The organism is Collinsella sp. HCP3S3_E5 (genome assembly GCF_052067635.1).
Classification (GTDB): domain Bacteria; phylum Actinomycetota; class Coriobacteriia; order Coriobacteriales; family Coriobacteriaceae; genus Collinsella.
In genome coordinates this window covers 1-57238 of record NZ_JBQHQF010000010.1, presented here as the reverse complement: position 1 = coordinate 57238, position 57238 = coordinate 1, and the positions used below count along the sequence as shown (strand labels likewise).

Annotated in this window: 52 protein-coding genes, 7 tRNA genes and 1 rRNA gene (1 of these 60 cut by a window edge); 29 read left to right on the top strand and 31 right to left on the bottom strand. The window is 57.8% G+C overall.

The genetic code is table 11. The annotated features are described in order from the left end of the window. Both ACTM82_RS04655 and dnaB read right to left on the bottom strand, forming a co-directional pair. A protein-coding gene (locus ACTM82_RS04655) for an adenylosuccinate synthase (protein WP_441054656.1) crosses the window boundary here: on the bottom strand, positions 1–201 show its 5' portion. The gene continues 1086 nt to the left of window position 1, outside the view; the window shows 201 of its 1287 coding nt (coding positions 1–201); its start codon is at positions 199–201; its stop codon lies off the left edge, out of view. Positions 202–293: 92 nt separating this feature from the next. Then, the gene (gene dnaB, locus ACTM82_RS04650; protein ID WP_427718155.1) at positions 294–1691 is read right to left on the bottom strand and encodes a replicative DNA helicase; all 1398 of its coding nucleotides are present in this window, start codon (positions 1689–1691) and stop codon (positions 294–296) included. Positions 1692–1881: 190 nt separating this feature from the next. Here dnaB and ACTM82_RS04645 point away from each other — a divergent pair, with 190 nt between their 5' ends. Continuing rightward, on the top strand, positions 1882–2376 hold the full coding sequence (locus tag ACTM82_RS04645) for a nucleotidyltransferase domain-containing protein (RefSeq protein WP_117635919.1): 495 nt from the start codon (positions 1882–1884) through the stop codon (positions 2374–2376). 71 nt (positions 2377–2447) lie between these two features. On the opposite strand, the gene ACTM82_RS04640 is transcribed toward ACTM82_RS04645, so the two are convergent. From ACTM82_RS04640 to rpsF, 5 genes are all read right to left on the bottom strand, one after another. Beyond that, positions 2448–3530: an IS1595 family transposase gene (locus ACTM82_RS04640; RefSeq protein ID WP_441054658.1), complete on the bottom strand. Its 1083-nt coding sequence runs from the start codon at positions 3528–3530 to the stop codon at positions 2448–2450. Positions 3531–3748: 218 nt separating this feature from the next. Continuing rightward, positions 3749–4288: a 50S ribosomal protein L9 gene (gene rplI, locus ACTM82_RS04635; protein WP_441054660.1), complete on the bottom strand. Its 540-nt coding sequence runs from the start codon at positions 4286–4288 to the stop codon at positions 3749–3751. Between the two features lie 15 nt (positions 4289–4303). Further along, positions 4304–4570, bottom strand: a complete 267-nt coding sequence (gene rpsR / locus ACTM82_RS04630; protein WP_006235829.1) for a 30S ribosomal protein S18 — start codon at positions 4568–4570, stop codon at positions 4304–4306. A gap of 72 nt (positions 4571–4642) precedes the next feature. Next, positions 4643–5095: a single-stranded DNA-binding protein gene (locus tag ACTM82_RS04625; protein WP_006235830.1), complete on the bottom strand. Its 453-nt coding sequence runs from the start codon at positions 5093–5095 to the stop codon at positions 4643–4645. A gap of 48 nt (positions 5096–5143) precedes the next feature. Next, a complete protein-coding gene (gene rpsF / locus ACTM82_RS04620) occupies positions 5144–5437 on the bottom strand; it encodes a 30S ribosomal protein S6 (RefSeq protein WP_006235831.1) in 294 nt (97 codons plus the stop codon). A 493-nt stretch (positions 5438–5930) separates the two neighbouring features. On the opposite strand from rpsF, the gene ACTM82_RS04615 reads away from it, so the two are divergent. From ACTM82_RS04615 to ACTM82_RS04600, 4 genes are all read left to right on the top strand, one after another. Continuing rightward, a tRNA-Ser gene (locus tag ACTM82_RS04615) sits at positions 5931–6021 on the top strand. A 48-nt stretch (positions 6022–6069) separates the two neighbouring features. Beyond that, positions 6070–6160, top strand: a tRNA-Ser gene (locus ACTM82_RS04610). 301 nt (positions 6161–6461) lie between these two features. Continuing rightward, the gene (locus ACTM82_RS04605; RefSeq protein ID WP_229770653.1) at positions 6462–7151 is read left to right on the top strand and encodes a trimeric intracellular cation channel family protein; all 690 of its coding nucleotides are present in this window, start codon (positions 6462–6464) and stop codon (positions 7149–7151) included. A gap of 184 nt (positions 7152–7335) precedes the next feature. After that, the gene (locus ACTM82_RS04600) at positions 7336–8481 is read left to right on the top strand and encodes a polymer-forming cytoskeletal protein (protein WP_441054662.1); all 1146 of its coding nucleotides are present in this window, start codon (positions 7336–7338) and stop codon (positions 8479–8481) included. Positions 8482–8585: 104 nt separating this feature from the next. On the opposite strand, the gene typA is transcribed toward ACTM82_RS04600, so the two are convergent. The 14 genes from typA to ACTM82_RS04530 all read right to left on the bottom strand — a co-directional run bounded on the left by typA (position 8586) and on the right by ACTM82_RS04530 (position 23803). Then, positions 8586–10424 carry a translational GTPase TypA gene (typA, locus tag ACTM82_RS04595; RefSeq protein ID WP_154516764.1) on the bottom strand — a complete coding sequence of 613 codons (1839 nt, stop codon included), beginning with the start codon at positions 10422–10424 and terminating at the stop codon, positions 8586–8588. Positions 10425–10542: 118 nt separating this feature from the next. Continuing rightward, positions 10543–10992, bottom strand: a complete 450-nt coding sequence (locus ACTM82_RS04590) for a hypothetical protein (RefSeq protein ID WP_154516767.1) — start codon at positions 10990–10992, stop codon at positions 10543–10545. A gap of 30 nt (positions 10993–11022) precedes the next feature. Beyond that, positions 11023–11379, bottom strand: a complete 357-nt coding sequence (locus ACTM82_RS04585) for a hypothetical protein (RefSeq protein ID WP_441054664.1) — start codon at positions 11377–11379, stop codon at positions 11023–11025. 33 nt (positions 11380–11412) lie between these two features. Then, positions 11413–11913: a bifunctional nuclease family protein gene (locus ACTM82_RS04580; RefSeq protein WP_441042203.1), complete on the bottom strand. Its 501-nt coding sequence runs from the start codon at positions 11911–11913 to the stop codon at positions 11413–11415. A 153-nt stretch (positions 11914–12066) separates the two neighbouring features. Then, positions 12067–12143: transfer RNA gene (locus tag ACTM82_RS04575), tRNA-Ile, on the bottom strand. Positions 12144–12147: 4 nt separating this feature from the next. Beyond that, positions 12148–12223: transfer RNA gene (locus ACTM82_RS04570), tRNA-Ala, on the bottom strand. Between the two features lie 67 nt (positions 12224–12290). Then, positions 12291–12367 (bottom strand) — tRNA-Ile (locus tag ACTM82_RS04565). 300 nt (positions 12368–12667) lie between these two features. Next, positions 12668–15379: a DNA gyrase subunit A gene (gyrA, locus tag ACTM82_RS04560; RefSeq protein WP_441054706.1), complete on the bottom strand. Its 2712-nt coding sequence runs from the start codon at positions 15377–15379 to the stop codon at positions 12668–12670. A gap of 185 nt (positions 15380–15564) precedes the next feature. Beyond that, entirely contained in the window at positions 15565–17595 is a 2031-nt protein-coding gene (gene gyrB, locus ACTM82_RS04555; RefSeq protein WP_427717924.1) for a DNA topoisomerase (ATP-hydrolyzing) subunit B, read from the bottom strand. 104 nt (positions 17596–17699) lie between these two features. Beyond that, the gene (locus ACTM82_RS04550; protein ID WP_441054666.1) at positions 17700–18263 is read right to left on the bottom strand and encodes a DciA family protein; all 564 of its coding nucleotides are present in this window, start codon (positions 18261–18263) and stop codon (positions 17700–17702) included. Then, positions 18250–19356, bottom strand: coding sequence for a DNA replication/repair protein RecF (gene recF, locus ACTM82_RS04545; protein WP_427729030.1), 1107 nt, complete (start codon positions 19354–19356; stop codon positions 18250–18252). The genes ACTM82_RS04550 and recF overlap by 14 nt, the downstream gene beginning before the upstream one ends. Positions 19357–19365: 9 nt before the next feature. Then, positions 19366–20469, bottom strand: coding sequence for a DNA polymerase III subunit beta (gene dnaN, locus ACTM82_RS04540; RefSeq protein ID WP_427748154.1), 1104 nt, complete (start codon positions 20467–20469; stop codon positions 19366–19368). Between the two features lie 238 nt (positions 20470–20707). After that, complete coding sequence (locus ACTM82_RS04535) at positions 20708–22411, bottom strand: DnaA ATPase domain-containing protein (protein WP_441054668.1); 1704 nt, start codon at positions 22409–22411, stop codon at positions 20708–20710. Between the two features lie 15 nt (positions 22412–22426). Beyond that, entirely contained in the window at positions 22427–23803 is a 1377-nt protein-coding gene (locus ACTM82_RS04530; protein WP_441054670.1) for an ATP-binding protein, read from the bottom strand. Positions 23804–24148: 345 nt separating this feature from the next. Here ACTM82_RS04530 and rpmH point away from each other — a divergent pair, with 345 nt between their 5' ends. The 9 genes from rpmH (at position 24149) to ACTM82_RS04485 (ending at position 29185) form a co-directional block, all read left to right on the top strand. Next, positions 24149–24283 carry a 50S ribosomal protein L34 gene (rpmH, locus tag ACTM82_RS04525; protein ID WP_019127408.1) on the top strand — a complete coding sequence of 45 codons (135 nt, stop codon included), beginning with the start codon at positions 24149–24151 and terminating at the stop codon, positions 24281–24283. A gap of 20 nt (positions 24284–24303) precedes the next feature. Further along, complete coding sequence (gene rnpA / locus ACTM82_RS04520) at positions 24304–24642, top strand: ribonuclease P protein component (protein WP_154516785.1); 339 nt, start codon at positions 24304–24306, stop codon at positions 24640–24642. After that, entirely contained in the window at positions 24639–24863 is a 225-nt protein-coding gene (gene yidD / locus ACTM82_RS04515; protein WP_154516787.1) for a membrane protein insertion efficiency factor YidD, read from the top strand. The genes rnpA and yidD overlap by 4 nt, the downstream gene beginning before the upstream one ends. Before the next feature lie 29 nt (positions 24864–24892). Continuing rightward, on the top strand, positions 24893–25663 hold the full coding sequence (locus ACTM82_RS04510) for a YidC/Oxa1 family membrane protein insertase (protein WP_441054672.1): 771 nt from the start codon (positions 24893–24895) through the stop codon (positions 25661–25663). A 44-nt stretch (positions 25664–25707) separates the two neighbouring features. Further along, positions 25708–26277, top strand: a complete 570-nt coding sequence (locus ACTM82_RS04505; RefSeq protein ID WP_441054674.1) for a Jag family protein — start codon at positions 25708–25710, stop codon at positions 26275–26277. A gap of 97 nt (positions 26278–26374) precedes the next feature. Next, positions 26375–27112, top strand: a complete 738-nt coding sequence (gene rsmG / locus ACTM82_RS04500) for a 16S rRNA (guanine(527)-N(7))-methyltransferase RsmG (RefSeq protein WP_441054676.1) — start codon at positions 26375–26377, stop codon at positions 27110–27112. 130 nt (positions 27113–27242) lie between these two features. Then, the gene (locus ACTM82_RS04495) at positions 27243–28043 is read left to right on the top strand and encodes a ParA family protein (protein ID WP_441054678.1); all 801 of its coding nucleotides are present in this window, start codon (positions 27243–27245) and stop codon (positions 28041–28043) included. A 19-nt stretch (positions 28044–28062) separates the two neighbouring features. Next, positions 28063–28941, top strand: a complete 879-nt coding sequence (locus tag ACTM82_RS04490; RefSeq protein WP_427748147.1) for a ParB/RepB/Spo0J family partition protein — start codon at positions 28063–28065, stop codon at positions 28939–28941. After that, positions 28931–29185, top strand: a complete 255-nt coding sequence (locus ACTM82_RS04485) for a hypothetical protein (protein WP_154516796.1) — start codon at positions 28931–28933, stop codon at positions 29183–29185. Before ACTM82_RS04490 ends, ACTM82_RS04485 begins: the two co-directional genes overlap by 11 nt. Positions 29186–29377: 192 nt before the next feature. On the opposite strand, the gene rlmN is transcribed toward ACTM82_RS04485, so the two are convergent. Then, positions 29378–30430: a 23S rRNA (adenine(2503)-C(2))-methyltransferase RlmN gene (gene rlmN / locus ACTM82_RS04480; protein WP_441054680.1), complete on the bottom strand. Its 1053-nt coding sequence runs from the start codon at positions 30428–30430 to the stop codon at positions 29378–29380. An 85-nt stretch (positions 30431–30515) separates the two neighbouring features. Here rlmN and ACTM82_RS04475 point away from each other — a divergent pair, with 85 nt between their 5' ends. Further along, a complete protein-coding gene (locus ACTM82_RS04475; protein ID WP_441054682.1) occupies positions 30516–31481 on the top strand; it encodes a D-alanine--D-alanine ligase family protein in 966 nt (321 codons plus the stop codon). After that, the gene (locus tag ACTM82_RS04470; protein ID WP_441054684.1) at positions 31475–34369 is read left to right on the top strand and encodes a helicase C-terminal domain-containing protein; all 2895 of its coding nucleotides are present in this window, start codon (positions 31475–31477) and stop codon (positions 34367–34369) included. The genes ACTM82_RS04475 and ACTM82_RS04470 overlap by 7 nt, the downstream gene beginning before the upstream one ends. On the opposite strand, the gene ACTM82_RS04465 is transcribed toward ACTM82_RS04470, so the two are convergent. Together ACTM82_RS04465 and ACTM82_RS04460 are read right to left on the bottom strand one after the other, a co-directional pair. Then, entirely contained in the window at positions 34366–35283 is a 918-nt protein-coding gene (locus ACTM82_RS04465) for a helix-turn-helix transcriptional regulator (RefSeq protein WP_441054686.1), read from the bottom strand. The two genes, ACTM82_RS04470 and ACTM82_RS04465, sit on opposite strands and share 4 nt — an antisense overlap. After that, entirely contained in the window at positions 35270–36292 is a 1023-nt protein-coding gene (locus ACTM82_RS04460) for a helix-turn-helix transcriptional regulator (protein ID WP_154516810.1), read from the bottom strand. The genes ACTM82_RS04465 and ACTM82_RS04460 overlap by 14 nt, the downstream gene beginning before the upstream one ends. A gap of 198 nt (positions 36293–36490) precedes the next feature. On the opposite strand from ACTM82_RS04460, the gene ACTM82_RS04455 reads away from it, so the two are divergent. After that, positions 36491–39601: a hypothetical protein gene (locus tag ACTM82_RS04455; protein ID WP_441054688.1), complete on the top strand. Its 3111-nt coding sequence runs from the start codon at positions 36491–36493 to the stop codon at positions 39599–39601. Between the two features lie 20 nt (positions 39602–39621). Next, entirely contained in the window at positions 39622–39840 is a 219-nt protein-coding gene (locus ACTM82_RS04450) for a hypothetical protein (protein WP_427729007.1), read from the top strand. Positions 39841–39902: 62 nt separating this feature from the next. Here ACTM82_RS04450 and ACTM82_RS04445 read toward each other — a convergent pair whose 3' ends face one another. Further along, positions 39903–41714, bottom strand: a complete 1812-nt coding sequence (locus ACTM82_RS04445) for an MSCRAMM family protein (protein ID WP_441054690.1) — start codon at positions 41712–41714, stop codon at positions 39903–39905. Further along, a complete protein-coding gene (locus tag ACTM82_RS04440) occupies positions 41674–43335 on the bottom strand; it encodes an MSCRAMM family protein (protein ID WP_441088516.1) in 1662 nt (553 codons plus the stop codon). Before ACTM82_RS04440 ends, ACTM82_RS04445 begins: the two co-directional genes overlap by 41 nt. 298 nt (positions 43336–43633) lie before the next feature. Between ACTM82_RS04440 and ACTM82_RS04435 the strand changes: the two genes are divergently transcribed. The 10 genes from ACTM82_RS04435 to ACTM82_RS04390 all read left to right on the top strand — a co-directional run bounded on the left by ACTM82_RS04435 (position 43634) and on the right by ACTM82_RS04390 (position 52356). After that, a tRNA-Gly gene (locus tag ACTM82_RS04435) sits at positions 43634–43708 on the top strand. A 194-nt stretch (positions 43709–43902) separates the two neighbouring features. After that, positions 43903–45249: an adenylosuccinate lyase gene (gene purB / locus ACTM82_RS04430; RefSeq protein WP_441054694.1), complete on the top strand. Its 1347-nt coding sequence runs from the start codon at positions 43903–43905 to the stop codon at positions 45247–45249. Between the two features lie 129 nt (positions 45250–45378). Then, a complete protein-coding gene (locus tag ACTM82_RS04425; protein WP_427794045.1) occupies positions 45379–45642 on the top strand; it encodes a TIGR03905 family TSCPD domain-containing protein in 264 nt (87 codons plus the stop codon). Further along, positions 45642–46853, top strand: coding sequence for a hypothetical protein (locus tag ACTM82_RS04420; RefSeq protein WP_441088515.1), 1212 nt, complete (start codon positions 45642–45644; stop codon positions 46851–46853). The genes ACTM82_RS04425 and ACTM82_RS04420 overlap by 1 nt, the downstream gene beginning before the upstream one ends. Positions 46854–47005: 152 nt before the next feature. After that, positions 47006–47728 carry a response regulator transcription factor gene (locus tag ACTM82_RS04415; protein WP_006236208.1) on the top strand — a complete coding sequence of 241 codons (723 nt, stop codon included), beginning with the start codon at positions 47006–47008 and terminating at the stop codon, positions 47726–47728. A gap of 11 nt (positions 47729–47739) precedes the next feature. Beyond that, positions 47740–49305: a sensor histidine kinase gene (locus ACTM82_RS04410; protein ID WP_154516828.1), complete on the top strand. Its 1566-nt coding sequence runs from the start codon at positions 47740–47742 to the stop codon at positions 49303–49305. Positions 49306–49423: 118 nt separating this feature from the next. Then, positions 49424–50302, top strand: a complete 879-nt coding sequence (locus ACTM82_RS04405) for a phosphoribosylaminoimidazolesuccinocarboxamide synthase (RefSeq protein WP_154516897.1) — start codon at positions 49424–49426, stop codon at positions 50300–50302. Beyond that, on the top strand, positions 50303–50878 hold the full coding sequence (locus ACTM82_RS04400; RefSeq protein WP_427717870.1) for a hypothetical protein: 576 nt from the start codon (positions 50303–50305) through the stop codon (positions 50876–50878). Between the two features lie 93 nt (positions 50879–50971). Further along, a complete protein-coding gene (locus ACTM82_RS04395) occupies positions 50972–52252 on the top strand; it encodes an aminopeptidase (protein WP_427794046.1) in 1281 nt (426 codons plus the stop codon). A gap of 28 nt (positions 52253–52280) precedes the next feature. Further along, positions 52281–52356: transfer RNA gene (locus ACTM82_RS04390), tRNA-Lys, on the top strand. A 625-nt stretch (positions 52357–52981) separates the two neighbouring features. Here the strand turns inward: ACTM82_RS04390 and ACTM82_RS04385 are convergent. The 5 genes from ACTM82_RS04385 to ACTM82_RS04365 form a co-directional block, all read right to left on the bottom strand. Next, entirely contained in the window at positions 52982–53470 is a 489-nt protein-coding gene (locus ACTM82_RS04385; RefSeq protein ID WP_441054696.1) for a hypothetical protein, read from the bottom strand. Positions 53471–53472: 2 nt separating this feature from the next. Continuing rightward, positions 53473–53895, bottom strand: coding sequence for a hypothetical protein (locus ACTM82_RS04380; RefSeq protein WP_441054698.1), 423 nt, complete (start codon positions 53893–53895; stop codon positions 53473–53475). Then, positions 53895–54128 (bottom strand): helix-turn-helix domain-containing protein, encoded by a 234-nt coding sequence (locus ACTM82_RS04375; protein WP_441054700.1) that lies wholly within the window; start codon positions 54126–54128, stop codon positions 53895–53897. Before ACTM82_RS04375 ends, ACTM82_RS04380 begins: the two co-directional genes overlap by 1 nt. Before the next feature lie 408 nt (positions 54129–54536). Then, entirely contained in the window at positions 54537–54746 is a 210-nt protein-coding gene (locus ACTM82_RS04370; RefSeq protein ID WP_441054702.1) for a hypothetical protein, read from the bottom strand. Positions 54747–54922: 176 nt separating this feature from the next. Continuing rightward, on the bottom strand, positions 54923–56032 hold the full coding sequence (locus tag ACTM82_RS04365) for a tyrosine-type recombinase/integrase (RefSeq protein WP_441088514.1): 1110 nt from the start codon (positions 56030–56032) through the stop codon (positions 54923–54925). A gap of 1097 nt (positions 56033–57129) precedes the next feature. Here ACTM82_RS04365 and ACTM82_RS04360 point away from each other — a divergent pair. Next, positions 57130–57238: ribosomal RNA gene (locus ACTM82_RS04360) — 16S ribosomal RNA — on the top strand; the annotation flags it as partial.

Sequence of the window (57238 nt, the reverse complement as noted above, 5' to 3'; positions counted from 1 at the left end):
CACCGACACGTGGTCGGCGTACATGATGCCGGAGGGCACCTGGTGCAGGCCGTACTTCTTGCCGTTGACAACGATGGTGTGCCCGGCGTTGTTGCCGCCCGAATAGCGCACGACGGCATCGAAGTCGCCGGCGATCAGGTCGCAGATCTTACCCTTGCCCTCATCGCCCCACTGGGCACCGACCAAAACGGTTGACGGCATGTTTACTCCTTACATACATGGACTGTCTGCGCGCCACACGGCGGGCAGAAGCACAAAACATTCCCAGTATACCCGTGCAACGGGCGCCTGTCCTACTCCTCGGTATGCACCCCATCAAGCTCATAGAACTTGGTGGATGCCGGCAGGAACATCAGGTCGACGTCGCCGATCGGGCCCGAACGGTTCTTGGCCACGACAATACGCGTGACGCCCTCGTCGGGTCGGTCGTCGCGCGAGGCCTCAGCCTCGTCGGCGGAACGGTCCAAGAACATGACGATATCGGCGTCCTGCTCGATGGAGCCCGATTCGCGCAGGTCGGAAAGCTGCGGGCGCTTGCCGGTACGGGATTCGACCTGACGCGACAGCTGAGACAGCGCGATCAGCGGAATCTTGAGTTCCTTGGCCATAATCTTTAAGCCACGCGACATCTCGGAGACCTCGACGGTGCGGCTCTCGGAACGGCGTCCCGGCGGAGGACTCACCAGCTGCAGGTAGTCCAAGATAATGATGGCCTTCTCCTTGTTGTGGAGCATGCGGCGGCTCTTGGCGCGAATCTCGGTCACCGTGGTGCCGGGCGTATCGTCAATCAGAATATCGAGCTTGGACAAGGTCTGCGTGGCCTCGTTGATATTGGCCCACTGCTCGGGGCTAATGCGACCCATGCGAAAATCACTGATCGAAATCATGGCGTAGGCGCAAATCAGGCGCTGGGCAATTTCCTTGCCCGACATCTCCAGCGAGAAAAAGCCGACGGTGTAGCCCGCAGCGGCGGCATTGAGCGCCAGGTTTAGAGCGAACGAGGTCTTACCCACGGCGGGGCGGGCGCCGATAATGATGAGCTGGCCCTCGCGGAAGCCCATAAGCATGCGGTCGAGTGACGGGAATCCCGTGGGAACGCCCGCTGCCTGGCCACCGGCCTGGCACACTTCCTCGGCCTCGTTATAGGCCTCGACCATAAACTCGGTCAGTGTCTTGTAGCTCGACTTAACCTCACGCGCCGTAACCTTGAGCAGCTTGCTCTCGGCCAGCTCAACGACCTCTTTGGTATCGGTGGGGGCGTTGTAGGCCAGCGCGTTAATCTCGTTGGTGGCGCCAATCAGCTCACGCAGCATCGAGTCGCGACGAACGATGGCGGCATGGTGCTGCCAGTTGACGAGCGACAGGGTCTGACCCATCAGCTCCAAAATGTACGCCTCGCCGCCCACGGCATCGAGCTTGTTGATGCTTCGCAGGTAATCGATCAGCGAGATGGAGTCGATGGGGATGCGGCTGTTGTACATATCGACCATCGCGGTATAGATGGTCTTATGAATAGGCCGGTAGAAATCATCGGGCTGCAGCTCGACCTGGGCTTCTTCGACCACTTCGGGCGATAGCAGCATGGCGGCCAGTACGTTGGCCTCTGCATCTTGGTTTTGGGGGAGACCCAACTTGGAGCCGCGGTCCTCGACCGTCAGCCATGTCTCCCTATCGTCATATGCCATGAGCATCCTCATTCATATCGCTTGCGAGCATCCATAGTATCAGCCACAGCTTTAAATCGAGGCGCGCCTTAACAATCATCACCGAACCAAACGGATGAACGGTCCCTTATGTGCGTTGTGTTAGACCACTTTGGATACTGGGATTTTTCCTATAATCTTTCTTGCTTAAATAGCAGGCGAAAGCGAAGGAGCTCCTATGGTCACCAAGGATGATGCGTGTTGGATAATCGGCCTTTCCGCAGGTGCGGGCATTGGCGTATATCTTGATGGCGGCTGGGGCGTCGATGCGCTTGTCGGGCGTGAGACCAGGGCTCATAACGACATCGACCTGTTCGTTCAGCGCGGGGATTACCAAAGGTTCGTGGATCTAATTGCTGATGAGGGGTTTTCCGAGGTGGCTGCATCTTTCACCACCGAAGATCACACGGTGTGGCAAGACGAGGCGGGGCGCATCGTCGACCTGCATTGCTTCGATTTCGCCGAGAATGGCGATATTCTGTATCAGGGAGATCGTTTTCCCGGGGAGGTCTTTTCGGGGAGGGGGCGCATCGGCGAGGTGGAGGTGTCGTGCATCGACCCCGAAAGCCAGCTGTTGTTTCACTTGGGCTATCAGCATGACGAGCACGACGCCCACGATGTCATGCTCCTATGCCGTGAGTACGGTTTCGACGTTCCCGAAGAATATCGCTAGCTGTTGCTATTTGCATCGGGGCACGACTTCAGCGCTTGCCGCAGATGCGCTGCGCCAGACCGCCCTGGACATCACGCCACGCCGTATATGGCCCTCCGCGCACGCGAGTCCCATTTCGCCTGCTTGATCCAGTACTCGTAGAACGGATAGGGGGTCACCTTGTACTGGCGCCAGGTCTTCTCGTACGTGCCGCGGGCTGCCTGCCTCACTATGAGCTCGGCGAGCTCGTCCGCGCTCCTGCGGACCTTGAAGCACCATGTCCACTTGAACCAGGCGAGGTAGTTCTCGGGGCGTCTCGTGGAGACGCCCCGGAACCTGCCGATGAAGTGCCTCATCTGGGAGTGGAGGCTGTTCACCCTGTTGATGGCGTGCTCCTCCCTCTTGCTGGCGATGTGCGCGCCGACGCCGAGGGCGGGCAGGACGCGGCGGTACACGTGCGCACGGTCCGTCGAGATTATCGCGCCGACCGCGAGCTTGTCGGCGAGCAGCTCCCTGGCTGCCGCCTCGTCGAGGCCGCCCCTCCCCGCGATCTCGTAGAAGATGTCGCCGGCGTCGTTGATGCCGGTGAGCACGCATATCTTCTCGTGCCCGTCGGTTCCCTGCGACCTTGTGCGGGGCTTCCTGGGCATGCCGGACTCCGACCTGGAGCGGTTCCCCTTGAAGCTCTCCCTGAAGAAGCACTCGTCGAGCTCGGCCCCGCCGCCGGCCTCCACGCGGAAGGCGGGCATGCGCTTGGCCATGGCCTCGAGCAGCCTGTGGCGCATGAAGAACGCCGTCTTGAGGCACACGCCGCACTTTTCCGCCGACTCGCGCAGCGGGAGCATGTCCACGTGGCACACCGCGAACCTCATCCAGGCCGACCTGTCGAGCTTGGTGGTGGAGAAGATGCGCATGGTGGCGTCGGTGAAGGTCCTGGCGCACCCTCGGCAGAGGAACCGCTGACGGCCGCGCCCGTCTCGCCCCCTCTTCACGTAATGCGGGGAGCCGCACCAGGGGCAGGCTCTGTCGGGATCGTCTTCCGCCCCCTCGCTTGCCGCGAGTTCGAAAAGCTCCGCGTCTATCAGCGCCTTGAGCGATCTCAGGGCCCTGCTCTTCTCGGCAGCCGTCATCTGCGGGAGGAACTGCCTCGTCAGCTGGGTGAGCACGTCTTCCATTGCAACCTCCATCTTTCCTGATGATGGAATTGTCGCAATTGGGGGTCCTGCTGCGTGTACTGTGCATAGGACACTTATCCAAAGCGGTCTAACACAACGCTTATGTGGGACTACATCTCCATGTATGACGTGACACCCACTCAGCGCAAAAAATAAAAGGGCGCCCCGGTCTCCCAGAGCGCCCTTCTTAGAACAAGATTGTTGCGTTGCAGCAAATGCTACTCGGCAGCAGCCTCGGTCTCGGCCTCGGCGGTCTCGGCCTCGGCGACCTCAGCGGCCTCCTCGACCTCAGCCTCGGCAGCGAGCTCCTCGGCGGTAACGCCGACGAGAACGACAACCTCGGCCTTGATCTCGCGGTACAGCGAGATGGCAACGGTGTGGGCACCGGCAACCTTGATGGGCTTACCGAGCTCGACGCGCTTGCGGTCGATGTCCATACCGAGCTGATCCTTGATGGCGTCAGCGATCATAGCGGCGGTGACGGAGCCAAAGAGGATGCCCTCGTCGCCGACCTTGACGTCAACGGTGACCTGCTTGCCCTCGAGGGCAGCCTTGGTCTCGTTGGCGGTAGCCAGACGGACGGCCTCGCGCTTGGCGATGTTGTTGCGACGCTCGTCAAGTTGCTTGAGGTTGCCCTTGGTGGCGGCAACAGCGAGCTTCTTGGGGAACAGGAAGTTCTCAGCGTAACCCTGAGCGACCTCTACGACGTCACCCTCGCCGCCCTTGCCCTTGATCTCATCGAGAAGAATAACCTTCATGATGCGTCTCCCTTCTTAGCCGCGGTCGCGGTTGCCACGAGAGGAAACCACGGGGACGGTGTACGGCAGGAGAGCCATCTCGCGGGCACGCTTGATGGCGTTGGCGATGTCATGCTGATGCTGCGTGCAAGCGCCAGTGACGCGACGGGGCTTGATCTTGCCACGGTCGGTCATGTACTTACGGAGAAGCTGAGTGTCCTTATAGTCGATGAACTCAGTGTTCTCCTTGCAGAACTGGCAGTACTTACGACGCGGCTGACGTGCAGAAAAATCATTAGCCATGTCAAAATACCTTTCATTTGGCAACTTCGGCGAACCGAAGCCGCCTCTCACTCAAAAATAGGTGAACAACCCTTAAAACGGGATGTCCTCATCGTAGACGTCGACCGCGGGCGGCGTAGCCACCGGTGCGGCAGGACGCGCTGCGGGCGCGGGAGCTGCGGGGGCGTAACCGCCCTGATCGTAGCCACCCTGGCCACCACGGGAGCTCATAAACTCGATCTCATCGACGATGACCTCAAGCTTGCTCCTGCGCTGACCGTCGCGCTCCCAAGAGCTGTAGCGCAGCTTGCCCTCGATCGCGACCTTGTTTCCCTTTGCCAGGAAACGGCTCACGGCCTCGGCGCGGGTGCCGAACATAGTGCAGTCGACAAAGTTGGGATAGTCCTCCCACTCGCCAGTCTGCGCATTGCGGCGGCGATCGTTCACGGCGACGCCAAAGGACAGAACCTGGGTTCCGCCGGCAGTGGCGCGCAGCTCGGGATCGCGGGTGAGGTTACCGGTGATGTTCACTCGATTGATGCTCATTACTCACTACTTCCTCTTGGGGCACAAGCCCAGTCCAAAACGACAGTCTTACTCCTGGTCGTCGCGACGGACGATCATGTGGCGGACCACAGCGTCGGTGATGCGCAGGACGCGATCAAGCTCGGCGATCTGGGTAGGATCTGCATGGAAGTTGATGAGGGTGTAGTCACCATCGGTGAGGTCGTTGATCTCGTAGGCGAGCTTGCGCTTGCCCCACTCGTCAACGGAGTCGACCTTGCCAGCGCCCTCAGCGATCGTGGTATCGATACGCTTCATAACAGCGAGACGAGTCTCGGGGTCGAGCGACGGGTCAACAAAGAACAGCAGTTCATAAGCCTTCATATTGTCACCTCCTCTGGACAAATGTGGCTTCAGGTCGTGAAGGTGCGCCTGAAGCAGGAAAAGACTTGGTAATAGTATCTTTCAACCTCCCAGGCTGCAAGAATATGCAGCTACAACCTCATGACCTCCACATATGCCCATACTCGCACGGCCTTTCTTGCGTATTCCAACCAAATGCTGTCCAAGAGCTTGACGGATTTGAGGACAAGGGCGGGTACATACCGACTTTCTGCCAGATAACCGCAAGTCGCTCGCAGCATGGCTGCGGTCGCAAAATGCATACCAGCGGTACAACGCGACATTTTGAATTATTAAACTTGATTCCCGACCGTCCGTAACTACCTCATTTGAACAGTTCGCCTGGTCAGATTACGCAGATCATCGATTGGTTTCGGCACGGTTGGGCAAACGACGGAGCGATGCAATTTAAAAAATGCCAAGTTTTTGGTTTGCACTTTGCGATTCCTCGTGTATACTGACTTTCGCATTTAACGGAGAGTTGTCCGAGTGGCCGAAGGAGCACGATTGGAAATCGTGTAGGCGTCAAAAGCGTCTCCAGGGTTCAAATCCCTGACTCTCCGCCAGTTAATTCCAAAGCAGGCCTTTGTGCCTGCTTTGTTTTTACCCCACGCGGAGGGGTGGCAGAGTGGTTGAATGCGGCGGTCTCGAAAACCGTTTGGCCTGTATAAGGTCACGAGGGTTCGAATCCCTCCTCCTCCGCCATTTTGGTTGAGAAAGCTCCCAACAAAGGGAGCTTTTTTGTTTTGATTCCCTTACAGACAAATACGGCGACGGAGGAGGGGTTCGAACCCGCCAGGGCGTTCAACACCAACCCAGATCTCCAAACATGTACATCACCCTCCAAAGATGTCAAAAAAATGTCGTTTTTGGATGCTGATGTACATGTTTGGAACCTGTGACCGCGCCCAGTTCCGACCGTTTACCGAGCAATGGGGTCACGACCTCCCACAACCATGTACTATGTACGGGCATTTTCCAATCCAACTACCCAAAGGAACCCACCTTGCCCGTCATCGCCACTGTAATCGTTACCGCACACGCCTCGGATGCCATGGTTGCCATCCCGTTTTGGCTCGAGATGTTCGCTGTCGTCGCGGCGTCGATTTCGGGTGTACTGGTTGCGCGCGAGCACAAACTCGATCTGGTGGGCGCCGTCGCGCTCGCCGTGGTCTGCGGTCTGGGCGGCGGTCTTTTGCGCGATATGACGCTCCAGGTGGGCAACGTCTACATCCTTAACCAGCCCATGGCGCTTCCGCTGTCCATCGCCACGGCGGCCATCATCTACATCTTCCCTGCCATCGTCGACAAGCCCGACAAGCTCATCCCCCTGCTCGACATCATCTCGGTGGGTATTTATGCGGCAACCGGCGCAGATAAGGCGCTCGTGTACGGATTTGCACCGGTCGTGTGCATCATGATGGGCTTTTTTACCGCGGTAGGCGGCGGCATGCTGCGCGATGGTTTTATGGGCGTGGTGCCGGGTATTTTCCAGCGCACCAACTTCTATGCCATCGCGGCTATCGCTGGATCGGCAAGCTATGTTTGCCTTGTCATGAGCGGCTTGGTCAGCAATGTCGTCGCGCTGGTCGTTTGCGTCGCAGTGACCATGGGCCTGCGCTGGCTCTCGCTGCGCTTTGACATCAAAAGCCCCACCGAGGACGATATCGCGCGTTTCCTACATCGTAAAAAATAGATAGCACGGCCCGGCCCATCGCAAGGTGACAGCCTATCTACAACCGGCCGCAGGCCCGATATCCCACGACGCCTTACGTAGGCAATTGCCCATGCAGAATACTGCAACCGCGAGTTTCTTTTAGAGCGAAGGCGCAATGGGTACCATATTGGGCGTATGCAAATCACCAAGCAAAGGATTCACCATGCCTCACAACCAACCCGCGGCGGCACAACGTCACAACATGCGCGGACGCCTCATTATGGCCTTCGCTCTTATCGCGCTGGCGTTTACCGCGCTGCCTTCCATGGCATTCGCCGGCACCGACACCGCGGGCAATGTTTTCGTGTCCGGCGGGGATTCCAGTCCATCCGGCGTCGGGGGCGATCTGTACTGGGCCGGTCAAATCCTTAGCCTGGACGACGCGTCCATCGACCGCGATATCATCGCCGCCGGCGAAAGCCTGTCGATTCGCGACTGCACCGTAGGCGGCGCCGTTCGCCTGGCGGCGCGCACCATCGATATCGCCAAGACCACCATTGATGGAAGCGTGACAGTTGCCGCTCAGCACGTCGTACTTAACTCCGGCAGTACCGCCAATTGCTTCTATGCCGCAGGTGAGACGGTTGCCCTGCGCGGCTCCGCCAAGTCGGCAGTGCTCGCGGGCAGTACGGTAACCATCGACGGCACTGTCGATGGCGATGTTGAGGTCTGGGCCGACAAGCTGGTGCTCGGCAAAAACGCCAACATCACCGGCACCGTAAACGCTCATGTCTCACAGGACCCCGAACGCGCCGACGGCGCCAAAGTGGGAGCCCTCAAGATCGACCGCACCGAGAACGAGGATACCTCCACCATCAACGACGTCATCGGCGGCATCGTTGCCGCAGCTCTTTCCACCTGCTTTGTCGCGATTCTCCTTGAGCTCGTCTTTCCGCGTGCAACAGCCAGCGCGGCCGGCATGCTTCACCAGCACCCCGCCCCGCTGTGGGTGAGCGGTCTTTTGGGCACGGTAGCCGCCGCTCCCGCCATCTTGCTGCTCATCATCTCGATTGCCGGCCTGTCGCTCGCCGGAGCCCTGATGTGCGGCGTCATCGGCATCGCCCTGGTCTCTGCGGCCTTTGCGGGCACCGCGGTCGCACGCATGGTCGGGCACAGCCAGAACCGCTACGCCATGGCCGCCGTGGGCGGCGCCATCGCCGGCGCCCTTACAGCACTTCCCCTTATGGGCAACTTTATCAGCGGCGTAGCCTTCGTCTTTATGCTGGGTTATCTCATTCAGATCATCTGGCGCAGCGCCCACGTCAAACCGCAACAGGCCCCCAACACCCCGGGCCTTCCCTCCGCCTAACCGCCAACCACCGCAAAGGTGCCCTTCCTCTTTGTGGTGGTACAAAAAGGGCGCCGGCCGCGATGGTCGACGCCCTTTCTTGTGAATGCTACAAAGCTCAGCGCTTATTTGTTGACCTGACCGGCGCGAACGGCAGCCTTCTTGCGATCGGTGGCGTTGAGCAGACGCTTGCGCAGACGGATGTTCTTGGGGGTGATCTCCACCAGTTCGTCATCGGCGATGTACTCCAGCGCCTCCTCCAGCGAGAAGGTGCGAGGCGGCACCAGCTGCACGGAGATATCGGAGGTCGAGGAACGCTGGTTGCCCAGGTTCTTGGTACGGGCGATGTTGACGACCATGTCGCCGGCCTTGCTGCGCTCGCCCACGATCATGCCCTCGTAGCACTCGACACCCGGCTCAACAAACAGCTGGCCGCGCTCCTGCAGCGTGCCCAGAGCGTAGGCAACGGCCTTCTCGGTGGTCATGGAGATCATGGCGCCGTTCTGACGGTTGCCGATCTCGCCGGCGTAAGGACCGTACTCCAGGAAGGTGTGATAGAACACGCCCTCGCCGTGAGTGACGTTCATGATGCGGTTCTTAAGGCCCATGATGCCGCGGGTCGGGATCTTAAACTCAAGGTGCGTCACGATGCCCGAGGTGTCCATGCTGGTCATAATGCCGCCAGAGGTGCCAAAGACCTCGACGACCTTGCCCGAGTACTCGTCCGGGCACTCGACGACAGCCTGCTCGACGGGCTCCATCTTGTTGCCGTTCTCATCCTTCTTAAACAGAACGCGGGGACGGCCGACCTGGAACTCAAAGCCCTCGCGACGCATGGACTCCATCAGGACGGACAGGTGCAGAATGCCGCGGCCCGAGACCTCGACGCCGCTCTTGTCCTCGAGCTCCTCAATCTTCATGGTCACATTGTTCTCGGCCTCATTGAACAGGCGCTCCTTGAGCTGACGAGCGCCCACAATGTCGCCATCGCGGCCGACGAGCGGAGAGGTCGAGGCCTCGAAGACGATGGACAGGGTCGGCGGATCGATCTCGATAGGCTCGAGCTCGACGGGGTTCTCGGGATCGGTGTAGACATCGCCGATGTCGGTGCGCTCGATACCCACGACGGCGGCAATGTCGCCGGCACCGACTTCCTGGCACTCGGTGCGGCCCAGGTAGTCGAAGGTAAAGAGCTGCTTGACGGTAGCGGTGGCGCTGGAACCGTCGTTCTTGACGACCAGGATCTGATCGCCCTGGCGAATGGTGCCGGAGTACACGCGGCCAATGCCGATGCGGCCGACAAAGTTGGAGTGGTCGATGGTCACGCACTGCATAGCGAGCGGCGCGGTCTCGTCAACCTCGGGCGCGGGCATGTCGTCGATGATCATGTCGAGCAGCGGGTACATGTCCATGTTGCCGTCGTTGGGGTCAAGGCGGGCAAAGCCATTCATGGCGCTGGCATAGACCACGTGCTCCATGGCAAACTCGAGCTGGTCGTCGGTGGCGCCCAGGTCGGCCATAAGGTCCAGACAGTCGTTGTAGGCCTTCTCGGGGTTGGCGCCCGGACGGTCGATCTTGTTGATGACGATCATGATCTTAAGGCCGGTGTCGATGGCGTGACGTAGGACAAAGCGGGTCTGGGGCATGGGGCCCTCAAAGGCGTCGACCAGCAACAGGGCACCGTCGGCCATGCGCAGCACGCGCTCGACCTCACCGCCAAAGTCGGCGTGGCCCGGGGTGTCGATGACATTGATCTTAACGTCCTTGTACTCGATAGAGATGTTCTTGGCGAGAATCGTGATGCCGCGCTCGCGCTCCTGGTCGTTGGAGTCCAGGACGCGATCCTCGACCTGTTGGTTGGCACGGAAGGCGTCCGTGGCACGCAGGAGCTTATCGACCATCGTCGTCTTACCGTGGTCGACGTGGGCGATAATGGCGATGTTCCTCAGATTGTCTACGCGCATGTAGTTCCCCTATCTTCTATCTATATACAAACGGCACGCGTATGCGACCCGTCCAGCAACACAACGCTCGGCGGGAATATTGAGCCTTTTACCGAAAAACTCGTTTATTTTAGCGATTCTAGATGAGAGGGGTTTCCTCACCTGCAGGTTCAGGGTCGCTCCACATAAAACCATCGCCGGCGCCCATGCCCTCGTACAGCACATATGCCGAAAAACCGCTCTCGAGCGTGGTCTCGAAGAAGCTAACGAGCAAAGCGTCGTGATATCCGCCCTCGATCTCCACACAGCCGGTGTAGCCGATGGCATAGCGGGCGATGCGGCCCAGGCCTTCGTCCTTGAGACCCATCTTGTGCTCGGAGATAAAGTTGGTGGCAGCCTCCAGGCATGCCTCCTCACCGTCCTCGTCGAGAGCCGCAAGATAGCGGTTGGAGGCGGCATCCTCGATCGCCACGACAACGCCCGGGTTTTCACCGGCGGCAAGGTCATCCAAAAACGCACCGATCAGATCGCACACCATGGCGTCGAGCTCGGCGGAGACGTTACCGGCGTCCTGCATATCCTGTGCCATCTTTTGACCTTCCCATCGCATTCGGCGTCGTTATAACTCCTGTGCCTCGGCCGCGATTCTGGCGGCAGCGTCACGGGCGCGAACCATATCCGCCGCGCGCTTGTCGAGCACCTTGATCTGGTTGGTCAGCATTACCGCATCGACCACGCCCCAGATCACCAGGCCCGTCGAAATCGAAAACCCAAGCGCACCAACTGTACCACGAAGCCGCGACAAGATTACCGCGGCAAGCGCGGAGACAACAACCATCTTAATATAGGAGTCACGGCGCTCGCGAAGGGTGCGAGCCTGCGTCACATACGCAATGCGCGCGGCCTCAAATGCCTCGACGCGCATATGGGCCTCACGCGCGATAGCGGCTGCTTCGGTCGACACACTGGTACCCATCAGCGCTCGCCGTGCATCGTGCTCAACCGACATTTAGAAATCATCGGGCGAGAGCGTGTGGACAAACTCGTCAAACTTCTCGAACTCACTCTCGTCGTCAACCTCGTCGGCAAGCGGGGAAACGGTGCCCAAGCGATTCATGATGTCGTCCTCCACAAACATGGGGGCATTGCTGCGCACGGCAAGGGCGATAGCGTCGCTCGGTCGTGCGTCAAGCATATGCTCGCCCCTATCGGTGTGCACGACGACCGTCGCGTAGAACACCGGCGGCTCGGCGCGCACGATCTCGATACGCTCGATCTTTGCTCCCACCACTTCGATGGTATCGAGCAAAAGATCGTGGGTGATGGGGCGATCGGTGCGGCCGGTATCGATACCGCGGCTGATGGCCGCTGCCTCGTAGGAACCGGTCTGGATGGAAAGAGAGCGCAGCGGCGCGGACGAATCCGACTTACGGCAACGCTCGCGCAAGACGATCAGCGATGGCACGGGACCGGCGGCCATGACGATGGTCTCTATGTCGACACGAACCATGGAACACCTCCGGTACGTTGTGATTGGCATGCGCGGCAGCTCCGCCGCATTGAATAGCTATACTACCCAAACTTTCGCACCGCACACAAAAACTTATTGGATAGGTAAGAAAAGAGCCCCGAGGCAATAGCTCGGGGCTCTTTACGTTTTAGATGGTGGACCTGACAAGATTCGAACTTGTGACCTCCCGGTTATCAGCCGGACGCTCTAACCAACTGAGCTACAGGTCCATCATGGTGGAGGTTAGGGGGATCGAACCCCTGACCTCAGGCTTGCAAAGCCCGCGCTCTCCCAGCTGAGCTAAACCCCCACGGAGACAGTAATAAACACCCCAGCGGCGACTCGGCTCTCGCTGGGGTGTTTATTGCGAAAGAAAGTGGTGGACCTGACAAGATTCGAACTTGTGACCTCCCGGTTATCAGCCGGACGCTCTAACCAACTGAGCTACAGGTCCATCGCGCAAGGGATATATTAGACGAGTCGTTACGCGCACGTCAACAACTTTTTTGAAAATCTTTGAAGGGTGCCGGACCCGGCTGCCCGGCGGCATGCGAAGTCACCTGCTCGGACAGTCCTGCTCGCACGGAGAGCACATTAAGTGCTCTCCGGCTCGTGCGGAACTCGCGATCGACTTCGCATGCCGCCGGGCAGCCGGGGCCGGCGTGGGGTTCAAAGATTGTCAAAAAAGCGGTCGGCGCGCAGTGCGCCGACCGCCGATATATGGGGTCTGATGATTTTTACCAGCTAGGTCCTCTTACTCGTCTAGGAGATCCTCTGGCATGTCGTTGCCGTCGCCTAGGTCGACTGGGGCCTCTTCGGTGACGTCTGCGGTCTCGGCACTTTCGCCCTCGGGCTTCTCTTCGGCGGCCGTCATGCGGGCAACGGCGCACACGCGGTCGTCATCGCTTACGGTCATCATCTTGACACCCTGCGTGGTTCGACCGGTCTGGCTGATCTCGTCGGTCTTGACGCGAATGACCGTCGCGCCCTCCGTCACGATAAACAGCTCATGCTGCGGGCCGACCGCCTTCATGGCCGCAAGGTTGCCCTTGCGCTCGGTCATTTGGATGGTGTAGACACCCTGGCCGCCGCGGTTTTGCTCCGGATAATCCGAGACCGGCGTGCGCTTGCCGTAGCCGCACTCGGTAATGACAAACAGGTCGCCCTCGCCGTTGGTGACCTCCATGCCCAGGACACTCACGCCGTCCTTCATGCCAATGCCGCGGACACCGCTGGTGTCGCGGCCGGTAGCGCGAACCTGGTCCTCGGGGAACATGATCGCCTTGCCCGCAGTGGTGGCCATGATGATCTTGTCGCCCTCGCGTACGCGGCGCACGGCGAGCAGCGCGTCGTCGTCCCTCAGGTTGATGGCGATGAGTCCATCGCGGCGGCTGCGATCATAGGCGCTCATCACGGTCTTCTTGACCATGCCGTTCTTGGTGGCAAACATCAGGTACTCATCGGCGGGGAACTCACGACAGCTAATGACGCTCGCGATCTTCTCGCCTTCTTCAAAGGGAAGCAGGTTGACGATTGCGGTGCCGCGCGCATGGCGCGTACCAACCGGCAGCTCGTGCACCTTCAGACGGTAGACCTTGCCCTTGCTCGAGAAGAACAGCACATACTCGTGGGTGGACGCGATAAACATCTCGTCGATAACGTCGTCCTCTTTAAGGTTGACGCCCGTCACGCCCTTGCCGCCGCGCTTCTGGGCGCGGTAAGCGGCCACCGGGATACGCTTCACATAGCCGGTGTGGGTGATGGTCACGACCATGTCCTCGTCGGCGATGAGGTCCTCGACGTCCAGATCCTTCTCGACCTGGCTGATCTCGGTACGGCGCTTGTCGCCAAACTTCTTGGAGATCTCGCGCATCTCTTCCTTGATGACGCCCAGAATCTTCTCCTCGTGCGTCAGCAGGTCCTCGTAGTAGGCGATAGCACGGCGCAGGCCGTCCAGCTCTTCCTGGATCTTGTCGCGCTCCAGGCCGGTCAGGCGACGCAGCTTCATCTCGAGGATGGCCGTGGTCTGCTCGGGGGTAAAGCCAAAACGCTCAATCAGGCGGCTGCTGGCCTCGGCATCGGTCTGCGAGGAGCGGATGATGCTAATGACCTCGTCGATATGGTCGAGGGCCATAAGGTAGCCCTCAAGGATATGTGCACGGGCCTGGGCCTTTTTAAGGTCAAAGTGGGTGCGGCGGGTGACCACGTCGACCTGGTGGTCAATGTAGTGCTGCAGCATCTCGCGCAGGCTCAGGCATTTAGGAACGCCATTGACGAGCGCCAGATTGTTGGCACCAAAGGTGGTCTGCAGCGAGGTGTACTTATACAGGTTGTTAAGTACGACCTGCGGGATAACGCCCTTCTTGAGCTCAATGACCAGACGGATGCCCTTTTGGTTGGACTCGTCGCGCATGTCCGAGATGCCCTCGATGCGCTTGTCGTTTACGAGCTGGGCGATTTTCTCCTGCAGGGTGCCCTTGTTGACCATGTAGGGAATCTCGGTAAAGACCAGGCGGCTGCGGCCGGTCTTGGTGGACTCCACATGGGCCTTGGCGCGCACGGTGATGGAACCGCGGCCGGTCTCGTAGCTCTGCCTAATGCCGGCGCTACCCATGATGATGGCACCGGTGGGAAAGTCCGGGCCGGGCATAATCTGCATGAGCTCGTCGACGGTGGCGTCGGGGTTGTCGATCAGGTAGCAGGTGGCCTCGATCGCCTCGGTGAGGTTATGCGGGGCGATATTGGTGGCCATGCCTACAGCGATGCCTTGGCTGCCGTTAACCAGCAGGTTGGGGAAGCGTGCGGGCAGTACCACGGGCTCGGCGAGCGACTCGTCGTAGTTGGGCTGCCAGTCGACGGTATCCTTCTGCAGGTCGCGGAGCAGCTCCATGGCGGGCTTTGCCAGACGGCTCTCGGTGTAACGCATGGCTGCGGCACCGTCGCCGTCGATGTTGCCAAAGTTGCCGTGGCCGTCGATAAGCGGCGTGCGCATGGAGAACCACTGCGCCAGACGAACCATGGTCTCATAGACCGCGGAGTCGCCGTGGGGGTGGTACTTACCGATAACTTCGCCGACCGTCCAGGCCGACTTCTTGTGCGGGCGGTTGGGGTAGATGCCGCTCTCGTTCATGGCGTACAGGATGCGGCGGTGCACCGGCTTTAAGCCGTCGCGCACGTCCGGCAGGGCGCGTGCCGTAATGACCGACATCGAGTACTCGATAAACGACTGTTTCATCTCGCGGCCAAACTCCGAAATCTGGAGCTGGCCGCCGTTGATGTCCTCGCCGGCCGAGGCACCGCGATCGACCGCGCCAAAGCTTTCCTCGAGCTCGCCGTCGTCATCCTCTTCCTCTTCATCCTCGACATCGGGGTTGTAGGAATCCGGATCGCCGTCCTCGCCCTGCTCGGCGCGGGCGAGCAGGCGCTTCAGATCATCGGGCATACCGGCGTCGCCGGCCTCGTCCATACCCTCGTTGTTGTTGATATCGTCTGCCACGTTACCTCCTCATGGTTTGCGTGGTCCATTAGTTCCCTACCACGGAGACGGCTTTTCCAGGTGCCGCAGATTCGCCCGAAAGAGGAGGGAAGCGCACTTGGGTACGCGACCGACGATTGAGGGCGAAGGTGCGGTGGCTGGGAAAGCCGAACAGGTTAGGCATCTAAGAAGCGTGCATCATGCGCGTGTTTTTCAATGTACTCGCGGCGATAGCCCACCTCGGAACCCATGAGCTCGCGTACGGCACGGTCCGCCACCACGGCATCCTCGATCGTCACGCGCTGCAAAATGCGGGTCTTGGGGTCCATCGTCGTCGAGGCAAGCTGCTTGGGGTCCATCTCACCCAGGCCCTTGTAGCGCTGGACGGTATAGCCCTTGCGCTTCTTGGTGATCTTGCCATCCTTGGCCTTGCCGTCCTCGTCGTTGTCGTCGGGGTTCAGGCCCAGGCTCTGAATGGTGTCGCGCAGAATCTCGTCTTCGGGCTGTCGGCCGTTGGGATACACGTAGTGGATCTTGTTGCGCACCTTAATGCCAAAGATGGGCGGGCAGGCAACATAGACATAGCCGGCATCGATCAGCGGACGCATGTACTTGTAGAAGAACGTCAGCAGCAGGATGCGGATATGCGCACCGTCGACATCTGCATCGGTCATGATGATGATCTTGTGGTAGCGCGCCTTGGTGATATCGAAGTCGCCGCCGTCGCCGGCGCTCGTCGTGACGCCGCAACCGATCGCGGTGATCAGCGACTGGATGGTGTCGCTCGAGAACGCACGATGGTCGCCCACGCGCTCGACGTTCAGAATCTTGCCGCGCAGGGGCAGAATCGCCTGGATGTCTCGGCGGCGGCCGTCCTTGGCCGAACCGCCTGCCGAGTCTCCCTCTACGATGAAGAGCTCGGTCAGCTCGGCATCGCGCACCGAGCAGTCGGCGAGTTTGCCGGGCAGCGACGCCGTCTCGAGCAGGCTCTTGCGACGGGTCGCCTCGCGCGCCTTGCGGGCGGCGTTGCGGGCCTTGCAGGCCTGCTGCGCCTTCTTGACGATCTCGCGGGCGGGCTTGGGGTGCTCCTCAAGGTAGTCGGCAAGACCGTCGGTCACAATCTTGAGCGTAAGCGCGCGCATGTAGGAACTACCGAGCTTGGCCTTGGTCTGGCCCTCAAACTGCGGATCGGGCAGCTTGACCGAGATGACGGCCGAGAGACCCTCGCGCACGTCGTCACCGCTCAGGTTGGCCTCTTTCTCCTTAAGCAGGTTCTGCTTGCGGGCGTAATCGTTAATCACGCGGGTGAGGGCGGTGCGGAAGCCCTCAAGGTGCATGCCGCCCTCGGGGGTGTAGATGTCGTTGGCAAACGACATGACGTTCTCGCCATAACCGGCGTTCCACTGCAGGGACACCTCGACCTCGCCCATCTTGGCCACGGGCGCATCCGGGTCCGATTTACCCTCAATGTAGATGGGCTCCTTAAAGGCCTCGGGGACGTCCTTGCCGTCGTTGAGGAACTTGACGAAGTCGATGATGCCGCCCTCGTAGCAAAACTCCTCCACGCGGGGAGCCGCCTCACGCTCGTCAGTCAGCACGATCTTGAGGTTCTTGTTGAGAAACGCCGTCTCTTGCAGACGATTGTGCAGTGTATCGAAATCGTAGACGCAGGTCTCGAAGATCTCGTCGTCGGGCCAGAAGGAGACGGTGGTGCCCGTCGAATCCGAGGTGCCCACGACCTCCATCTTCTTGACGGTCTTGCCGCGCGAGAATTCCATCTCGTAGATATTGCCGTCGCGGCGCACCTGTACGACCACGCGCTTGGACAGGGCGTTGACAACGGAGATGCCCACGCCGTGCAGGCCGCCGGAAACCTTATAGGCCGAGTTATCGAACTTACCGCCGGCGTGAAGGATCGTCATGACGACCTCGAGCGTCGGAATCTTTTTGACAGGGTGCTCGTCGACGGGGATGCCGCGCCCGTTATCGACGACCGTAATGGAGTTGTCGGCGTGGACCGTCACCTGAATCTCGGTGCAGAAACCGGCCATGGCCTCGTCGACGGAGTTGTCAACGATCTCCCACACCAGGTGGTGCAGACCGCTGGCGCTCGTCGAGCCGATATACATGCCCGGGCGCTTACGGACGGCTTCGAGACCCTCGAGGATCTTAATTTCGCCGCCATCGTAATCGTTTTCGTTTGCCACACGTCCTCCTTCGGTTAAGAAAATCTGTATAGCCTTACTATTTTATCGTAAAAAATACCCTCGGAGACGAGGGTATTTGCCTATACAAGGCCACCAGATGCGATTTAAGACTCTTTTTTGCTTTGCACGCCCTTGGCCCACTCGGCACTGGCCCTCATGGCGTTCTGGAGGGCCTCACGCAGTTTTTGGTCTTCGATGGGCGATACCTGGCGCTCGATCTCGGCGCGCGCGGCTTCATTCAGGTCGGCATGCGGCGCGGGCGGGCGCTCGGTCGCGACCGGGCGCAGGCGCTCTTTTGCCGCGGGCGGCGTGTGGCCGGGGCGGGTCGTCTTAAATACCAGGCCATCCACATGCGCGCCGGCACGCTCCATGCGTGCGCGGATTATCTCGCGCAAAAGTGTCATCTCCTGTGTCCACGAGGGCGAATCGAGATACACCAGCAGCTCGTTGGACTCGGCAAGATAACGTAGCCCCGTCACATGCCGGCCCTCGCGCGTGCCCGAGCACACCGCGTTCCAAGCACGGTAGACCGCACGCGATTCCTCGGCGGCCTCCATTTGCGCACGACGCTCGGGCGTAGCCGACGCCAAGATGCGCTGGCGCTCGGCACCCAAAAAGTCACTGAAGGCAGCCGTGCCGTTCTCACGCTCGTAATTAGCATGCCTCACCCATGCTCACCACCTTGGCTCGATCAAGCAACTCATCGGTAAAGTATCCCAAATTGGTGGTGGTTATGACTGTCTGGATGTCGTCGCCGATCAGCTGCAAAAAAGCGGCGCGGCGATCGCCGTCGAGCTCGCTCATCACGTCATCCAAAAGCAGCAGCGGGGCGGTACCCAGAATATCGCGGGCTACGGCCACCTCGGCCACCTTCCAGGCCAGGACCAACGTACGTTGCTGACCCTGACTGGCAAACGAGCGGGCCGAGCGGCCGGCGACCGAAAACTCAATCTCGTCGCGGTGCGGACCCACGAGTGTCACGCCGCGGCGGATTTCCTCGTCGGCGCGCTCGTCGAGCGCCGCGAGCATGCGCTCGTATGCCCAGCCCCTCAGCTCCTCGCGGTCATCGGTCTGGGGCAGCTCTCCCAACGTGGACGCATAGGCCACATCGGCCTCCTCCCCGGACGCAACCAGCCCGTAGGCATTGCGCACGTGGGCGTCCAAGCGATCGAGCAGGGCCAAGCGGTGCACCAGCAGGGCCGATCCGGCGCGGGCAATCGACTCATTCCACGCACCGAGCATCTCACGGCAGCACCATGTCTCTTTGAGCAGGGCGTTGCGCTGCGTCACGCAGCGGCCATAGGCGCTTGCCAGATCGGCATAGCGGGCGCTCAGCTGCACACCAAAGTCGTCGAGCGCAGCGCGACGCACGCTGGCACCGCGCTTAACCATATCCAGATGATCGGGGCAGAACAAAACACTCGGCAGCACGCCGCGCACGCCAGAGGCGGCGCATCGCTTGCCGTTGCGGCTAAACGAACGCTTACCGTCCTCCACGCATAGGCCCATGTCCAGCACGCGGCCATCGCCCTCGAGCCTAAGCTCGGCCTTGCACAAACCCGTGCCGTCGTGCACAAGCTCGACGGCAGTGGAATGCCTAAACGAGGCGCCGCTCGTTAGCAGCTGCAGCGCCTCTATGAGGTTGGTCTTTCCCGCCGCGTTGGGCCCCGCGAGCACCGTCACGCCATCGCTCAGTTCCAGGCGATAGCTATCGAAGCTGCGGTAGCGCGCGACGGAAAGATCGCGGGCGAACATGGCCATAGGGCGCCGCTAGATGCGCACCGGCATGACCAGGTACAGATAGTTGATCTTGTCGTAGGACTTAAAGATGCCGGCCTGCGAGTAGCTCTTGAGCTCCAGCGTGATCTCCTTCTCCTTGGACAGGGCGTTGAGACAGCCAAAGATGTAGTGGTAGTTAAAGGCAATGGTGCCCGACTCGCCCTCGGCCTCGACATCGATCGTCTCCTGCGCCAGATCCTGGTCATTGGAGATGGAGGACAGGCCCATCTGGCCGTTCTCGACATCGATCTCAAACTTGACGGCGGGGTTGGCGCTCGCGATGACCGCCACGCGCTTGAGGGCGGCATTAAAAGCCGCCACGTCGATCTTGACGCTCGTTACGCACGAATCGGGGATGAGCTGCTTGTAGTTGGGATACACACCCTCTATGCGGCGCGACACGTAGGTGGTGTTGCCGGCTTCAAAGACAACCTGGGTGTCGGTGGCACCGATCATAATGGTCGCCTGGCTCGCCATGATGCTCAGGGCGTCGTTGAAGGCATCGGCCGGCACGTTGAGCTCAAAGGAGCCCTCGAGCGTCGAGGTCTCCACCTGCGTATCGCACACGGCCAGACGGAAGGAGTCGGTCGCCACCAGGCGCACGGTGTTGTTTTCGACTCTCATATGCACACCGCCCAGGATGGGGCGGGCCTTGTCGGTCGAGGTGACGCGCCACACGCGGCTGACCATCTCGGACAGAATGTCGGTCGGGAGCTCAACGGCGCTCTCGATGGCATAGGCCGGGAACTCGGGGAAATCGTTGGCATCGAGCGTATTCAGGCGGAAGGAACTCTTCTCGCAACCGATCAGCACCTGGCGCTCCGAAAGTTCAAAGGTAACTGGGGCATCGGGAAGGGTCTTGGTGATGTTGGAGAGCATCTTGCAGGGGATTACCATCTCACCTTCCTCTTCCACATGTGCCGCGATGCGGTGACGAATCGAGATAGTGTAGTTAGAGGTCTGGAATTCCAAGATGCCGTCTTGTGCCTTGATGAGCACGCCCGACAGAATGGGGAGGGTGGATGCCGAAGCGACACCCTTCATGACGACGCCGATTGCTTGCGTAAGCGAGCTCTGGCTGACGGTGAACTTCATCTTTTAATACCTTTCTATAGATATAAATATTTTAATAATAGTAATAGTACTGACGAAACTGTTGATTACTCCCAAACATGCAGGTCAAACCCAAAAAGAGAATCGACAGTTCCCTGTGTGCAACAGGGGTCGTTTTCCACGTTCAAAACCTGCGCAAAACTTTTCATCGGAGCGGGCTGGGTTTTAGACACCTTATGCCCGCGGTTTCGACAAGTTTTCAACAGGTGTGCCTATTTCCCTACGAGCGCAGTGTAATTTTGTCTCGTAGCGATTTGAGGTCCTCGGTCACGGTCCGGTCTTCCTGGATCATCTTCTGGACTTTTTTGTAGCTCGTGCTGACGGTCGAGTGGTTGCGGTTGCCAAACTCCGCACCCACGGCGGTGGTTGTCATCTCGCACATCTCGATCGCTAGGTAGATGGCGATATGGCGCGCCTTGGCGATATTGGCATTGCGGCGCGGACCAATGAGCTCCTCATGCGTCACGCCGTACTGCTCCTCGATAACAGACTGAACTGTCTGCACGTTGATCTTTTTGGCCGACGTGTCGAAGTACTGGCTGGCGATGGCATCGATGTCGTCGAAGCTCAGCTCGCTACCCTCGCGCTCGCGGTCGCCCGCCTCCCCGGCGCAGCGCTCGCAGAAGCTCTCGAGCTCACGGATGTTGGTGCCCGATACCTCCGCCATATGTTTAAAGTGCTCGTCGGTCAGATGTCCGCTGTCGCCACCGTAGGCCGCCAGCAGCGAGTCGTCGCCCGCCTCGGGCGCCGCCGCGATCGTGTTCTCGTAATAGCGTTGCAGAATCTTGTACTTCATCTCGTAGCTGGGCTCTGCTACCAAGCAGAGCATGCCGGCGTTAAAGCGGCTGGTCAGGCGCTCGTCCATGTTCAGGTCCTTGGGCGCACGGTCTGCGGCAATCACGACCTTCTTGTTGTTGCGGATAAACTCGTCCATGAGCTGGAAAAAGTAATCCACGCTCGCGCGCTTGCCGATGATGTTTTGGATGTCATCGATGATGAGCACGTCCACGCCGTGGTATGCCTGCATGATGGGGGCGTTACTCTTCTTTTGGCGGTCGAATTCTGTCATCAGATCATCGATGTATGCCTGTGAGTTGGCGTATTTCACTTTGATCTCGGGCGACTTCTCGGCGAGCTCGTTTTTGATGGCGAGCAGCAGGTGGGTCTTGCCTAAGCCCGATTTGCCATAGATGAACAGGGATGTGCAAGTACCGCGTTCGTCTGCGAGTGCGGCGAATTTAAGTGCCGAACGATAGGCGTGGCTGTTTTCGGGGCCGTAGACAAAGTTTTCGAAGGTGAATTTTGAGTTGGCCACGAGGGGCGCGCCATCGGCGTTCTGCTCGCCCGGCGCAGCAGCCGTGGGGACGCTCACAGGCGATGTCGAGACTGGTTTTGCGCTCTTGGCGGGTGCCACGCCCTTCATCTGATTCATCATGCGGCGGAAATCGTCGGCCGACAGCGTGTTTTTGATCGCGATGCCCGGTTCTTCGCCCGGCGTCGCGTCGTGCGCGACGGGCATGTGTGAAACGCTGGGCGCGGTTGCTACCGGCACGGCTGTTGCGTGGGGCATGGTTTCACGGGAAACATCGCTCGCATTGGTCTCCGGAGCCGCCACGGGGGCGACGGCCGTCAAAGGGGGAGTGACGGGTGCCGCCCCTGTGGCGCCTGTCGTGGGACCCTGCGGGGCCACGATGTTGAGCGCGATCGGCGCAAAGGCAATCTCTTCTAGGTAGTGCTCGATAGTCGGCTGGTGCTTTTTGAGCTGCGCAATGGCAAAGCGCGACGGTGCCTCGATGGTCAAGGTGTCCTCGGTCAGGCTCACGGCACGCGATTGCCCCAACATGTTGATGAGGCGTGCATCTTGGCCGTCGCGCTGGCAAAAGGCGATGGCATCCTCCAGGATGATGCTTGCTTCCTCGTCCACTGTCTCTCCCGTTCCTTAACTTTGGGCACGCACGCGAGCGCTGCCGAGTTCGGTCAGATGGTATTTCTGACCGTGTTTGATTACCAAGCCGGCCTGCGCCAAGTCATTGAGTGTGCGTGACCACGTGGGCGCGGAGTTTCCAAATGCTCGCGCCAGGTCGGTGGCGCCGCACTCTTGGTTTTGAGCCAGATATCCCAGCGCCGCGTTGCCGCGCTCGCTCACAAATACGTTCGGTTGCGGCTGTGCGTATTGATTCGCCGCATTAGGATACATCATTTGAGCTGCTGGTTGTTGAGAACTCTGCATGGTTGGCATCGGCTGTTGAAAACTTTGCGGCCACTGTTGGTATGGCTGCGGCGGCATCTGCTGGGCCCAGGGATGGTACGGCTGCGGCATCTGCTGATACGGCTGCTGATAGCCCTGGGGATACTGCTGCATATATTGCTGGGAGTATCCCTGCTGCGGCATATATTGTCCCGGATGTGCCTGCGGGTACGGTTGGAAGCCCATCTGCCGAGCTCCTTGCATGCCCGTCACCTGCTGCATCGCGGCTGCATCCAAATCGGCCAGGACCATGGACTCTGCCGAGCCTTGAGTTGTCGTCTGTCCCGCGGGCTGGGGGTCCTGCATGGGCGGCATGCCGGGTTGATGCATCTGCTGCGAAACCATGGGCTGTTGTAGTGGGGACGCGGCCATGGTTTGCTGCGGAGTCATCATTGCTTGCTGCGGAAATGCTCCCGGCAGTGGGTATTCCGACCCCTGGGCCTCGGGGCGCACGGCTGCCCCGCGCCCTCCCGCGCGCTCAATTTCCTGCACGCGCTTGGGGTCGAGGCTCACCGTGACGACAGTGCCGTTGCCCATGTTGTCTTCGATGGAGACTGCCCCGCCGGCGTTTTCCAGGTATTCCTGCACCATGGGAAAACCTGCCCCGGTGCCGCGTATATACCGCTTCATCTTGCTGTTTGCGCTGGTGACGCCAAAGTCGAAGGCGCGCTCTTTGTCGTCGATGCCCGGACCTTGGTCGGCAAAGCGGATAGTTTCCCCGCCGTCCAGGATCGAGATAATGGGCTCGGCAAAGTGGGCGTGGATAAAGTTTTCGACAATCTCGCGGATAACCATGAGTGAGATGTGTCCGCCTTGCTCTTTCATGCACTGGTAGACGGTGTTAGTCGTCTCTTCCAGATACGTGCGGATGTCTTGCGGCTCGATGACGATCACGCGCGGGGTCGAAAGCATGTCGTCATAGACGGCGATGCGCGCCGCATACATGGTTTTCGGTGTCTGTTTCGATGTCTGCTCGCCCTCTTCGCGCTCTTCGCGTACGCCGTTGATGTGCTCGTTGTCGGGTGCCGGGTCACCGGAATCGACCATGGTGTAAAAGTCGTCAGACATGCCGCTCGCAATCTTTCAAAAGGTTTCGGATAAATAGTAGCTCACCGCGCAATGTTTCTCATCTTTCGACAAGTTTTCAAAACATGTTGAAAACTTTGGAAAATGGGCGAAAAGTTCTCAACATTGCCAACATGACCTGTCGAAAACTCGGTGAAATATCGTGAAAAGTTGGAGTCATACTCAAAAACTCATCCGGCTTATGGCGGAACCGTGTGAACTGCGCAACCTTTTACCTTTGATTTCTTGACATTTGAACATTGATTTCCCTACAATCTTCAAGCTCACGTGTCTATATCTGCGTCCGCGCCCTCGCGGACACTCGAAATGCAGCAGGAGGAACTTAAGATGAAGCGTACGTATCAGCCTAATAAGCGTAAGCGTGCCAAGACCCATGGCTTCCGTGCCCGTATGGCCACCAAGGGTGGTCGTGCCGTGCTCGCCCGTCGCCGCGCCAAGGGCCGCAAGCGTCTCACTGTCTAGCAGCGATACACACATCTCGCATGAAGACTATTAAGTCTCGGCAAGATTTCGAGCATGTGTTCAGTCAGGGGCGTCGTTTCAATCATCCTCTGATTCGAATGACCATATGTGAATCGGTTGGCGAAGGCGACTCTGGAAGGGTCGCCTTCGTTGGTGCTAAACGACTCGGTTGCGCAGTTGTGCGCAATCGTTCTAAGCGTGTGATGCGCGAGGCCGCCCGCAGCTGCGGATTTCCCGTTGCGGGTTATGACATCATCTTGTTCGCGACCCCCAAGACGAGGATCTCGTCGCCGGAGGAAATGAACGAGGCATTGCGTTCGCTTGTGATACGCGCCGGCGTTGCCGGGGAGGAGCGATGAGCAATCACGTTTTGCGACGTGTTGCCATCGCTCCTATTCGCATATATCAACAGGTTATTTCGCCCTTATTGCCTGACGCCTGCATTTATTATCCAACGTGTTCTCATTACGCCGTCCAGGCTATCGAGAAATACGGTGTTTGTAGAGGCTGCTGGCTTGCCGTGAGGCGCATCGCTCGCTGCAATCCCCTGCACGTCGGCGGTTATGACCCTGTGCCCTAGCGGGCACTCGCTATCGGAGGAAAAATTACATGTGGGATTGGATCGTTAACATCCTTTTCGAGCTGCTCAAGCTCATCCAGACCTTTGCGGTCGACTGGGGCCTGTCCATCATTATCCTGGTGGTCATCGTCCGTCTGCTGCTGACGCCGCTCATGCTCAAGTCGACCAAGTCGACGGCCCGTATGCAGGTGCTGCAGCCCAAGATTCTCGAGATCCAGGAGCGCTACGCCGACGATCCCCAACGTCAGGCCGAGGAGATGCAGAAATTCTACAGCGAGAACAAGTTCAATCCGCTGTCCGGCTGCCTGCCGCTTCTGATTCAGATGCCTATCCTCATCGCCCTGTTTACGCTTCTGCGCAACCTGCCGCATTACTTTAACGAGGGCACCTTCTCGTTCTTCAACATTCTGCCCGATCTGACTACCACGCCGAGTGCCTCTTTTGCCGATGGCTTTATGGTCGCACTGCCTGCGCTGGTTTGCCTGATTCTGTTTGCTGTCCTGACCCTGATTCCGCAGCTGTACATGTCGCGCAATCAGACTGGTCAGCAGGCCCAGAGCATGCGCATGATGGCCGTCGTCATGACCGTCATGATGCTCTGGATGGGTTGGAGCCTTCCCGTTGGTGTTCTTTTGTACTACGACGTGTCTTCTGCCTGGCAGGTCATCCAGCAGATCTTTGTGACGCAGAAGGTTATCGAGAAGGCTAAGGCCGAAGAGGAGGAGCGTCTTAAGAACGCCCCGCTGCAGGTTGAGGTCACGCGTCGCGAGAAGAAGCCGCGCCCGCACAAGAAGAAGTAGCGGTATAGTAATCTTATTTAGGTACCTAACTTTTGGAGTACGTTATGTCTGAAGAGATCGTCGAGGATATGCTTGAGGAGGTTGCCCCGCAGGCCGCGGGCGATTATCTCGAGATTGCACAGCGCTACAAGGCTGGTGAAGAGCTTGCGGACGAAGAGCTCGACACCATTGCCGATGTTGCGATTTCTATTCTTCGTTCCATCCTTTCGCATTTCGACGCCGCCAACTCTCCTATCGATGAGTATGAGGGCGACGAGGGCGAACTGATTCTTGATGTAACGGCTCCCGACCTTGCCGTCCTTATTGGTCGTCATGGACGCACCCTTGATGCCCTTCAGGTTATGTTCTCGCTGTTGGTGAGCCGCAAGCTCGGCTTTAGGTATCCGGTCGTCGTCGACGTCGAGGGATATAAGAGCCGCCGTCAGGACAAGGTTGCCTCTATGGCTCAGTCTGCTGCCGAGCGGGCAGTGCGCACTCACAAAAGCGTTTCGCTTCCGCCTATGAATGCCTACGAGCGCCGTCTGGTTCATATTGCTCTTCGCGGCAACGATGCCGTCGACACACATTCTGAGGGTTCTGACCCCGATCGTCATGTTGTGATTGTTGCTCGATAACCTAAACCAGCTTATCTTAAGGGGGCGTGGTTTCCACGTCCCCTTTTTTTTGTCAATAGTTCTTGATACACTGATTTTTGTCAGATAGGAGTTTGTCTTGTTTGTACTAACCGATGAGCAGACAAGCCAGATGCTTAGTCGTCTAATTTCGTATTGCGAAGACTATTCTTTGAAGGTCTCCCATGATGCCCTACGCTCCTGTATTGAGCATCTAGATCTTGTATTGGAGTCTAATAAGACGACCAATCTTACGCGCATCCTAAATATCGAAGATGCGGCTGTTCTTCATATTCTTGATTCGCTTGTGTTGCTTCCCTATATAGACATAGCTCCAGAAGGCGCTTTGTTAGACATGGGTACTGGTGCTGGGTTTCCTGGTATCCCTTTGACAATTGCTTGTGGACGTAAGGCTACCTATATCGATTCGGTTGGCAAGAAGGTTGATGCCGTCAACTCATTTGTTGAGGCTCTCGGTCTCAAGCATGCTCACGCGGTTCATGATCGTCTTGAAGAATATGCCCGAAGCCATAAGAAACAGTTTGCTGTTGTCACTGCTCGTGCACTTGCACCGTTACCAGTTCTCGTTGAGTACGCTTCACCATTTCTAATAGATAGTGGTCTCTTTGTTATTACTAAGGGAAACCCGTCAGACGTCGAACTTCAGTCTGGTCTAACTGCCGCTAGCATATGCGGGTTCACCACACTTTTGACAGATGATTTAGATTTGCCAAATGGCTTGGGTCATCGCGAGTTTATCATTCTAAAAAAATCTCGTCCGGCAGCTATTTCGCTTCCACGTGCTAATGGCATGGCGAAGAAGAATCCGCTTGCCTAGATGTTTCACGTGAAACATAATGGATAGTAATTACTTGTTATGTTTCACGTGAAACATAACAGATGATGAATCGGAATGTTTCACGTGAAACATCCTCCGTTTAACAGCTTAAAATACACCAGGAGGGACCGTGGGATTTCGCGACGTTAAGCGTTCGAAGAGCGCAAAAGACACGCGTATCATTGCAATCATCAATCAAAAGGGTGGTGTGGGTAAGTCCACCACAGCAGTAAACCTTGCAGCAGCACTGGGTGAACTGGGTCGAAAGACGCTGATTGTCGATTTTGATCCACAGGGTAATAGCACGAGCGGCTTTGGAATCGAAAAAGAAGAACTCGATAACTGCATCTATGATGCATTGCTGAATGATGTTCCGGCTGAATCGCTTGTTCTGGATACAAATTGCAGTAAAGTATTTGTAATTCCGGCTACTATCCAGCTTGCAGGTGCCGAAATTGAACTTGTAAGCGCAATTGCACGAGAAACACGCTTGAAGGATCTGCTTGAGCCTGTTAAGGATGAGTTTGACTTTATATTTATCGACTGTCCGCCTTCACTTGGCTTGTTGACCATTAATGCGTTGACGGCGGCGGACAGTGTTCTGATTCCGATTCAGTGTGAGTATTACGCACTCGAAGGTGTCACCAAGCTGCTTGAGTCGATGAAGATGGTCAAAACACGCCTAAATAAGAGCCTTGATACCTATGGCGTGCTTATGACGATGTATGATTCGCGAACATCGCTCTCAAATCAGGTTGTCGAAGAAGTGCAGTCGTACTTTGGCGATAAGGCATTTAAGACCTTGATTCCGCGTACGGTTAAAATATCAGAAGCACCGTCGTTCGGTGAGCCGGTAATTACATATGCGCCGCAAAATAAGGGTGCAAAGGCGTATATGAACCTTGCCAAAGAGGTGATCAAGCGTGCCTAGTCCTAGGAAGCGTGGCGGTTTGGGTCGCGGACTCAATGCATTGGTATCCGAAGCAGAATATGAGACCGGTGGATCTGCGACGTCCGCATCCAATACTGCTTCGAAAACTAAACTTCCAATCGAAGATATCGTTCCAAACCCCAACCAACCCAGAATTCATTTTAATGAGACCGAGCTTCGAGAGTTGAGTGAGTCGATTCAGGAGCATGGTGTTCTTCAGCCGCTTCTTGTACGCAAGCACGGTAATGGCTATGAGATTATCGCGGGTGAGCGCCGTTATCAGGCTTCTAAGCTCGCTGGACTTGAGGAAGTTCCTGTCATTATAAAAGATGTTGATGATGAACAGATGCTTGCGCTTGCATTGATTGAAAATCTGCAACGCTCTGATCTCAATCCCGTCGAAGAGGCTAAGGGATATCGACAGCTCATCGATGCGAGTGGTATGACTCAAGAGGCCTTGTCGAAGGCTGTCAGCAAGTCTCGCTCTGCAATCACCAATTCGCTGCGCCTACTTGATCTTCCAGAGGTTGTTCAGCAGATGATCTTTGAAGGTAAGCTGACTGCTGGCCATGCTCGTGCAATTCTTGCAGTTCCATACGAAGATGCACGCATTAAGTTAGCTGAGAAGGTTGTTGCGGAAGGATTGTCCGTCCGCGCGACAGAAAATCTTGCTCCGTTGTTTTCTGCTGGAGAGACACCAAAAACGCCTCGAACCGCAACGCCTCAGTCTTTTAAGAAGGCGGCACGCGTTCTGCGTCAGGTGTTTAACACGAACGTTCGCGTAAAGAGCTCGCGCGGCAAGAACAAGATCGAGATTGAATTTAAGGATGAAGAGGAACTCTCCCGCATTCTTGGCGAAATCATTCAGTTTGATCAAGGAGGTCAGGATGAGGAATAAAGTTCTGACTGCTGTCGCTTTGGCTGCTACTGTTGCAGTTGGCGCTTTTGCCGGTTATAAGATTGCGACAGATGATGAATTGCGTGGTCGTTTACTTCGCGGAGCGCAGGATATCGTTGATACCTCAAAAAAGAAAATGGATGTTATGACCGAGGACGTTGCCATGCGTACGGCTCAGATGACTAAGAATCCCAAGATCAACCAAGATTGGGTTAATCATCAATGGGAAAATGTAGGCTTTTAGGTACCTAACAATGACTCATCTATTCTGAAGGGTTCCTTGTCTGATCACCAGTACAGGGATCCCTAATATCGTCCTAAAAAATGCTGGACAATCGTATGATGCAGATAATCGATGAATATGAAACAGCCCCGGTTGCAATTAAGCAACCGGGGCTTTCTGATGTTTCACATGAAACGTTTAGGCTGGTCTCCCCTAGGCGTTCTTCTGAACTTTGAAACGCTGCTTGAGTTGGCCACAAGCCGCATCGATATCGTTGCCACGAGAGTTGCGGATCGTGGTCTCGATACCACGGGACTCAAGACGGCGTTGAAGGTCTTCTACCTTATGGATCGATGACGGCTTGAGCGGGCTGCCCTCAATATCGTTGAGCTGAATCAGGTTGACGTGGCACAGCGTGCCCTCGCAGAAGTCGCAGAGCGCCTGCATTTCGGGGTTGGTGTCGTTGACGCCCTCGATCATGGCATATTCGTACGTCGGACGGCGGCCGGTCTTCTCGGTGTAGAGCTGCAGTGCCTCGTGAAGGCGCAGGAGTGTGTATTTCTTGACACCGGGCATGAGCTTATTGCGTGTGGACTGGATAGCGGAGTGCAGCGAGACAGCTAGGGTGAACTGCTCGGGAATGTCGGCAAACTTACGGATGCCAGGAATAACACCGCTGGTAGACACGGTGAGATGGCGCGCTCCAATGCCGATACCGTCGGGGTCATTAAGGATGCGCAGCGCCTTAAGAACCTCATCGTAGTTGGCAAAAGGCTCGCCCTGGCCCATGAACACTACGCTTGTCGCGCGCTCGCCAAAATCATTGGAAACGTGAAGTACCTGGTCGACGATTTCCTGGGCGGTCAGCGAGCGCCTGAGGCCGTTGAGACCGGTAGCGCAAAAAGCACAGCCCATTCCGCAGCCGGCTTGGGTGGATACGCAGACAGAGAGCTTGTTACGACGGGGCATGCCGACGGTCTCGACAGAAATGCCATCGTGGTACTCGAGTAGGTATTTACGAGAGCCGTCCTTGGACACCTGCTTGGTGAGCTCGGTCGGCGTGTCGAAGGCAAATGCCTCCTTTAACTGCTCGCGGAAAGCCTTGGGAAGGTTGGTCATATCGTCAAACGAACAAACGTTCTTCTCAAAAACCCATTCAATGAGCTGCTTCGCGCGGAAAGCGGGCTGGCCGAGTTCGGCCACGAGCTCGCGAATATCGTTTTGGCTCAAGTCGCGAATGTCCTGAGATTTAGTCCTGGGATTCATGGAAGCCTTTCGATTTTGGGGAAACGTAGGGGGTATCGCTACAATATGGTATCAGCTGCAGAAATCATAGAGGAGGAGTCTGCCCATGCCGGGTAAAAGCCTAGAGAACATGCACGTAGCGGTCTTGGCGGGCGGCCATTCCGCCGAGCGCGAGATTTCGCTCAATTCGGGAAAGAACGTCGTGGTGGCCCTAAAGGAAGCTGGCTACACTTCGGTGGAGCTGCTCGATACGGCTGCCGATGATTTTATGGTGACTATGGCAACTGGCGATTTTGACGTGGCGTTTATCGCCATGCACGGCGCCGGCGGCGAGGATGGCGCCGTGCAGGGAGCCATGGAGACGCTGGGTATCCCCTATACGGCGTCGGGTGTGCTCGCCAGCGCGTGTGGCGCCGATAAAGAGGTTTCAAAGCTTCTGTATGCCAAGGCAGGCATCCCCATTGCCCCCGGTTTAGCGCTTGAGGCGGGCGACGAGGTCGATATCGATCGCATCGTTGAGATTTGCGGCGAGCGTTGCTTTGTAAAGCCCGCCGTCAACGGCTCCAGCTACGGCATCTCCCTGGTACACGAGCCCTCTGAGCTGCCTGCCGCCATCGCCAAGGCCTTTGAGTACGGCGATAAGGTGCTGGTCGAAAAGTGCATCGAGGGAACCGAGATTACCGTAGGCGTCTACGGCGAGGATGACGTGCGCGCCCTGCCGATCGTCGAGATTCGCAAGCCTGAGGACTGTGAGTTCTACGACCTGGATGTGAAGTACGTCGATCCCACGGATATCCACCGTATTCCGGCGCAGATTTCGCCCGAAAACTATGCTCGTGCCCAGGAACTAGCCTGTGCGGCCCACAAAGCCCTCGGCTGTCTGGGCATTTCGCGCAGCGATTTTATCGTGAGCGAGGACGGCCCCGTCATCCTCGAGACCAATACGATTCCCGGTATGACCGATACGTCGCTGTATCCGGACGAGATTCGTCATACCAAAGACATGACCTTCCCGCAGGTCTGTGACAATCTGATTCGCATGGGTCTCCGTCGAGCGGGCATTGCATGCTAATCGAGGATGCTGTATCTCCTGGAACGCCGCAGTTTGTCATTGATTCCTATGCAACGCTTGCCGAGCGTGCCCGCACACAATCGTTTGGCCTTATCGAGGAGGATGTTATCGTCCTCGATACCGAGACCACGGGTCTTTCGGTCCAGGACAACGAGCTTATCGAGATTTCCGCGGCCCGTCTTTCGGGCCGCGAGGTCGTTGACCGCTTTGACACGTTTGTGCATCCCAAGCAGCTGATCCCTGCCGAAATCACTGAGCTCACAAGCATCACAAACGCCGATGTGGCCGATGCCCCCTCGGCTGTAGAGGCCGTGGCTGCGCTCGCCGATTTTGTGGGCGGGTGCCCGGTTATCGCGCACAATGCCACGTTTGACCGATCGTTCATCGAATCGGTCAAGGGCGGTGTCAACGTCAGCGACATCTGGATCGATTCGCTGGCGCTGTCCCGTATCGCGCTGCCGCGCCTGGCATCGCACAAGTTGTCCTTTATGGCCGATCTGTTTGGCTGCGACTCCGTGTCGCACCGTGCAAATGCCGATGTCGATGCCCTGTGTGGGGTGTGGCGCGTGCTGCTGGTTGCCCTTACGGACTTGCCGCAGGGCCTTATGGCGCGTCTGGCGGATATGCACGCGGATGTTCCTTGGTCCTATCGTCCCATTTTCTCGTTTTTGGCAGGTCAAAACCCCGGCTCGATTTTCTCGCTTGCCGCCGCTCGCGCCGACGTGCTCAAGGCCGATCGCGCCGATGATCGCGTGGATGCCGACGAGCTGCCGGTTCTTAACATGCCGAGCCGCGAAGAGATCGAGGCGGATTATGCCCCCGGTGGTCTAGTCAATCGCATGTATCCCACTTATGAGCCGCGCGACGAGCAGATTGCCATGGCGCTCGAGGTACGCGACGCGTTGGTTACGGATACGCATCGCGTGATAGAGGCCGGTACGGGCGTCGGTAAATCGATGGCGTATCTCGTGCCCTTTGCCGAGGCCGCCCGCCGAAACAACATTACCGTTGGCATTGCGACCAAATCGAATAATCTTGCCGATCAGCTTATGTACCACGAGCTGCCAAAACTCGCCGAACAGCTGGACGGAGGCTTGTCATTCTGTGCGCTCAAGGGATATGACCACTATCCGTGCCTGCGCAAACTCGAGCGCATGAGCCGAGGTCAGGCCGAGATTACCACCAAGCGCGATCCTGCCGACACGCTCACAGCGGTTGCGGTGATCATGGCGTATGTGTGCCAATCTGCCGATGGTGACCTCGATTCGCTCGGCATTCGCTGGCGCAGCGTCAACCGTCCCGACTTTACGACGGCCTCGCGCGAATGCGCTCGCCGCCTGTGTCCGTTCTTTCCCGATAAATGCCTCGTCCACGGTGCCCGTCGTCGCGCGGCGCATGCCGATGTCGTGGTCACAAATCATTCCCTGCTGTTTCGCAACGTTGCGGCCGAAGGGAGAATTTTGCCTCCCATCCGCCACTGGGTAATCGACGAGGCCCATTCCATCGAGCGCGAGGCGCGCCGCCAGTGGGCGCGCGTGGTCTCGGCAGACGAATCTCGTGTGCTATTTGAGCGCCTTGGCGGGTCGAGCTCCGGTGCATTGAGCCAGGTATCTCGTGATTTGGCGACATCCGAAGGCTCCACGCTTTATCTGGGGCTCACCGCGAAGGCGACGTCTACGGTCGCACGCGCGAGCATGGCACTCGCCGAGGTGTTTGACGGCGTGCGTGAGCTCGGCCGTCGCGCCCGCGGTGGCTACGACAGCGCAAATCTGTGGATTGGCCCCGAGTTGCGCGAGTCGGATGACTGGCATGACTTCTTGCAGTCTGCCAGCGCTGCTATCGATGCCCTGGAGCAGGCGGATAAAAATGTTGCCGCGCTGGTGCAGGCTGTCGCTGCCGATAAACCCGAGGTCGTCGTCGACCTGGGCGATATTTCGCGCCGTCTGCACGAGCTGGCCGAGAACCTCAAGCTCATCATTGACGGCACCGACGAGCATTATGTGTACTCGCTGCAGGTCAACCGCCGCCTACGTGCGGGCGGAGAATCCATGACCGCCGAGCGCATCGACATCGGCGAGGCCCTGGCGAACGAGTGGCTGCCCGAGGTGCATACGGCCATCTTTGCCTCGGCAACCATGACGGTGTCCAAGAGCTTTGAGCACTTTAACCATGCCGTAGGCCTCGATCGCATTGGCGCTTCGGCATCCTCGTCACTACATCTGGATTCGAGCTATGACTTCGATTCGAACATGGCCGTAGTCGTGGCGGGGGACATTCCCGACCCTCGCGACCGCGAGGGCTATCTGTCCGCGCTCGAGCGCGTATTGGTCGATGCCCATCTTGCCATGGGCGGGTCGGTACTCACGCTGTTCACCAATCGCCGCGATATGGAAGATCTGTACGCTCGGGTTGAGCCCAAGCTGGCGCGTGCCGGCCTGGAACTCAATTGCCAGCAGCGCAATTCGTCTCCCCGTCGCTTGCGCGATCGCTTTATCAACGAGTCGACCTCGTCGCTCTTTGCTCTCAAAGCATTTTGGGAGGGCTTCGATGCCAGCGGCGAGACGCTGAGATGCGTCATTATCCCCAAGCTGCCATTCTCGAGCCCCACCGATCCTCTCTCGTGCGAGCGCAATCTGCGCGAGGACCGCGCCTGGGTACGCTACTCGCTGCCCGAGGCGGTTCTCGAGGTCAAGCAGGCGGCCGGTCGCCTGATTCGTTCATCGACCGATTGCGGCGTGTTGATTTTGGCCGACCCGCGTCTGGTGACGAAGGGTTACGGAAAGAAATTTCTGACATCGCTGCCTACCAGCTCGTATCAGCGCATCGAAACGGCGCAGATCGGCCACTATCTTCAGTTATGGCGCCAAGCGCACGAACGCCATCGCTAAGAACGGAAGGCCATTGCCTCGGCGGCATCACATAGACGCTTTGAAAGGGCGGGGTCGTCTGCGATGCGGATGGCTCCGCCCGCTGCGATAATCTGGCTAAACAGCCAGTTTTCGGAGCTATAGCAAACGGTCACGCTTGCCGTACCCTCCCCATCGGCTTTAATTGACCTGATACCTGCCCACCTCACGCGTTCTGCCATATCGAGCGGCATCAGGAGCTTAACGCTCTGGCTTGCCTGTGCAAGGGAATCGTGCAGGGACGTGGTTTCGGTCGTGTGACGCACGACGGAGTCTTCCGTCAGCAGAAGCTCCTCGATCTTGTCCATACGGTAGGAGCGCTGCCCGTCTGCCTCGACATCCCAGGCAATCAGGTACGTTTGGTCGCCGTTGGTCGCGATCTTTAAGGGGTCGATCAATCGCCTGCGTGGATGCTGGTCGTCCAGGGAGCGGTAGGTGACGAGGCATCGCACGCCATCCTGAATTGCACAGCAGAGTTGCTGCCAATAAGATCCGCGGGCGACGGTATCGTCAACGCGTTGGTTGTATCCGAGTTCCGCCGGAAGGAGTGCGCGCCGGATGCGCGCCGCCGCGCACTCCTCGATTCCGAGTGACTCCAATTCATGATTGAGTACGGCGCCCTCGGCGGCACTCAGGCGAAGCGGCAGCACACGGCCCGCATCGCCGATGAGAACCACACGTTCATCGCGGCATTCGCAAATGATGCGCGCGCCCGATTCGCGGTCTGCGAGCGTCGAGATGATGCCGATGATCTCGTCGAGCGAAGCTCCGGAGATATCGAAGCGACTGCAGATTTCGTCTCGCGTCATGCCCGCCTCGCCGGCGGCATAGAGTGCCTCCATAATGTCGATGGAGCGCGAGAGCCTTTGTTCGCTGGTGAGCTTACGCGCGGCCATGAGCGCTCACTGTCCTTTCGATGAGGCGGTTCCACGCCTGCTTGAGTTCGTTGGGCGCTACGGGCCTCATACCGTCAACACTGTGTTCCATGCAAAATGACGCTGCCGCATTCAGGTCGCGAACGTCAACGGTCCAGGTCCAGCCGTCTTTAGCGTGCTCGAGCCTTCCTCGCCCACGTGTGAGGCCGTGGACCATGTCGGATTGAGCCTGCGGAGCAAACGAGAAAGTTGCCGTGACGGGCTGGCAATCGGAGAAATCGAATTCAAAGAAGAGGTAATCGTTGAGATTGAAGTCTGCGGGAATGGCGTAGGCCCGCGATGGACGCCACGCACGAACGATGCGATCGCAGCGAAAGGTTCTGATTTTTCCGGTGGCGTCATCTAGGCCGCAAAAGTAGGCTGTTCCTTCGCGCTCGAACATGCCGTAGACGCAAACAGTGCGTTGTCGTTGCTCACCCCGTCCGTTTTGATACAAAAAACGCAGCGCGCATCGGTCGGCAAACGCGCTCCATACCGCATCGACCGTCGGCGAGTGAACAACGGGGGGCTCGGCCGTATTCGTCTCGCCGGTAAGATAGGCAATTTTGGAGCGTATGTCGGCGAGTGGGGTCGCAAAGGCCGAAGAGCCCGTGGTGAGGGTCTGATCGATAGCGTTTAGCAGAATGTCGGCATCGTCTGCGGTGATCAAGCCGCCCGCGGCAAACGTATGCTCACGGTCGATTGTCCAGGCGCTCTCCTCGGTCTCCTGGGCACCCGCGGCGCGAACTTCCTTGATCACAATGCCCCGCTCGAGCAGCTTGTCGCGGTCGCGGCGAAACTTTCGCTTATCCGAGTCGACGTTGCCCGATCCGTAGCCTAGGTCAGAATCCAGCACGATCTGCTCGGTTGTTAGAGGCTCGGGGGAACTGTTGAGGACAAAGAAAAGGTTGAGGATACGCTGGGCGGTTTTGTCGAAACCGGGTTCTGGCGCATTTGTTTTGTTTGTCGCGGTCATATCGCTTACCGTCATAGAATCCTCGCATGGGAAGGTTATTTGATGCCATGATTTTAATCCGATATGGAGATTAGGCTATATCCTTGTCCGCTCAGTGCGTTAAGATGCCCAGATTTCGGCCGATTGCGTTCGCTCGGGGTATACTTTCGACTATATACGGTTCTAATGTGCAAGCATTGGGCCTATTTGTCGGATTATGGATGTGGAGCGCACATGGCGAACACCCAGAACTATATCAATCATCTGCTACAGGGCACGGGCATCACGCCGGCGTGCAGCGAAGAAGAGCGTTTGGCTGCCGAGGATATCGCCCAGATCTTCCGCAATCATGGCTTTGATCCCGAAGTCCAGGAATTTAACGCTCCTGCACCCAGCAGGCTGGCATTTGCCGTCACAGGCATTCTGTCTTTTGCCGGCGCCCTGCTTATGGGTATTGGCGGCAGCATCGGCTTAATCGGTGTTCTGCTGGCCATCGTCGGTGCCGTGTTGTATGTGCTCGAGCGTACCGGTCGCCCTGTTATCTCTCGCCTGGGCAAGACGGGCGTGAGTCAAAATGTCATTGCCTATCACAAGGCCACAGGTCCGCTTGCATCTCCGCGCAACCGTCCGGTGGTTGTTGTCGCCCATTACGATTCTCCGCGTGCCGAGCTCCTCGCTCGCGAACCGTATGCGCCGTATCGCGCACTCATCGCCAAGATGCTGCCGGTCGCCACGATTGTCCCCGCTGCCGTCGCCATTCTGCGCATTCTGCCGCTCCCCGGCGCTCTTAAGGTTCTGCTTTGGATCGTTGCGATCCTCGCCTCTCTTGTGGCGCTCGCCAACGCGGCCAATATCATTGCCAACCGTTTTGTTCTTCCCTATACGTCCGGTGCGGTCTGCAATAAGTCTTCTGTAGCCGCGATGCTCGGTGTCATGGATAACGTTGCCCCTTACCAGGGCGAAAACGAGTTCCCCAACGACATTCCGTTTGATGACTATTTTGGTGAGCAAAAGCGTCGTGCCGAGGAGATGGCGCGCGCGGCGGCTGAGTATGCCGCTGCCCAGCAGCAAAACGACTACGGCAACACGATCGAGTACGAAGAACCCTCCTACAACGAGGACGAGTTTGGCCAGCCGATCGCTCCCGAATCCGAGCAGGGCGAAGTTTTTGACGAGCAGATTGATGGCTTTGAGGGTGCCTCAGCTGACGAAACCCTGATTGGTGTCATTGCTCCCGAGGCTCAGGCTGAAGCCGAGGTTGCTGCCGAGCCGGTCGCGGATGAGGATGCCGTCGAGTCGATTGGGGCGCCCGCTGTCGCCGAGCCGAGCGAGCCCGAGCCCAAGCTGTATCGCAATGCTGCCGGTAATATTCGCTTTGGTTCTGATGCCATTCGTGCCTTGGGGATGCTTCCCGAGTCGTGCACGCTTGATTACGAAGAGGGCGAGGAGCCGACGGTCGATCCCGAGCCTGCTTCGGTTGAACCTGTCGCCGCGCCTGCCGACGAGCCCGTCGTCGATACCGAGCCCAAGACGGAACCCGAGCCCAGCCCTGCACCCGAGCCGGACACCGCTGCACCCGCTCCGGTGGTTCAGGATGTGTACGACGATTCCGCCAGCGATTACGATGAGTATCCGCAGCGCGTTTCCTATGAGAGCGATACCGATTTTTCGGCCGATCTACCGGTCGCGACGCCCCATGCCGATATAGCATCTGCGTTCTCTTCGATTGGAGCCAGCGCTTCAAGCTTCTTTAAGGGCGCACTCGCTAAGGGTAAAAAACTTGTCGACGACCTTGAGGAAAAGCGTGCCGCTGCGCGCGAGGTGGCAGAGCGGGAGGCTATTGCCCACCAGCAGGCTGCCGAGGCCGAGCGTGAGCGTGCGGCGCGGGAATTTGAACAGCATGAGGCTGAGCAGCCTGCCGCGACGGAGGTCGCCGAGGCTACGACGTCCTTTGAGGCCCAGCAGCCAATCGACGCCACCGAGACGCTCGATGCCGCGAAGTTCGATGCCACGATAACGTTCGAGAAGCAGGGTACTGCCATCGCCGATCCCCTTTCTGTTTCCGATGAGTCCCAGGATGCTGCAGATGAGATCGAGGCGCCCGAAGCCGAGCCGGCTGAGAGTTTCGATGCCGAGCAGGTTGAGAACGTTGACGCCGAGACGAACACCGCCGACGAGATTGAAGCCGACGCGACGGTCGTCGTTGAGCAAGAAGAGACCCCGGTGATTTCTAACGCCGATGAGTCCAGGCCGTACTCTACGCAGATCTTTACCATGCCTGCCCCGAGCGATCCCGGCTCCACGGTTGCCAACCCCGCATCGGCGCAGGTCGAGACGGTTGATTCGCTCATGGCACAGATTTCATCCAAGGCCGCACCGCGTCCGCAGATGAATATCCCCGATCCCGCTTCTGTTCCGGCGCTCACACCTTCTTCTTCGCCGCTTGCCTCGGTCCCCGATCCGTCGCTGCCCTCGATGCAGCAGGCCAACGTCGCATCCCGCACATCCCTCTTCGATCTCCCCGACCCCTCGGCTCAGGCCGACGATCCTTTCGCGACAGCTCAGGGGCCCGAGCCCACGTCGGCACCGGTTCCCCCCTCCATGCCCGTTTCTTCGGGCGCTCAGCCCATCGAAACCATCTCGGCTCCCGTCGCCAAGGAGGCAAAGCCTCAGAAGCGTGGTCTGGGCGGCTTGTTCGGACGCAAAAAGAAGAATGAGCAGAACAGCATGAGCGACTGGCTGGGCGTCGAGGGTGACTACGATGCCAAGAAGTCTGGCCGCGGTATCGGCTCTTGGGATAACTTTGAGGACGATGATAACGGCTGGAAGGGCGGTGCCACCTCTTCTGACGGCGCTTCTGCCGAGGACATGCTTTCGGCTGTTGCCTCCATGGGTGATGACGAGCTGCTTGGTCACGATATCTGGTTTGTGGCAACGGGTGCCTCGGATTGTGACGGCGCCGGTATGAAGGCGTTCCTCGAAGCCCATCGCGATAAGCTGCGTGGTGTGTTCTTTATCAATCTTGAGTCCATTGGAGCCGGTAGGCTTTCGGTCGTGACGGTCGAAGGCGAGCAGCAGTTGCTCAAAGGTGATCGCCGCATCATGAATCTGGTCAGCAAGGTGTGCAAGTCGTTCCACGTTGATTGTGGCGCGTTTGAGATGCCCTATGCCAAGACCGATGCCTATGCCGCGCTCGAGGCGAGCCGTCGCGCCCTCACAATTGCCGGTGTCGATGGCCCGCGTCTTGCCTGCGCGCGCACCGAAGACGATTTGCCGTACAACGTCAACCCGGCGAACATCGCTACGGTGTCCGAGGTTGTCACCGAGGTCATCCGCCGTTCGTAGCGGACCTCTAAGGAGTTAGCGTGTTTTCATACATCAAACGCCATTGGCCCGTCTATGTGGTTCTGTTTTTGATCGCCATCGCTATGGGTCTGGGGGCCGCATATATCGTGGGCGCTAAGGGGTCGACGCCCAGGTCCACGATGAGCGAAGAGGTGGAGCAAGAGCAGAGTTTGGGTGCCGACGGCATTTCGGATGGCGATCTGGAACTTGTTGACGGCGGGTCTGCGTCTACGGAATAGCCTTTGGTTACATACGCCAGATAACGGGCGAGCCGGCATATCGGCTCGCCCGTTATTTCTACCTATTCCTCTTTTGATGCCGAGCTTAGCCAAGTGAGCCAAATTGCTGTGCCACCGGCGGTCAATAATGCGGTGAGAAAAGAGATGATGGGTGCATTGCCCGTATTTGGAAGATCCTGCGGAATGGCGCATTTTTGAACAACACGATCTTTATCGTGCGACTCGAGTTTTTCGCCTCCTCCGTTGCGGCAAAGGTCAACACGGGCACTGTTGGCGAGTGCGGTTTGGGGCGTATAGGATGAGGTTGCACACATCCGGATGATTGCTCCGTGTAAATCCGATTTGAGGGATGCCGTCGCGTCGTCAAGGTCGTCATGCTCGTCTTTAAGCCCATTGCGATTCCAAGAATCGTTGTCGCGCCGGGTCGTAAAGTCTGCGGAAACCGAGCCATACTCAAAGCGAATCCCCGTGATAACATCGTCGTCCGAAAGCGTAAGGTCCTTTACTTCGAGGGTGGAAGACTCCGTGGTCGAGACATCGGCTTTCCAAAGACTCCAGCCATCGTAATCGACAATCCGCACATCCTCGCCCAGCCGCTCTTTGACCTCGGCTGTCTCGAGCCACGGGTTGGTGTGTTCATCGTCAAGTGTGGCGTCGGCCTTTTCCTTTATGCCCAACTTGTCTGCCGGTGACGTTCGATACCAAACATTGCAGAGCCCATTTAAGTCGCCGACGGCGATCGGGGTTTTAATGGCGACAAGTTTGGCCGTGCCGTCTTTGGCACATTCGAGATCGTCGGTGACGGTGAACTCGTCGACCCAGGTGCTCGATTCGTTTTGAGCGTCGATGGTGTAGGAATAGGAGCCCTTACTGTCGGGTTGCGTCGCCGCCCGGTTTTTACCGTCGCCGTTCGCCACTGTTCCCTTTGCGGTTGGCCGCGCGATTTCTTGTCGCTTGTCGACGCTCCCCTTAATCTCAATCGGTGCATCCGTCATGGTTACGGCCTGGATCTTCCCCGTATCCTCGACTTCAAAGGATACGTCTTCAGCGAGGTCATAGGAGCGCGGGGACATTGTTTCGCGTAGGGTATAAGAACCGGGTTCAAGGTGCTCCACGCGATGGGGCTGCTCGGATGATATCCAAGAATCAATTTCTGTTCCATCGGCGTCGCATAAGACCAGTCGGGCGCCTTTAACTTCATGCTTGTCTGTCATATCGACCTTGGAGAAATCGACCTTGGTGTAATCATTAGGCAATTCGATCTGCGACTCGACCACGGGGACCTTCTGGTCGATATAAGCAAGCTCAACGATATGTGCTGTCCGATCAAGTAGATAGCCGTCGGGAGACTGGGTTTCAACGACTTCGTATCGTGCCGTTCCGCAACCCAGCGAAAGGTTGTCTACGCGAGCTTTACCCTGTTCATCGGTTGTGACGGCGGCAACGGCTTCACCGGCAAGGGCGGCAATGTGGCCATCGGGGCAAACGATATCGTCGGCAGCGCGAATTTCAAACTTGGCACCAGATAGGGCACTGCCGTCTACTGCGTCAGCCTTCACGATCTCGATGCTTCCGGTTGCAGCGCTGTTGAAATACGAGACGGCGGCGATAGGTGTGAGATCCGCATCGGCAGGAATCGTCACCTTCAGTTCGTCGCCCACAAGGTAGGGCGCTTTGGCTGCGACTTCTCGTACGTAATATGTGCCCGGCTTGAGCGATTCTGGCAACGTGACGGTGCCGGTCGCATTGGTGGTAAAGGTGTTCATAACGTTGTGCGTCGGATACCAGCATGTTTGAGAGATGGGTTCACGGTTGCTGTTGAGCAGCTGAAAACTAAAGCCGGCAAGGGGGGGCGGAAGCTCCCGTCTGGGCATCGCGTTTGATGATTTGGAGATGTGTCGAAAGGGTGTGATTGTCCACTATGTACTGAAGCTTGGCTCCGTCGGCGATTTGCTCGGGCGCGATGGTCCAATCCTCTGCCCGCTTGAAGCCTGCGGGAACAGTTTCCGGGACCTCGCGAACGGTATAGCCCTCACGATCGTAGGGGATGGCTCCATGGACGCCGTCCGGTCGTGTGCCCGCGCCAAACCAGGCCTTGGGCTGGTCTTTGGTGGATGCGAAGCCATAGATATTTGTCGTCAATGTGCCTACGACCTGCTTAGAGCTGTTGCTGACGATTTCAAAGACGACGCCTTCCGCTGGCTGTTCTAATCCCGATTGCTGGCCGTTCCCGTAATCCTTGAACTTGGAAATCTCGAGGTCAAACGCAATATGAGTATTGGGGATGCGGCGTTCGATCTCAACGACGCCCATGTCGTTTAGTTGATTGGGGCCGATCGTATAGGTCCAGCTGTCATGGGGGAGCAGGTAGCCCTCTGGTGCTTTCGATTCGTAGAGGGTAAAGGTTCCCAGGGGAATGCCGCTTAAGGTCGCCTGGCCATCGCCTTCGGTCGTGAAGGTGCGCGTCCACCCAGGGGTAGATTGCGAGACACAGGTAAATTCGGCTTTGGCGAGCGAGGTTCCCGCCTGCGCTCCGGCACTCGTGGCGGCATCGGTTTTGACGACACGCAGCGTGATAGAACCTGGCTGCTCGTTGATTGTGACATGTCCGCCGCTATTTCCGGTGGTAAAGGCAATGCGATCGCGTCGGGACAGATAGCCTGTCGGCGCTTTGGTTTCGATTAGGTAGTATGCCGTGTTGGGCAAAAGTGTTGCCCGTGCACGACCGTTGCCGTCCATTTTGATGCTGCCGACGTGTTTGTCCGTGTTTTCCTCAAAGATGTTAAACGTCGCCCCACCTAACTGATACGTATCGTTCCCGCTGGTAATGACAGTGTTTGCAGATCTTTTCTCAAAGGATATGTTGATGGTGGGCAAAACGTAGAGCATATCCTGGTGACGGCCTTCGTTAGAGACGGGTCCGTGATAGCGTCTGGCGCGATGCGGGTCGGCCTTAATATTTCCGGCTTTTGCGTTGTCGTAGAGCCAGCGCGCCGCCGCGACAACCTCGGCGTCTTGATCGAACTTGCCGCTTTTGGCAACGCCGGCGTTGTTTGTATACGCAAAAGAGCCATCGGGGCGCGTGGTTCCTTTGAGCATCCACACGGCAATCTGGGTTGCGGCGCGGGCGCGTTCGGCCGTTAGGTTATGGCCGCCAAATGATGTGGCGGAAGGGTATCCATGGCAGATGACGGCGGCAAACTCGTTGTCGAGCCATGTCCAACCCTGATTGTAGGTCCGCCAGGGTCCTCCCGGGCTGCTGGGGCCGGGGCAGTCTTGGTTCATGCAGTAAGAAATCGAGGCGTCTTGTGCCTCGTACTTGCCAATGCCAAACGGTCCGCACATATCGCTGATGGTGCGAAAACTAAGCGTATCGTTTCCATCGACGGCGCAGGCGGTACCAGGCATGGCGCAGGCTAGAAACAACAAGAGGAATAGGAGCAGCGGTGCTGTTGCGATTGCGCTGTGGACAGAGTGCGTGGGTGCATTGGACATGGCTGCTCCTTATCCTTTGTGCGCCGCGCTGGGAGATTGCGGCGCGTGGGATGAGATTAGCGCCGGGGGTCATACGGGTAAGTACCGCGAGCTGACCAAGAACTTGCCAAGTTCCCAACAAATGGAGACCGGTTTTAGATAATCAAACAAAAGAGCAGGTAGAAGACGGTGTAAAACAGGTTACTCGAGTCCCTGTTTTCGCAATTCGAGCAACAAGAAGATGTTTTTCCATGCGTAAAACAAGGGTTAGCGCCCTTGTATCAAACAAGACAACCGCGTTATACTATCCCCCACATATGCGGGCATCGCCAAGTGGTAAGGCATCAGCTTCCCAAGCTGACACTCGCGGGTTCGAGTCCCGTTGCCCGCTCCAGTTAAAAGTACAAGCACGGCACCATCACGGTGTCGTGCTTTTTTCAATAAAGCGCCGGGACTCGAACCCGACAAGGTGTGAACGTTAGGCAAATGGCAAAATGTTAGGTTAATACCTGCTGCCTATACTTGCACCTGCGCACGGTACAATGGTTGAGTTACGACCAACGTGCCAATAACCAAAAAGGAGCCGCTATGATCGATCGCTATACCCGCCCGGAGATGGGACACATCTTCTCCCTCGAGAACAAGTACGCCATTTGGCAGGAGATTGAGGTTCTGGCCTGCGAGGCCCAGGCGGAGCTCGGCAAGATCGGTATTTCTAAAGAAGAAGCTCAGTGGATCCGCGACCACGCCAACTTTGAGAAGGCGAAGGTCGACGAGATCGAAGAAGTCACGCGCCATGACGTCATTGCCTTCCTGACCAATATGAAGGAGTATATCGACGCCGATGTTCCCGAGGGCGAGCCTAAGCCCAGCCGTTGGGTTCACTATGGCATGACCAGCTCTGACTTGGGCGATACGGCCCTGTGCTATCAGCTCACCCAGGCCTGCGACCTAATTATCGAGGACGTCAAGAAACTCGGCGAGATCTGCAAACGTCGCGCTTTCGAGGAGCGTAACACGCTCTGCGCCGGTCGCACTCACGGCATCCACGCCGAGCCTATGACCTTTGGTATGAAGTTTGGCTCTTGGGCCTGGGAGCTCAAGCGCGATCTGGATCGCCTTGAGGACGCTCGCAAGAACGTCGCCTTCGGTGCCATCTCGGGTGCCGTTGGCACCTACAGCTCCATCGAGCCGTTTGTCGAGGAGTATGTCTGCGAGCACCTGGGTTTGGTTTACGACCCGCTGTCCACGCAGGTTATCAGCCGCGACCATCATGCCTACCTCGCTGGCGTCCTCGCCACCACGGCGGCCACCTGCGAGCGTATCGCTACCGAGGTTCGCAATCTGCAGAAGACCGATACGCTCGAGGCCGAGGAGCCGTTCCGCAAGGGTCAAAAGGGCAGCTCCGCCATGCCGCACAAGCGTAACCCGATCACCATGGAGAAGGTCTGCGGCCTGTCGCGCGTCGTGAAGTCCAACGCCCAGGTCGCCTTCGACAACGTCGCCCTGTGGCATGAGCGTGACATTTCGCACTCTTCTGCCGAGCGCGTCGCCCAGGCCGATAGCTTTATCGCGCTTGACCACATGTTCCAGTGCCTTATCCGCGTTATCGATGGCCTCCAGCTGTATCCGGCTCGCATGATGGCCAACCTCAACAAGACCCGCGGTCTCATCTTCTCCTCCAAGGTTCTGTTGGCCCTCGTCGATACGGGCATTACCCGTGAGGACGCCTACGCAATCGTGCAGGAAAACGCCATGGCGACCTGGCATGAGGTGCAGGACTGCGTTTCCGGCCCCACCTTCAAGGAGCGCCTCGAGGCCGATCCGCGCTGCACCGTCAGCCAGGAGAAGCTCGACGAGATCTTTGATCCGTGGGACTTCCTCACCCGCATCGATACGGTCTTCGATCGTCTGGAGCAGCTGAGCTTCGAGTAGGTTCGGGCATAACGTTAGCTATTTAGGGCGCTTTGCTGGTAATGTGTGTTGCCGGTAAAGCGCCTCGTTGCATTTATGGAAAGACGGGGATAATAGTCGTCTCGAATGACATTCTGAGAAGGAGATCGCATGATTTCGTTTGATTACAAGCCCCAGGGCGTGTGTACTCGCAATATTCACCTCAATCTTTCCGATGACGGCAGCAAAGTGCTGGGCGTTGAGTTTACCGGCGGCTGCAACGGCAACCTCAAGGCCATCTCTAAATTGGTCGAAGGTGCTTCTTCCGATCGTGTGATTGAGGTGTTGGCCGGCAATACGTGCGGCACGAAAAAGACCTCCTGTGCCGACCAACTTACGCGTGCCATCGAGGCCGCGCGTGCCGAGATTGCCTAATGAGTATTTTTGATCGCGTTAAGAATGGGGTAACGCGCCGAGGATTTGTGTTGGGTGGTGCTGCCGCGAGTGCTGCCACGCTGCTTGCGGGGTGCTCGAAAAAAACGGGCACCAGCGATGATGCTGCCGGTGAGCCGCAGGTTATCAAAGATGATTCCAAGATCGTCTCGATTACCGAAGAGTATGAGGCCGTCGACATTGATCTTAAGCCGACGGCGTCGTGGACGTTGCCATTGGGGACGCTGCTGTACTACTGCGATGGCGGTTACGCTGCGGCGATGATGGCGCCCGCATCTGCGCTGCATGCCAACACGCTTGGCGTGTTCAACATGGGGGACGGCTCACTCACCACGTTGATTGACGATCCTGTCGAGGGTTCCGGTTATGCGTTTTACGACGTTCGCGCCACCGATAGTGTGTTTGCGTGGGTTGAGATGAACTACGCGAATTCGTCGTGGAAGCTCTATGCGCAAACCCTGTCGGGCGCGGCGCTTACTGGTAATGCCGTTGAGCTTGATCGCGGCGGTGAGGATTACGACCCTCCGCTGTTTACCGCCTTTGACTCGTCGGTCATCTGGTACAAGATGCCTTCGACCGGTGGCAATAAGACCGGCAGCGATTCATATTGCTACCGCCGTTCGCTCGATGAATCTAAAGCGGAGGCAATCTGGAAGTCGACAGGCCGCTTTGCGTCTGCACCGCGCGTGAGCGATGGCATCCTGACTATCTCACCCCGCGTGCGCAATGACGAGGGCGTCTACTACGGCATGACGGCGATCGACCTGACGGACGGCAGCAATACCAAGAGGGCTCAGCTGGTCCTTCCTTCGTCGGTGTCACCTTTCGAGGCCGTATATATGGGCGATACGTTTGTGTTCTCCATTGAGGCGACCTATGCCGGCGTGGGCGGCCTGGGCAATATGGGTACCTACATTGGTAACGAGGGCGGCCCGTATCAATTTCTATCGCGCGAACCGCTTGCGTGCGCCGCCGGCAGGAAGGGCAAATATCTGGTTAAGGTTCAGGCATCGCATTTTCTGATCGATACCTCCGCTAAAACCTATGGTTCGCTGCTGTCGCCCGACCGCGCTCTCGAATATGGCGATTATCCAGCTACGGCGGGAAAATCGAATACGTTTTTAACCTATGCCACGGTGCGTAATAGCCAAGGAATTCCCGAGACGGTTACCGCTCGCCTGTTCTCTCTTTAGCGCCGAGGGGTTAAAAAGGCTCCAACGAGGGAATAAGCCCATTGTAACCGTGAGTACCGCCCGCCGAGCTGTCGCGCCCATGCGATGCCCGGTGGGCTCAGGTGCGTTAAAATGGGCTTGTTCTTAGCTAATTGAGACAGGGGGGCCGTGTTATGGCTTCAGATGCAAAAAAGATTCTGCTGGTCGAGGACGAGAAGGCGATCCGTGACGCTGTCGCTGCCTATCTCGAGCGCGAGGGCTACTGGGTTGTTGGCGTTGGCGATGGCCAGTCTGCGATCGAGGAGTTCGAGAAGCACCAGTTCGACCTGGTCGTGCTCGACCTTATGCTCCCCAAGATCCCCGGCGAGCGCGTTTGCCGCACTATCCGCGATACCTCGGATGTGCCCATCATCATGCTTACCGCCAAGGGCGAGATCGAGGATCGCATCATCGGCCTCGAGCTTGGTGCCGACGACTACCTGATCAAGCCGTTCTCGCCGCGCGAGCTCGTCGCCCGCGTTCGCGCCCTGTTCCGTCGTGCTCACCAGGCAGACGAGCCCGCCGTTGAGGTACTCGACTTTGGCGATCTGGTCATCGATATCTCGGGCCACAAGATCTTGGTCGAGGGCAAGGAAGTTGATTTGACCGCTTCCGAGTTTAAGCTGCTCACCACGCTTGCTCGCCATCCCGGTCGCGTCTATAACCGTATGGAACTGGTCGAGAAGGTGCTCGGCTACGACTTTGAGGGCTACGAGCGCACCATCGACAGCCATGTGAAGAACCTTCGCGCCAAGCTGGGCGACGACCCCAAGAAGCCTAAGTGGCTCTATACCGTTCACGGCGTCGGTTATCGCTTCGAGGCTCCGGCCAAGACCGATAAGTCGGACGAGAAATAGGTAAATCACATATGACACCTGCGCGCTTTGAAATCGGACAAAAGCACAAGCAGGAGAACGAGGCGGGTTCCAAGGCAAGTTGGAACACGCCTCGTTCCGATTCACGGCCGGCGATGAGCTATCCCTCGCGTATGGCTTTGGCTTTTGCCCTGACATCGCTCATGACGGTATTGGTGCTGGTGGGCGTTGTCTCCGTTGTGTGGGGCACCGTCTTTTCGGATTACACGCGCTCCAATATCGTCGAGATCGCCAATTCTGCTGCCGAAAAGCTTGCGACGTCGTATGAGGAAAACGGCAATTGGACTGCGGGCGAGCTGCGCACGGTCGCGACATCGAGCTTGGTGTCCGACGACCTGGGTATGCAGGTCGTCAACAAAAAGGGCGTTGTCGTTTATGACGACTCATGGCCTTCGGCAAGTGCGACCGCCGATGTGCGCGAGAGCGAATTGCCGTCGAGCAGCTCGAGCGGTAAAAAGGCCTCGCATAGCCCGGTCTCGTCAGCGCCCACCGACTCCGATAGCGTTGCCAACGTCGAAATCGTTACGTCCTCTGGCGAGCATGTCGGACAGGTAAAGCTATGGGCTATCGGCTCCGACGCTCTGCTCACTAAGGCAGATTCTGCGTTTAGGGAGAAGACCTTTAACGCCATGGCTCTTGCCGCGGTTGTTGCAATCTGCATCTCGGTCGTTATCGGATCGCTCGTGTCGCGCATGCTTACCAAGCCGATTCATCGTATTACGAGCACAGCCAAGCAAATTCGCGACGGCGATCTGTCTGCTCGTACGGGCTTGCGCGGCGATGACGAAATCGATCAGCTGGGTGAGACCTTTGACGAGATGGCCACCTCGCTCGAGAAAGATATGAAGCACGAAAAGCGCCTGACCTCGGATGTCGCACACGAGCTTCGTACACCGCTCATGGCCATGCTTGCAACGGTCGAGGCCATGCAAGACGGCGTGTACCCCACCGACGACGAGCATCTGGAGACGGTCGCTTCCGAGACGCGTCGCCTCGCTCGTTTGGTGCAGCAGATGCTCGACCTATCGCGTATGGAAAACAGCACGGCTCCGCTCAATCTCGAACCGGTGGACATGGTTCCGTTCGTGCGATCGATTGTGAACGGCCAGGAGCGTCTGTTTGCCGACCGTGACCTTCGCCTTCGCTTTGCAGATGAAACCCAGGGGCACGACGATGTCGTCGAGGCCGATCCCGACATGATCACGCAATGCGTCATCAACCTCATGAGCAACGCCATGCGCTACACCCCCGAGGGTGGTTGGGTCGTAGTGTCGGTGCTCAGTGACCGCAAGCATGTCAGTATTGCCGTTTCGGATACCGGTATCGGTATTGCCAAGGACGATCTGTCGCGTATCTTCGGACGATTTTGGCGCGCCGATGCCAGCCGCGCCCGCGAAGCTGGCGGCCTGGGCGTCGGCCTCGCCGTAACTAAACAGATCGTCGAGCGTCACCATGGCTACATATCCGTGGAGTCGGAGCTTGGAAAGGGTACGACTTTTACGATTCATCTGCCCCGCGAGCACACGGCGGACGCGGCATCTACTACAATGGAGCACTAGCTTTTCGCTATTCGGTGAAGGAGGGACCGCGTCCCTGCCGCTCCGAGTTTGCGAAAACGTGCGGTAAAGAACCCGCATTTCTGTCGTATTTAGGTAAGGAGTGACTCACGTGACAACGATGGAGCGTCGTCCGGATTCCCGTGGCAAGGTTCGTGATATCTACGATGCCGGCGAAAACCTGTTGATGGTCGCCACCGATCGCATTTCTGCGTTCGACTTTATTCTTCCCGACGAAATTCCGTTTAAGGGAGAGGTGCTCAACCGTATCTCGGCGTTCTGGTTCGACAAGTTTGCCGATATCGTCCCCAATCACCTCGTCTCCATCGATCCGGCGGATTTCCCCAAGGAGTTTGCCGAGTATCGTGACTATCTCGCAGGCCGCGCCATGCTGGTTAAGAAGGCCCAGACGATTCCTATCGAGTGCATCGTCCGCGGCTATCTGACCGGTTCGGGCAAGAAGACCTACGACGAGAACGGCACCGTCTGCGGCATCCAGCTGCCTGAGGGCCTGACCGAGGCCTCCAAGCTCCCCGAGCCGCTGTTCACCCCGTCCACGAAGGCCGAGATCGGTGATCACGACGAGAATATCTCGTTTGAGCGTTGCTGCGAGATCGTTGGCGAGGACATCGCCACGCAGATCCGCGATCTATCTCTTAAGATCTACAAGGCTGCCGCCGAGTATGCAGCGACCCGTGGCATCATCATTGCCGACACCAAGTTTGAGTTTGGTGTCATCGATGGCAAGGTCACGCTGATCGACGAGTGCCTCACGCCCGACTCCAGCCGTTTCTGGCCTGCCGCCAGCTACGAGGAGGGTAAGATTCAGCCTAGCTACGACAAGCAATTCGTCCGCAATTGGCTCAAGGCCAACTGGGATATGACGGGGGAGACCCCGCATCTGCCCGCCGAGGTCATCGATGGCACGTCCGAGCGCTATCGCGAGGCCTTCCAGATCATCACGGGCTCCCAGTTTACAAGCATGAAGGAGAACGCGTAAGTGAGTACCCGCAGCGCCACGAACAAGCGCACGCAATCCCACGAGGTTACCGGGGTTGCGCGCAAGTCCGCCGCATCCGCCAAGCCAGCTCGTCAGGCAGCGAGTTCTGTTCGCGTCGTGCCGGCATCATCCAAGGCACGCCGCAAGGAGCTCGAGAAGGGCGAGAGCCTTGAGGGCCTCTCTAAAGAGGAGAAGCGCGCCCGCAAGGCTAAGCGGCGCGCCAAGGAGGACCGCATCTACACGGTGTCGAGCATCCTTCTCAAGCAGGATGAGGACTACACCAAGCGCCGTCGCATCTGGTGGGCCGTGCTTACTATCGGCATGGTGCTCGTCGTGGCCATTTGGTCTTCGCTGTACTTCGCTCCCGCTGGCATGGTGTCCAGCCCCGTCCAGATGGCCGGCATTGTTTTGTCCTACATCGTCATTCTGGGTGACTTCATCTACGACTTCGTGCGCATCCGTCCCTTGCGTAATATGTATCGCGCGCAGGCCGAGGGCATGTCCGATAACAAGCTCAACGCTATTATCGAGCGCTCGGCTGCCAAAGAGGACAAGAAGGCCTCCAAGAAGAAGTAGTAGCGTTACAACCTATAGATATCGCTAAGATATAAGGCGTGTCGTTTTTTGCGGCGCGCCTTTTTACTGTCCTGTAGATAGATGGAGTGGCACATGATTCGAGCTGCCCTGACGGTCGAAGAGGCTCTGGAGGGTATGAAGTCCCTGGAGCCCAAGATTAAAAATTATGCGCGTCTCGTTGTCCGCAAGGGCGTCAACGTTAAGCCCGGTCAGGAGGTCGTCGTTCAGTCTCCCGTCGAGTGCGCGTCATTTGCGCGCGTGGTGGTTGCGGAGGCTTATGACGCTGGCGCCGGTCACGTGACGGTCATCTGGGCTGACGATGCCGTGACGAGGCTTACCTACGAGCATGTCGAGAAAAGCTATTTTGAGCAGACTCCCGAGTGGAAGCGCATACAGCTGGATTCGTTTGCCCAGGACGGTGCCTGCTTTATCTTTATTGAGGGCACGGACCCTGCTGCCCTCAAGGGTATCGATCCCGCTAAGCCTGCCGCAGCTTCTAAGGCGAGGAACATGCAGTGTAAGGTCTTCCGCCGTGGACTGGACTACAACATTAACCCGTGGTGCATCGCCGGCGCTCCGGTCGCTGCTTGGGCGCGCGAGGTATTCCCGGGAGACGCCGATGAGGTTGCAGTCTATAAGCTGTGGAATGCGATTCTGCACACCGCTCGTGCTGATGGCCAGGACCCGGAGAGCGACTGGGAGCTCCATGACGCCACATTCGAAAAGAACCTGCGCTTCCTAAACGATAATCAATTTGATTGCCTGCACTACACCGCTTCGAACGGAACTGATCTGACGATTGGAATGACGAAAGGCCATGAGTGGGCCGGCGGTAAGGGAAAAACTCCCGACGGTCACCCTTTCTTCCCCAACATTCCCACCGAGGAGGTCTTCACCTCGCCCGATCGTATGCGCGCCGACGGCATCGTGTACTCGGCTATGCCGCTCATTCACCACGGCAATAAGGTTGACGATTTTTGGATTAAGTTCGAGAACGGCCGCGTAGTGGACTATGACGCTCGCGTGGGTAAGGCAACGCTTGCGAGCATTATTGAAACCGATGAAGGTGCTGCTCATCTGGGCGAGGTCGCGCTTATTTCCAAGAACACACCAATTCGTGAAAGCGGCATTCTGTTCTACGACACACTCTATGACGAGAACGCCAGCTGTCACCTTGCGTTGGGTGTCGGTTTTCCCGAGTGCATCGAAAGCGGGTATGACATGTCCAAAGAGGAACTTCTGGAGCACGGAGTCAACGTTTCGAGCACGCACGTTGACTTTATGATTGGCACGGACGACATCGATATTACGGGCATTACACCTGATGGACGTGAAATTGTGATTTTCCAGAACGGCCAATGGAGTTGGGAATAGTCTCAGACCGTGGTACAATGCCATCCGCGGGCCGTTAGCTCAGCTGGCAGAGCAGGGGACTTTTAATCCCAAGGTCCAGGGTTCGAACCCCTGACGGCCCACCATAGTTTGCGCAGGTCAGAGACGGTGTTGTCTCTGACCTTTTTCTTTATGTACCCAACGAGTACCCAAAACGGTACCCCTCAAATCACGTGGATTCCATAATTCTGGTCTGTCCGTAGAGGGCGTTAACGTCCGGATGGTCGGACGGATAGATCGTTGCCGATGCGTTCGTCCATCCGTCTGTGGGGGCCGAGGACGGTCCGAGTGGATGCGAGCGTTCTGCGCGCTTTCGATAGCCGTAGGGGCTCCTTGGGTAGCCCCAGGCTGTCGAAAGGGAGTTGAACGCGAGCCTTGAGCGCGGGTATGCCGGTGTGGCGTAGTGAGCGGTCGTTGATGCACCGAAGCCCTATATCTATTACTTATTTATTTATATATAAATGGAATGTAACTTGACGTTACACCTGCGGCGCTTCTACCTGCGTTTCGGGACGCTTGAATGCCCCCTTTTGAAGGGTGGGTTAAATGTAACCTCAAGTTACACATGTGTAACCTCACGTTACAGGAAGTGTAACTTCAAGTTACAGAAGATGTAACGTCACGTTACAGGCTGGTGTAACCTCACGTTACACTTAAACCCACCCTTTTGAACACTGAAAAGCCGTCCCGCAATAGATGCGGGACGGCTGCCTAGTCGCTCCATCCCATGGACTTGGCGGCGTCGAGGATGGCTGCATATCGGAGTTGCAGTATGCCGTCAACCGAGTCGATGAGATGCCTTGATTTCAACGCCTTTCGCGCTTTGCAGACGCTCGGCCGCGCCGCGTTAAAGAATTCGGCCAGTTCGATGTCGGTTTTCTTCAATCCGCAAACCTTATAGCCCTTGCATGAGCCGATGCGCTCGTATCGTCGTATTTCTAATAGCAACTGAAGTTCAAGCTTGCCCCTCGCGGCGAGATATAGCCATCGATCACTTTTGTCGTCACATAGCCGCGATTTGGCGGCTTCCTCGGTTTCCGTTGCAGCAGCGCAGATTTGTGGCGGTTCAACGCCGCTGAGCTGTGCGAACCGTTCACGTGATATAGTATTCTCAATGCTAATCGCATCCTGAGTGATGCTTGGTGCCGTTGGAAGTGATGATTCCAGCGGCACTTCTTTTTTCGGAGGATCATCCGTCACTGTTATCTCCTCCGTTTCTTCTTAGGCCGCCCGCCACGGGTGCCACCGACAATCATCTTTCCATGCCTAATCATCGCGTCATCGACAGCGGGCAGGTAGAGCCATTCGTCCTCGGTTGAGGTCGCGAGTCCCGCTGCGATCAGTGCGTTGACATGCTCGGCTGCGACAGTCGATTGACCGTGCGTCCCATAAAGTTGCTTGGCCAGCATCGCGTAATCGAGTTTCAGCGCGTGTCCCCTAGCCGTTGATGCGAGCGAACACAGTGCGAGCCAGACACCCATATCGGCGTATGCACGGCTGCCGCGAGCAGTATGCAAGCGCCTGAATTCGTTTGCGGTCGTTATTGGCAGGTTAATGCGCATGAGCGGTAGCTGCACATTCCATGCGGCCTTGATGGCCTCATCATCACTAATTGTGCGCCCCATTAGGCCGCGCCCTTATCGCGCAGCCCGCAGACCGCGAGCAGGTCATCACGGTTGAGCTTCCACCGGCGCCCGATTTGAACGCCACGGATCTCACCGCGTTCGACCATTCTCAAAAGGTGCTTGGCACTAATGCCGATTGCCGCTTCGGCGGTTGTGGGTGTGATGAGCAGCGGTAACGTGTCATACTCGCCGAGGCGGAACCGTTCCAAAATGGCCTCCTCTGATTTATGCATAGTTGACTCCTTTCTAGGCCTATGGCCCGATAAAGACTGTGCGGCTTATGCCGCTATAACAAGGCTATGGCGGCTTTTGGCTCCGTGCGAACCGATTTGGTGCCAAGGGGTGACAATCGGTGATAATTTCGGGCGGCAGGGTATTCTGTTCCGTCTAATCGCGCCTTTGAGAACGGGGGTTTCGCCCCGCAGGGCGCCGGGTTTTAGGACAGAGCCCTAACAAGCGCCGAACCGTAGGTTTCGGCGCGTACGCGGACGGGCAAAACGCAGTTTTGTACGGCAGCGTACGACTCTTGCGTATTTCGAAAAACTACCCTTACGGCCATTTCGCCCGACTTCGTATGTCCCGCTTAAAACGGTGGGTTTCCGTGCTCGGGCCCGCCTTTCGCCTTCGCCGAAAGGCGGGCCTTATGAGGGATTGTCTAGGTATGCTTTTTCAAGGTTGGCAAGCATCCATCCCATGACCTTGTCCTCATCCAGTTCGAGATAGATTCGACAACCTTCTTCGTCCCTGTTGCGATAGGGCTTCGAACGCCTGACAACATAGCCTGCCCTTTCCAACTGGTCCGCCAAGCAGCTGGCCTTAGCGGTTTCGCCGCTTATCCTGAATTCGAGCATGGTTCACCTCCGTTTCATTGTCCCGATAGTCCGAATAGTCTTAAAAGAAAACAGCTGTCTAGCTGGTCTTTTGTCTGAATTAGAGTCGATTTGCGGCTCTGAAAAAAGCGGTCGGAGCCCGATGGGCGGCCGCTGTATTTACGGGCCGAAAATCGGTATCTGAGGACCGCAGGGGCCTATTCACCGCTCGCCCGCAGTTCCAGGATTTCAGCCGTGGGCGGTGTCGCCGTCATCGTTGCCGCCACTGCATCCATTGCCGTTCGCTTCGCCTGGGCGTTTACGCCCGTGTAGATGTTCAGCGTCATTGCGGCGTTGGCGTGACCCAGGAGCGAGGAGACGGACTTGATGTCCGTCCCCGCGAGGATCGCTGCGGTAGCGAACGTGTGGCGCAGGTCGTGGAACTTGGGCGGCTCGCCCTCCGAGCCTACCAGCCCCAGCTGTCGAACCGTGACGGCCCAGTGACGCGACAGGCGCTCAGGGGCCATGAACTCTCCGTCAGGACCGCCCAACACGAACATCGACTGCTCGAACGGCACGCCCGCCTTAAAGCACTCGGCTCGCGCGGCGGTCAGGCGGCGAGTAAGGATCCCCGCGACTTCATCGGGCATGGGAATGCTCCTGCGACTTCCGCCGTTCTTGGGTTCCTTCTCGTAATGCCCGTTTTCTCCAAACCCGATGGAAGCTTTGACGTGCAGCAGCTTTTGTCCGAAATCAACGTTGCGCCACCTGAGCGCAAGCAGCTCGCCACGCCGCATACCCGTGAGCAGTGCGAGGTAGATGCCAACGTTTTCGGGACAATCTCGGGCGATTGAGAGGAACGTGAGCAGCCGCCCTCGCTCTCGTTCGTCCAGTGCGTTGGGCTCACGGTGACGGGCTTTAGGCACGCGCACGCAGTCCACGGGGGAGTAGTCGATCACGCGGAGCCTGCCAACGGCGTCGCGGTATGCGGCCTTGAGTAGCGTCACGCTTTTGCGAATGGTGGATGGCTTGTAGCCCTCCTCAACGGCCCAGTTAATCCAGTTCTGAGCTGCGGTTACGTCTAACGAGTCGAATTCGATGCCGCCGATTCTGCGCTCAACAAGTCGCGCGGCACCGCGGTAGTCGTAGACGGTCGAGGACTCAATTGAGCCGGATGCACTGAGCATGTCGATATAGCCGTCTAGCAGGTCTTTTACGGTCTTATGTGCCATGCTGCCGAGCTTGAGCTTCTTCTGCGCAAGATCCTCCATCTCCTCGCGCCATTCCTTCAGCTCGGCCTGAGCTGCACGTTTCGATTTGGCGGCCATGACCTTGCTGACCTGCCCGTATGTCCCGTCCTGCTTCTTAAACTTCAGGCGTCCGCGCCATCCTCCGTTGCGGTATGGAAGGAGACAGGACGAGGTGTAGTAGCACTTTGGCTTCATCGATACCCCACAATCGCGGTGCGTACCCGCTGCGTACCGCGCGGAGTACCCGTGTTGAATAAACCCGCTCAGGCTGTGCAGTCCGTCTAGTCGAACGAAACCGCAGGTCAGAGTGGGTGTACGGTATCACTGGCCAAGCGTTAAATCAAACGAGGTGCGGCTTTTAATCCCAAGGTCCAGGGTTCGAACCCCTGACGGCCCACCCAAAGATTGTTGAGACGGTCAACTTCGGTTGGCCGTCTTTTTTGTCGCCCTTACATGGGTTCGAACCCGAAAGGGCGCGGAGCTGAGTAAACGCGTGAGCGTTTGCCAGCGCAGCGCGCAAGGCGCGAAGCGCCGCAGCGGCCGCCCGCGCAGCGGGCCCGAACCCCTGACGGCCCACCATAGAATAGAAAAGCGACTGGCGGATGCCGGCCGCTTTTTTTGTTGCCGGTGCACGGGTTCGAACCCGATCTTCTCTATATATAAGGACGCCTGGCGGCCAAAACCAGCCTTTTACCGACAGGAAACCAAAACCAGATGCCGTTAGAGTAAAGTAGCGCACCAGAGATGACCGATACCTCAACACCTATAAACCAGCTGGTCATCGCCAATACCGGAAGCCAATGCTTCAGATATGACTTCAGTGGAACAGCTGAAGGATTGGTTCATTTGTGAACAAAATATGGAGTGCTGGATTCCCGCCCCGCGGGCCCCTCCGGTCTGGCAATATATCTCCTTGCCGCGCGGCCCGGTCGGACCGGGAACCGGCGCAGGCGTGCACCTTGAGAACCGGATACTGCGAGGATGGACACACCAGATGTGTCGCATCCGGGCAGACATCGAACCATTTGAAATGGTCTGACTTGGATTCGTTTTTCGCAAGGCCGCCGAGAGGCGGCCCCGAGAAATTCCTTTTCCTATACAGAACCATATGAATCGAACGGAACCGATCAGCGAATGACTGAGGGGACCGGACGGGCTCGAGGCCCAAACATATTTGGACGGAGAGTTCGATCCTGGCTCAGGATGAACGCTGGCGGCGCGCCTAACACATGCAAGTCGAACGGCACCCACCTCCGGGTGGAAGCGAGTGGCGAACGGCTGAGT

What these genes read in the sequence shown, in the direction of transcription:
- ACTM82_RS04455 (WP_441054688.1), top strand. Translation starts at nt 36,491, where the DNA reads ATGGCGAACACCCAGAACTATATCAATCATCTGCTACAGGGCACGGGC.
- purB (WP_441054694.1), top strand. Translation starts at nt 43,903, where the DNA reads ATGATCGATCGCTATACCCGCCCGGAGATGGGACACATCTTCTCCCTC.
- ACTM82_RS04365 (WP_441088514.1), bottom strand. Translation starts at nt 56,032, where the DNA reads ATGGCCGCCAAATCGAAACGTGCAGCTCAGGCCGAGCTGAAGGAATGG.
- ACTM82_RS04510 (WP_441054672.1), top strand. Translation starts at nt 24,893, where the DNA reads ATGTGGGATTGGATCGTTAACATCCTTTTCGAGCTGCTCAAGCTCATC.
- ACTM82_RS04505 (WP_441054674.1), top strand. Translation starts at nt 25,708, where the DNA reads ATGTCTGAAGAGATCGTCGAGGATATGCTTGAGGAGGTTGCCCCGCAG.
- ACTM82_RS04420 (WP_441088515.1), top strand. Translation starts at nt 45,642, where the DNA reads ATGAGTATTTTTGATCGCGTTAAGAATGGGGTAACGCGCCGAGGATTT.
- ACTM82_RS04645 (WP_117635919.1), top strand. Translation starts at nt 1,882, where the DNA reads ATGGTCACCAAGGATGATGCGTGTTGGATAATCGGCCTTTCCGCAGGT.
- ACTM82_RS04580 (WP_441042203.1), bottom strand. Translation starts at nt 11,913, where the DNA reads ATGGTTCGTGTCGACATAGAGACCATCGTCATGGCCGCCGGTCCCGTG.
- rpsR (WP_006235829.1), bottom strand. Translation starts at nt 4,570, where the DNA reads ATGGCTAATGATTTTTCTGCACGTCAGCCGCGTCGTAAGTACTGCCAG.
- ACTM82_RS04640 (WP_441054658.1), bottom strand. Translation starts at nt 3,530, where the DNA reads ATGGAAGACGTGCTCACCCAGCTGACGAGGCAGTTCCTCCCGCAGATG.
- rlmN (WP_441054680.1), bottom strand. Translation starts at nt 30,430, where the DNA reads ATGAATCCCAGGACTAAATCTCAGGACATTCGCGACTTGAGCCAAAAC.
- ACTM82_RS04530 (WP_441054670.1), bottom strand. Translation starts at nt 23,803, where the DNA reads ATGTCTGACGACTTTTACACCATGGTCGATTCCGGTGACCCGGCACCC.
- ACTM82_RS04460 (WP_154516810.1), bottom strand. Translation starts at nt 36,292, where the DNA reads ATGACGGTAAGCGATATGACCGCGACAAACAAAACAAATGCGCCAGAA.
- ACTM82_RS04475 (WP_441054682.1), top strand. Translation starts at nt 30,516, where the DNA reads ATGCCGGGTAAAAGCCTAGAGAACATGCACGTAGCGGTCTTGGCGGGC.
- ACTM82_RS04380 (WP_441054698.1), bottom strand. Translation starts at nt 53,895, where the DNA reads ATGGGGCGCACAATTAGTGATGATGAGGCCATCAAGGCCGCATGGAAT.
- ACTM82_RS04440 (WP_441088516.1), bottom strand. Translation starts at nt 43,335, where the DNA reads ATGTCCAATGCACCCACGCACTCTGTCCACAGCGCAATCGCAACAGCA.
- rnpA (WP_154516785.1), top strand. Translation starts at nt 24,304, where the DNA reads ATGAAGACTATTAAGTCTCGGCAAGATTTCGAGCATGTGTTCAGTCAG.
- ACTM82_RS04395 (WP_427794046.1), top strand. Translation starts at nt 50,972, where the DNA reads ATGATTCGAGCTGCCCTGACGGTCGAAGAGGCTCTGGAGGGTATGAAG.
- ACTM82_RS04585 (WP_441054664.1), bottom strand. Translation starts at nt 11,379, where the DNA reads ATGGGTACCAGTGTGTCGACCGAAGCAGCCGCTATCGCGCGTGAGGCC.
- ACTM82_RS04375 (WP_441054700.1), bottom strand. Translation starts at nt 54,128, where the DNA reads ATGCATAAATCAGAGGAGGCCATTTTGGAACGGTTCCGCCTCGGCGAG.
- ACTM82_RS04370 (WP_441054702.1), bottom strand. Translation starts at nt 54,746, where the DNA reads ATGCTCGAATTCAGGATAAGCGGCGAAACCGCTAAGGCCAGCTGCTTG.
- typA (WP_154516764.1), bottom strand. Translation starts at nt 10,424, where the DNA reads ATGCGCGTAGACAATCTGAGGAACATCGCCATTATCGCCCACGTCGAC.
- ACTM82_RS04415 (WP_006236208.1), top strand. Translation starts at nt 47,006, where the DNA reads ATGGCTTCAGATGCAAAAAAGATTCTGCTGGTCGAGGACGAGAAGGCG.
- ACTM82_RS04405 (WP_154516897.1), top strand. Translation starts at nt 49,424, where the DNA reads ATGGAGCGTCGTCCGGATTCCCGTGGCAAGGTTCGTGATATCTACGAT.
- ACTM82_RS04470 (WP_441054684.1), top strand. Translation starts at nt 31,475, where the DNA reads ATGCTAATCGAGGATGCTGTATCTCCTGGAACGCCGCAGTTTGTCATT.
- ACTM82_RS04485 (WP_154516796.1), top strand. Translation starts at nt 28,931, where the DNA reads ATGAGGAATAAAGTTCTGACTGCTGTCGCTTTGGCTGCTACTGTTGCA.
- ACTM82_RS04445 (WP_441054690.1), bottom strand. Translation starts at nt 41,714, where the DNA reads ATGCCCAGACGGGAGCTTCCGCCCCCCCTTGCCGGCTTTAGTTTTCAG.
- ACTM82_RS04590 (WP_154516767.1), bottom strand. Translation starts at nt 10,992, where the DNA reads ATGGCACAGGATATGCAGGACGCCGGTAACGTCTCCGCCGAGCTCGAC.
- ACTM82_RS04465 (WP_441054686.1), bottom strand. Translation starts at nt 35,283, where the DNA reads ATGGCCGCGCGTAAGCTCACCAGCGAACAAAGGCTCTCGCGCTCCATC.
- gyrA (WP_441054706.1), bottom strand. Translation starts at nt 15,379, where the DNA reads ATGGACGAGGCCGGCGACGCCGGTATGCCCGATGATCTGAAGCGCCTG.
- recF (WP_427729030.1), bottom strand. Translation starts at nt 19,356, where the DNA reads ATGGCCATGTTCGCCCGCGATCTTTCCGTCGCGCGCTACCGCAGCTTC.
- rpsF (WP_006235831.1), bottom strand. Translation starts at nt 5,437, where the DNA reads ATGAAGGCTTATGAACTGCTGTTCTTTGTTGACCCGTCGCTCGACCCC.
- dnaB (WP_427718155.1), bottom strand. Translation starts at nt 1,691, where the DNA reads ATGCTCATGGCATATGACGATAGGGAGACATGGCTGACGGTCGAGGAC.
- rpmH (WP_019127408.1), top strand. Translation starts at nt 24,149, where the DNA reads ATGAAGCGTACGTATCAGCCTAATAAGCGTAAGCGTGCCAAGACCCAT.
- rplI (WP_441054660.1), bottom strand. Translation starts at nt 4,288, where the DNA reads ATGAAGGTTATTCTTCTCGATGAGATCAAGGGCAAGGGCGGCGAGGGT.
- ACTM82_RS04410 (WP_154516828.1), top strand. Translation starts at nt 47,740, where the DNA reads ATGACACCTGCGCGCTTTGAAATCGGACAAAAGCACAAGCAGGAGAAC.
- ACTM82_RS04625 (WP_006235830.1), bottom strand. Translation starts at nt 5,095, where the DNA reads ATGAGCATCAATCGAGTGAACATCACCGGTAACCTCACCCGCGATCCC.
- ACTM82_RS04600 (WP_441054662.1), top strand. Translation starts at nt 7,336, where the DNA reads ATGCCTCACAACCAACCCGCGGCGGCACAACGTCACAACATGCGCGGA.
- yidD (WP_154516787.1), top strand. Translation starts at nt 24,639, where the DNA reads ATGAGCAATCACGTTTTGCGACGTGTTGCCATCGCTCCTATTCGCATA.
- ACTM82_RS04425 (WP_427794045.1), top strand. Translation starts at nt 45,379, where the DNA reads ATGATTTCGTTTGATTACAAGCCCCAGGGCGTGTGTACTCGCAATATT.
- dnaN (WP_427748154.1), bottom strand. Translation starts at nt 20,469, where the DNA reads ATGAAGTTCACCGTCAGCCAGAGCTCGCTTACGCAAGCAATCGGCGTC.